The following is a 57,671-nucleotide window of genomic DNA, read 5'->3' as shown; positions in this document are numbered from 1 at the left end:
TGTTGCGATTTTCAGTTTAATGCGATACCTGACGAATATTGACTATTATACGTATTGTTCACAGCCAGTCGTATATGTGGAAAAAAAGACGAAAACTGAAGGGCTATTAAAACGGTTGAAGCATTTGTAAGAGGATGTATTACCAAATGATAAGCTGCGTATTCGTTTCATGTAGGGAAAGCCTACACTCCGATGCTAGAAGCTCCGAATTTATCGACCTTTTTAAACACGCACTTGAAGGGAGGGTTTTGCGATGCAGCAAAAATTATTCATACTTGGCATGTTTATCGTCGTCATCGTGTTGCTATCCGCATGCGCTTACCTGACAGCGGACCCGATAGAAGATGCTTCCTCGGAACAATCGGCTACCAAAGAAGATTCGGCAGAGCAAGGTTCGACGTCAGATCTAGTCATGGAGGATAAGCGGATTTATAAGGAAGACGAGGAAGGATCGCTCGAGCATTTTTACGTGACGATTTTAGATGAGCAAAGCGCTGGTGACCCTAGCTTTTACGAGATGAATGAATTTTACCAGTTCCATGATCAAGATGAGGATAGTCCTGTACTACATGTTATTTTTCAGCTTGGTGACGAAAATGGCCCGAGCAAAAAAATGAAAGGCAATGTTCCAAATGGAAATGCAACGATTCAAATACGTGGAAACTCAAGTAAATTAGAAGTACAGAAATCCTATAAAATTAAATTGAAGGATAGTGCCGGACTTTGGAGAGGGCAGAACAATTTAAATTTGAATAAGCATGCGGATGACATTACTCGGGTGAAAAATAAGCTAGCCTTTGATTTGTTCAAAACGATTCCCGATTTTATTAGTATGCGTACACAATTCGTTGAAATACATGTGAAGGATTTGACTGCAGGTGCATCCTCCTTTGAGTCTTATGGGTTATACACACATGTGGAGCAAGCGAATGAAAGATATTTAAATGCGCATGGACTGAACCCGTATGGAAATTTATATAAAGCATCCAGGTTTGAATTTTTTCGATATGAAGACACGATAAAAGTCAAAGATGATCCTACCTACAATGAGGAAGCTTTCGAGAGAATTTTAGAAATAAAAGGCAGTGATGATCATTCGGGCCTAATAGAAATGCTTCAAGCGGTCAATGACACCAAGCGAAATATGGATGACGTTGTGGAGCAGTATTTTGATAAAGACAATTACTTAACATGGATTGCAACCAATATCTTATTTGGCAACATTGATACGATGTCAACGAACTATTACCTCTATAGTCCGCCGAACACAGATAAGTGGTACTTTATTCCGTGGGATTACGATAAAGGATTTGGCTGGTATGAGGAAAGGGGTCGGTATGTTCCAGCATGGCAAACAGGGCTGGCGAGATATTGGGGAACGGTTCTTCACAAACGATACTTTAAGAACCCGGAAAATGTCGCTGCTTTGAATGAAAAAATAGAAGAGCTGGCTGCTTATATTAATGAAAAAGAAGTGGAACGTTTATTAGACAATTATTATCCAATCGTAAAAGAGCTCGTTTCACAGCCACCAGATTTGACGTATTTTCCTATTGAATTAGAGGACTTTGATGCTGAGTTTTACGATCTAGTTAATGAGTTGGAAAAGAATAAAGCAATCTATGAGGAACAGCTTGAACATCCTATGCCGATTTTTCTCGGTTCTGCTGTAGAAAAAAATGGCGGATACACGTTTAATTGGGAGTATGCGTACGACATCCAAGGAGATGATTTAAGCTACACTTTTCAAATCAGCGAGGATACATCGTTTGAAACGGTTATTCATGAACAAGCTGACTTGCTAGGAACAAGTACAACCGTTCGTGATCTTCCAGAAGGGCGTTTATATTGGCGTGTACTCGTTAGCGACGAGCATGGAAATCAACAAATACCATTTGATCGTTTTATTGATAGAGAAGGAAGCTACCACTGGGGGCTAAAGGAATTTATCAATCAATAAAGAGGGGATATGCATGCACAGGTACCAACCGAAGCGACAACACGAGCTTTCAGGGATTAACAAAAAATTTCGCCATGAACTGAAATATTATATAAATCAACTGGACTATGAAATTTTGCGAAAGCGCATTGGTACAGTGCTTCCGCAGGATAAACATGCTGTCAGTGAAAAAGGATACCTTATTCGTAGTCTTTATTTTGATAATATCTATGATGATGATTTATATCAAAAAAGCTATGGGTTGTTAAAGCGAAAAAAGATCCGAATTCGGACATATAACAAGAGTGATTCTGTCATTAAATTAGAGAGAAAGCATCGCTACGGAGAGTACATATGCAAAGAGTCCGCTCCGATAACGAGAGCAGAATATAGTAAACTAAGAAAGCGAGATTATCAATTTTTAAGAGACAAAGAAGGATCTTATTTGTACCGTGATTTTTATTTATTATTGCGGAGCGAAAGGTTAACACCCAAGGTAATTGTTGATTATACGCGGGAGGCTTATGTAGGAGAGGAAAGTGAAGTTCGGATTACTTTTGATAAGCAGCTTAGTGCAAGTACAAACTCACTAGATGTATTTAATCCAAGCCTTGTTACGAAGGAAGCACTTACCTTTCCAAAGCTAATTATGGAAGTGAAATTTAACGAGTATTTACCATCTTATATTAGAAGAATATTGCACCTAGATAGTCATGAACGTTCCGCTATTTCAAAATATGTGATTTGCCGTGAAGCAGGGATGGATTTTTTTAAACAATGATTTCGGAGGGGAGCCGCTAGCTATGCCGGAGCAATTTAATTTCAATGACGTATTTAATGAAAATTTTCTTAACGTAGAAGAATTTGCCCGTATTTCGATTATAAATATTGTCATTCCACTTATTGTGTCTTTTTTGATTGGATTATTTATTTTTTGGATTTATAAAAAAACCTACCAAGGCGTCGTGTACAGCCACAACTTTAATATGACCCTCGTTTTAATGACGATGATTACGACGATTGTCATCATGACGATTAGCACCAATATTGTCTTATCACTAGGGATGGTTGGTGCCCTGAGTATTGTTCGGTTCCGGACAGCGATCAAGGATCCTCTCGATATTGTATTTATGTTTTGGGCGATTTCGGTTGGTATTGCTGCTGGTGCAAGATTTTATGAAGTCGTCACGATTGGCTCGATATTTGTAGGAATCGTGATTGTGCTCCTATCCAAAAAGAAAACAGAAAGACACACGTATTTGCTGATTGTCCAATACAATATGAAAGCCTACTACGAAGTGAAACAAGAACTAAATAAACTGAAAACCCATACGATTAAATCAAAAATCACCCGAGACGAAATCACAGAACTAACCGTCGAACTCAAACTAAAAATCGACAACACCACATTCGTCGACAAAATCTCAACCATCGAAGGCGTCCAAGACGTATCCCTCGTCCAATACAACGGCAACTACGCCACATAATTGCAAAGGGGTCTGACCCCGCCCGTGGACAAAGTGGTCAATTTGTCTTCGCTGGGAGGACAGTATTAAAAGAAAAAGCTTCGGCCCATGCCGAAGCTTTTGTTCATTATGCTGCGTTATTCCAATTAGAAATGTCTTCTTCCAGTGGAAGGTTATTGTTGCGTGCCTTTTTAGCTGCTCGGAAAAAGACAACGACTAGTACAGTTGATATGATGGCGGCTCCTATATAGGAGGTACTTAATGCTAATCCGAAACCAATCGGCGCATTTAGAATATAAGTCATTGTCGCAAGCAACATGAAGATACCAGGAATCAATGCAATCCAATAGTTCTTTTTCGAAATATATAAGAACATTGCTCCTACAAACAGTGCGATAACAGCTGTTGTTTGGTTGGCGTAAGAGAAATAGCGCCATAATAAGGTGAAATCAATTTTTGTTAGTGCAAAGGAAATCACAAACAACGGAACCGCAATCCACAAACGGTTGGCAATTTTCTTTTGCGATAGGTTAATGTAATCACCAATGATCATACGTGCACTTCGAAACGCTGTGTCACCAGATGTGATTGGTAACACTATAACACCTAGTACTGCAAGCGTACCGCCAATAGCTCCAAGCATTAAGATTGATGCTTCACTTACTACTGCTGCAGGTCCTCCGTTAGCAAGTAATTCGTTCAAACCAGTTGGACCATTAAATAAGCTCATAGCTGCTGCAGCCCAAATCATAGCGATAACACCTTCTGCAATCATCATGCCATAGAATATTTTACGGCCTTGTTTCTCACCTTGTGTTGTACGAGAGATGATAGGCGTTTGTGTTGCATGGAAACCTGATAAAGCACCACAGGAAATAGTCAAGAATAGTAATGGAAAAATTGGTGCGTTATCTGGATGAAAGTTTGATAAACTGATTTCAGGAATTGGAGCTCCAGTAACGACTAGACCAATTCCAACCCCGATCGCACTAATCATTAATAGTGCACCGAAAATAGGGTAAAAACGCCCAATAATTTTATCGATAGGAAGTAACGTCGCAAACAGGTAGTAAACGAAAATTGCCCCGATAATAAGTCCCATTGTTGCCCAGCCGCTCATCATGTTATGAAGCAATCCAGCCGGAGCAGTAACGAAAACGGTTCCAACTAATAGTAAAAGTAAAACGGCAAACACATTCACGACATGCTTCATTACTTTTCCTAAAAATTTACCAGCTAGTTCAGGCAAATGTGCCCCACGATTACGAATCGAAATCATCCCAGTTAAATAATCATGAACAGCCCCTGCAAAAATACAACCAAATACGATCCATAAGAAGGCAACAGGTCCATACAATGCACCCATGATTGGACCGAAAATAGGACCAACACCAGCAATGTTTAATAACTGAATTAATGAATTTTTCCGTGTGTTCATCGGCAGATAATCGACACCATCTTTATGTGTAAAAGCAGGTGTCGCACGGTCTTTGACACCGAATACCTTTTCTACAAATTTACCATACGTAAAATAACCAACAATTAATAATATAATTCCAAATAGAAATGTTATCATTTTGTAAACCTCCTCGTCTCGATGAAAGCGTATTCACATTATAAAACAAAAAGCAGCAAAAAAGGGAACTTTGGATTAACATGTTAAAATCAGTGATTAACATGTAGAATGAAGAGGTTAAACGGTGCCTGCCACCGCCCGAAATTGCACGAATTTTGTCGGAAAACAGGCTTGGTCAAGGATGGGAAGTAAAATTATAGTTCGAGTGCTTGGCGTAAGGCTTTCACGTAGTTTCTGCTGACAGCGAGCGTTTCTTCCATATCTCTCAGTTCCAAGTGATAGGCACCGTTAAACCATGGGGTAAGCTTCGAAACATGATTCAGGTTGACAAGATAGCTTTTATGAATTCTGAAAAAGGAGTAAGGGGCTAAGCGTTTTTCTAAATCCTTTAACGGTGTTTTTACATCAAATGTACCTGTTTTTGTAATAATTCTTGATACTTTTTCTTCTCGGTAAATATAGTAAATATCTGTTGGTACAATGTAGGTGATTTCTCCTTCATCTTCTACTGCAAGCTTTCCCAAGGTATTCGTTGTTTCTATTGCCGATGAAACGAAGAACTTTTTCTGGATTCGGTCGATTGTATCCTTTAACTGCTCCTCATCATAAGGCTTTAATAAGTAGTCAATTGCTTCATAACGGAATGCTTCTGCGGCAAATTCCGGATATGCTGTAGCAAACACAATCAACGGTGATTTTTTCAACTCCAATAATGATTTAGCAGCTTCCATGCCATTCATCTTTGGCATTTCCACATCTAGAAAAACAACATCTGGCTGGTCCTTGATTGATTTCATGATTGCCCCTTCCCCTGAATCCGCCTCTCCAATCACTTGTATAGAAGGATAACCACTTAATAAATGCTTTAACTCATCACGTGCATAACGCTCATCATCTACAATTAGTGCTCGAATGATCTCTGTCATGATCACACCTCCAGTTTTGGTATAAAAAAAGTAATTTCTGTTCCTGTTGAATCACTGTTTATATGCAGCTTCGCGTCTTCTCCAAAAATTAAACGCAGACGCCGATTGACATTGTATAAACCTAATCCAGTTCCAGTATCAGACGTCATTGGCTCTGTTCCTAGCTCTCGTAATCGACCACGGCTTATTCCTTCTCCATTATCTGCTACAATAATTTTGATTTTTTCACCACAATCAATCATTGAAATAAAGATGAAACAATCCTCATCTTTGTTTTTAAAGCCATGCTTAATCGCGTTTTCTACCAATGGCTGTAATGTAAGTGGCGGTATGGTTGCTGCGAATACACGCTCATCAATTTCGTAGTCAACTTTTAAGCGGTCGACAAATCGAGTCTCCTCGATGGTCAGATAGGCTTTGACATGGTCCAGCTCTTGTTTTAAGGACACCATATCTTTTGTCGTCACACTTAAATTTTGTCGTAAAAATTGGGAAAGAGATACTAACAGCCTCCGTGCTTTTGTTGGATCAATTCGAATAAGCGAAACGACCGTATTTAATGAATTAAATAGAAAATGAGGGCTGATTTGTGCTTGTAAAGCTTTTATTTCAGCCTCTTTGGCCAGCTGGTAAGCACGCTGAGCTTCAGCTAATTCCAGTTGATTGCTTAACAGCTTGCTTAATCCAGAAATTACTTCCAAGATGACACTTGTTATTTCTTTTTCCGATTGAAAATAAAATTTAATCGTTCCAACCGTTTGTTCATTTTGCTTTAATGGGGCAATAACAGCTGCGATAAGTGGGCAGTTTCTGTTTTTACAATGAATCGAATCATTATCTGCAACAACTAACTCCCCATGTTGAATCACTTCTTTTGTAGCATCCGTTTGAAGCGGGCTATTCGCACGATGATGATCATCTGCAAGACCAACATGGGCAAGAATGTTTGACTTGTCCGTGATTGCCACAGCGCTAGGCTGTAATTCCTTATAAAGGATGTTGCAAACGGCTAGTGTTGATTTGTTATTCATTCCTTGACGAAGGTGGACAAGTGTTTGATCGGCAATCCGAAACGTCTTCTGAGCTTGAAGTGCACCAACTTTTTCTTTATCATTCACAACATTTCTGGTGATAAGAATAAACAGGGCAGAACCTACACCATTTGCGATGACCATAGGAAAACCAATGATTTCAACCAAGTGCATCGCATTTTCAAAAGGCCTAGCAAGTAATAAAATTAATACCATCTGAACAGCTTCTGCTAGTGCACCAACGGAGAAGGCAAGACTTAAGCTTATTTTCTTGTTTCTTTTGTAGAAAGCACCTGCTATCATACCAGCAGCAACAGCAGCTAGTCCGCAAGAAAATCCAGTAAACCCTCCCAGTGTAAAGCGGTGAATACCAGCAATTAGTCCAGCACCAATCCCCATTTTGTACCCACCGAGCAATCCAGCGATGACAATTCCAATCACTCTAGAATTTGCGATCGCTTCCTCCTGAGATATTTCAACAGCCATCCGGTTAAAAGCGTCGGTCTCTGTGTTCATCGCCACACCTAAATAGGTCCCGATTATACCAAAAATACCAAAAAATACGATCGCTACGAATTGCTGGTTTTTACGTAATTTATCTTGATAAATCAAATCCTGAAAAAACGAAAACCTCGTCAGCACAAAAGCAATCGTAACAATAATTCCCAAACGCTCCAACATCATAATAAAAAGATAAACCATAAAAAGTCTCCTTTATTGTAAAAGGGGTCTGACCCCGCTTGTGGACAAAATGACCATTTTGTCTTCATACAGAGGACACCATCCCCAGGGGTCACATCCACTGGGGGTCAGACCCCCTGTCCACACAGGGAGGACAAAATCCCTAATCTGTCCACACCCGGGGTCAGACCCCTCTTCACCCATGCTCTCATTTTAACTGATTTACTTTTACTGTGGGAGGTTTATGCGCAGTTTTCACAGGTTTATTCTTACCATTGAATGACTTATGCGCACCCCCAGAGGAATTACTCTCAACTATATATGTTTTATGCGCACGGATTGATGATTTCCTCTTACGATCGAACTACTTATGCGCATCGCACCCAAGCTTACCTTTACCTATCCCCAAAGTAAAACAGCCAATGTCCTAATTACGAGATACTGATAAGTACTGTATGGAAAAGAATTGTTAAATTATTGTTAACTTTACTAACACACTTGTTGAGGATTGTCGAAAATGTAGTAAAATAAACTTGTTGAATGGTTACCTTATTTTGGAAACCGATAAGTGAAAACTTTAGCCGGTGTCGAAATGTAGATGAGGAGGAAGTCAGTGGATTTAAAAACAGTCGATACTCTACCAAAGCAAAAATTGCATGAGCTTATTCTTCAAATTATTTTCTCACCAATATTAGCTGTCATTGGCTTGGTAGTTGCTTGGGGATTAACTCATCCTAAACGGAATAAAGTAAAAGGAAATCCAGCAAAACATGGCATGACTTTTCAAGATATCGTGTTTAAAAGCGCTGATCATAAAACAAATTTAAAAGGCTGGTTGATGGAAGCTGCTAATCCAGTCGGAACGATTATTTTTTCTCATGGTTACCGTGGAAGTCGAACAAAATCACCAATTAACTCTTTAAAATTAGCAAAACATTATGTCGAAAAAGGCTATAACGTCTTATCCTTCGACTATCGCAATTGCGGAGAATCAGAAGGAAACAAATCCACTGTTGGTGCTTTGGAATCCAAAGATCTTATTGGAGCCATCCAATATATCAAACGCAATATGACGTATAAAAAAATCATTTTAATGGGCTGGTCCACTGGTGGAGCTTGCGCCATTATGGCTGCAGCTAAAGAAAATGTGGATGCAATCATCGCTGACAGTGCATTTGATAATTTAGAAACGTATTTAGATGATTGCTTGTCTGAATGGACAAACCTTCCTAAACTCGTAAATCCGTTTATCCTATTTTTCTTTCCTATCCTTAGCTTAGGCTATCACCCGAGAATGGTAAATCCATCTAAAAGTCTAGACAAAATTAATTGTCCAGTCTATTTCATACACAACCAAAACGACGAAAAAGTTCCACATACGTGTTCGGTTCGAATGCATCAAGCATATCAAGGAGTGAAGAAATTATGGATTACGAGTAAAGGAGGACATGTAAAAAATCACCTTTCCAATCAAGATTACCTGATAAATATAGATGACTTTTTGGATGAAGCTGTTAAAGGAAGTTGAAGTCCAACGTTCTTACCTTGGTAAAGCGAGCGCCGACCAACGTTATTATGAGATTGTATTGTTCCTAGAACCTTGCTCGTTTTGAACCCTCTTCCGATATTTTTATTATTTCAAATAAATGTAAAAAAAACACACTTAAACACAAAAAAACGCATGGATAAATACATCCATCCATGCGTTTGTAATTTAGTTGAGGAAATAGCTACAACCTTAAAGAATGGTTGTGAATATAAAATAGCTATAACTTATTCTTCCAAATCTAATTCATTTTCAATTTGTCTTAGAATACTTGCTGCTTGTTCCCATTCACGTTCTGCTAATGCATCTTCATATTCCTTGAAAAGCTCTGCCAATTCTTCCAACTTTTCTTCGGCACTTAAGAGCTCATCTGGGTCCTCAACCTCATCGGCGTCATCAACTGGTACTTGCGGAATCCCTGACTTAACCTGTTCCAAAAGTCTTTCGAATGCTGCTTCGATTGTCCGTTCCATCACGATATAATCATCATAAGCAACGACAATTCGTTTAACTTCCGGAAGCGCCGTCTCGTTGTTTGATTCAATATAAATCGGTTCAACATAGATAACCGTATCTTCGATTGGAATTGTGATGAGGTTTCCGCGAATAGCTCTCGAACCACCTTGCGACCATAAGTTTAACTCCTGGGAAATCACGCTGTCTTGATTGATCCTGTTTTCAATTTGCTGTGGACCATAAACATTTTTTTGCTTTGGAAAACGGTAAACGAATATATCACCGTAGTTGTCCCCGTCATTTCGAACACCCATCCAGGCAATCATGTTCTGCCTGTTTCTCGGTGTAAACGGCATGGTGAGTACGAATTCTTCTTTTTCTTCCTCCTGTAGCTTCATCGTTAAATAATAAGGTTCCATCGTGATATCATTGTCGTAATACTTTTCTGTTGGAATCTGCCAGACATCTTCTCTGTTATAAAATACTTCGAGATTTGACATGTGATACGTACCATATTTCTCTGCCTGGATACCAAACAACCTTTCTGGGTAACGGAAATGCTTTTGGATATCTTCTGGAATGTCGGTTGTAAATAAATCCGGCAGCATGTTCTGATAAGTCTTTAATAATGCCTCATCTTCTTCAACGACATAAAAATGAACATCACCTGTATACGCATCAACTGTTACCTTCACACTATTTCGAATATAATTTCGGTCATTCTCATAGGACGAACTGTATGGATAGTTTTCTGCACTTAAATAAGCATCAATCACCCATACAAGGGTTCCATCATCACGAATGACTAGATATGGATCTTTCTCATATTCAAAAAATGGAGCAATGCGATCCACACGATCTATAATATTTCTCGTCCTTAAATAACGGCTGTCATCGGTCAATTGACCGGACACAAGTAGCCGCAGTGATTTATCTTTCCATGCATAAAAGAGTTTTTGCATCCCTGTTAACGGAATTCCACTGTCTCCTTCAAATCGCGTGGACTGATTATTTTCCCCATCCGGGTAATCAAATTCATCCACTTTTGTTCCGACAATGACATCGCCGTAATCTTCTTCACCAAAATAAAGTTCTGGTCTTGTCACCTCAAGTGCACCTTGTGGTGGGATGTTTTCAATCAAATAATCAGGCTGCCCCTGCGAATCAATGGTATTAACGTGACTCATCGCAACCCCATATCCATGTGTATAACGTAACTTCTGGTTGATCCATGTCTGCGCTTGATCAGGAAGGTCAGATGTATTTAATTCTCTTGCCCCGATGAATACTTGTTGATATTTTCCGTCAATTTCATAGCGGTCAATATCCATGTCATTAAATTGATAGTACGTTCGAAACGTTTGTTTTTGGTTATATACTTCATTTAATGGGCGAGCATCATTGATTCGAATATTGTCGATGGTTATTTGGTTGCGCTCCACCATGTCGGCGTCAAATGTCTGGCTTCCTGGGTGTTCGATGCTTTCAATGTCATCGAGCCCATATGCTTGTCTTGACCAATTTAGATTATGTTCAAGATATGGCTTTTCTTTTTCGAACTCATTTGGAGAAACGATAAACTGTTGCACAACAACGGAAGCCAATTGTCCGATAATGGCAACCACTACGAATGATGCAATACTGATTGCAATCATCCTCCATTTTGCTTGGTAAATGGCATATAACACAACAATTGTTATGATTAAAATGAAAACACCCATGATATATGCTTTCGGGATATTGATCAGATCATCGGTATAACTTAGCCCTTCCACAACACTTCGGTGGAATCCACTCACGCGGTCAGTGCTGAGCGTTTCGTATGGTTTTAAAAATTGCTTGATGCTTAATAAAACGCCAAAAATTCCAACTAGTACCATGAGCTGGATTTGCGCCATTCGGTTTTTTTGGTGATACAATACAAAGCCCATGGCAAAAACACTGATAAATAGCATAAAAAAGATTGATCCACTGAGTGCGTTTAAAACCATCTGATAAAATGGCAATTCAAACAAATAGAAACTAACATCTTTGGCGAAAAATGGGTCTTGGATATGAAAAGGCTGGTGCTTCCAATACTTTAGCACTACTTCCCATCTGTCACCTAATGTCAATCCCGTAAAACCAATCAACAAAGAAAAAAGGAATACACCTGCATTTATAAAAAATGGCGGAATATTTTTCATCTCTTTGATTTCCATTTGATTAACATATATGTTTTGAATGTTTTTTAAAACGATATAACACAAAACAAAATTTATTAAAAACCCTATCACCATTAGTATGATTCTGACACTAAACATCGTTGTGAATACCGATACATAATTTAGATCCTTCATCCACAGCCACTGGTCGATGGTGTTAGTGGAGAAAATTAAAATCACTGCTAAAACCATTAATATCGTACCGAAGATCGTGACTTTTTTGATTATTCTATTATTCATGATTACCTCCTCTAACTTTGTCCCTACCATTATACTGAACTTCTCATTTTTGTGTAGAATAATGGAACAAAAAAGTAAGATTCATAGTAGGAGTTTAACCCTAATTTGTAAAATTGCTGTCACAGACAATAGTGGCAGTTTTTTTACAAAAAAACATGCAAATTCTACTATTTATATCTTTTTATGTTCGATTATCTAACAACTTCATTGTATAAGTCTATCAAACTATTAATAATAAAACTATGGAGGTGAAGAAATAGATAGTTTCGCTTCTTAAATCAAATGTAGAAAGGAAAAGCGAAGTACGAAACAGGGTAGGTATTTAATAGACAAAAAAAGAGGGGAAGGGGAGAATAATCTATTTGCAATGCGAAATCAGCGCAAGATTCGCATTTTTTTATTTTTTACCATTCCACTCGAAGCTATCCAGAACATTTTTCGAAAGGGGACAAATTTTTGAAAAAAACGAATGTACTTAAGCGTATCTTTTTAATTTTAGCAATTTTTATCGTTGCAACTGCTGGTTTAACCCCTGTAGGTTCGGTCTTTGCGGCAGAAGATTCTTTTAGCTTAGAAGAAATTACAGTTAATGAGTTGATGACTGGCTATGAAGAAGGGGATTATACGACGGAAGAAGTTGTACAAGCTTACCTAGAACGAATCGCTATCTATGAAAATACATACAATGCATTTACGTTTATGAATGAGGACGCTTTAGAAGAAGCACAGGAAGTTGATCGTTTGCGTGCGGAGGGAGCAGAACTTGGCCCGCTAGCAGGTGTGCCGATTGTTATAAAGGAAGCAGTTGATGTTGCTGGTTATCCGACGACTTTTGGATGGGCTCCACTAAGTAAGGAAGCTGGTGGTATTGAATTAATGCCAACAATGGATGCTCCGATTGTAACTAGATTGAAGGAAGCTGGTGCAATAATCCTAGGAAAAACGAATATTCCAGCGTTCAGTGCATCAGGAACACATGCTAATACAAGTTGGGCTGGACCGACATATAATGCTGTGAATCCAACCCTTGCTCCCGGTGGTAGTAGTAGTGGAACAGCTATGTCGGTATCTGGCAACTTTGCAATGCTAGGAATTGCGGAGGAAACAGGTGGATCGATTCAAAACCCTGCTGCGGCACAAGCATTAGTTGGTATTAAACCATCGTTTGGACTAGTGCCAACTATCGGTGTTACACCACTCTCTGCTAGCACTCGTGATGTGCTGGGGCCGCATGCCCGTACAGTTGAAGATGCAGCTTTAATGCTTGATTCCATTGCTGGTTACTGGGAAACAGATGTTAATACAGAAGCAGCTATTGGCAATGTCCCTGAAGATGGATATACAGCATTCCTTGATGAGGAATCACTCGAAGGGAAGCGCCTTGGATTATATGGGCTTAGCTGGAATACAGAGGAACTGTCAGAAGAAACACAGGAGTTGTATGCCCGTGCTATTGAAGAGTTAGAAAGTCAAGGGGCTGAAGTTGTAACAGATCCATTTGCTGGTTCGGGTTTTATAGAATACGCAGATAATGCACCTAGTTCAGGTAGAGAATCATTTTTTTATGACCTTGAAAAATACTTAGAAAATTTAGATCCAAGTGACGATACTCTTTCTATAGAGAGCGTATTTGAAAAAGCGGGAGAAGTTCCTTGGGTAGAAGGTGGGCCGCTTAGTTCTAGGGCTAACCTTCCTGGAAAGGATAATCCAGATGAACTCCCTGATTTGACGGCATTTAAAGAGGTTCGAAGTGAATACCAACGTATTATTTATGAGGTTATGGAGAAACACGATTTAGATGGATTTGTGTATCCTCAAGCGGAAGCAGCGGCACCTCCACTTGAAGAAGGAAGAATTAGCGCCACGACAGTATCTGAAATTAACATCAGTGGGTTGCCACTCGTTACGGTTCCTGCTGGATATTACGAAAACGGATCACCGTTTGCATTGGCATTTTTCGGTGAGATGTGGAGTGAAGCTAAATTGATTGGAATGGCTTATGACTATGAGCAAGCCACGAATCATCGTACAGCTCCAAAATTAATTCAAACAGTAGCAGATTTTGCCGACTTAACACCGAATAACTCTCACTTCCCGGCAATCATGGATTTAGTTGGGGCAGAGGCCATCAATGGTTATCCATTGGAAGATGGAACACGTGAATTCCGTTCAGATCAGACAATTAGCCGTTCACAGGCTGCACAAATGTTTATGAAGGCACTGGAATTAACTGTTCCAACGGATGTTGATGGAGTATTAGAGAACTTTGATGATGTTACACCTAGTAACTATTATGCCGAGGCGATCGCATCAACGTACCATGCTGGCATCTTTAAAGGAAGTGCAGGCAGCTTCATGGATGGTGCTGCACTTACAAGAGAGCAAATGGCAACAGTGTTAGTAAGTGCTCTCGATTTAGAGGCAAGCGGAGATTCGTCCGTGGATATTAACACAGACAATGTCGATGCATCTCATAAAGCAAGTGTAACGATTCTTGCCGAATTGGGAATTACAAACCAATTCGATGACTTTAGACCAAAAGAAGCAGTCACACGCGGACAGTTTGCAACATTCTTAAGCGCCGCTATGGAAATAGAATAACAATCTGAATGAAAGAGAGGATCCAACGTCGGTCCTCTCTTTTATTTTTATATCCGGGGGTCAGACCCCTAACATTTATTGATTATTTTTTTGTTGCTTGCTAGGAAGCTTTTTTGCTGGAAGTCTTTTTCCTTGCTTTTGTCTATTCTGCTCATCCTTTGCTTGCGTTTCATGGAGCTTCTCTACAAAATCGTGTGTATTATCCATCCTATAAAACCTCCTAAAATTTATAATCCGTTTTATTTTAACCAGTGAGGGGTGAAACATGTAAAAGGAAGTTCTGTTGACATTGCTTTATGCGCAAGAATCCCGTATTTACTCTCACCGTTGGGAGGTTTATGTGCAAGCATCCCATATTTACTCTCACCGTTGGGAGGTTTATGTGCAATCATCCCGTATTTACTCTCACCGTTGAAAGGTTTATGCGCAAGAATTCCGGAATTACTCTCACCGTTGAAAGGTTTATGCGCAAGCATCCCGGAATTACTCTCACTGTTGGCAGGTTTATGCGCAAGTATCCCGGAATTACTCTCACTGTTGGCAGGTTTATGGGCAAGTATCAGGAATTTACTTTCACCTCTGCAGTGTATAAAACTGCTTCTTCATCACAATTGCCATATTATTATACTCGAAATAAAAATTTTATATTTAAAAATAAAATGTAAGGGATTACAATATTTTTAAGTAACAACTCTTACTAGTCTATTCAGCAACTAGTCAACGAGTGATGACCGAACAAGTAGAGGGAATAACGTTCGGATGTTGACATAGTGACGATCGCTGCGAATGAATCAGCAAAAACGAGTAATCCAGTTCGTATAAAGGAGTTGACACGTATATGAAATATTCACTTTGCGTAGGTGCCTATAAGGGGAAAGATGTTGTTTATCATTTGGAAAAAATAAAAGAGCACGGGTTTCATGGCTTAGAGTATTACAACTGGGGAGATCTTGACCTCAAGTATATTGCAAAGGTACAAGAACGGATAGGTGTTGGTATCATTGCGACTTGCACAAGCTTCTTCAATCTTGTTGATCCTAGTCAACGGGAGAAATATATTGCTGGGTTAAAAGATACGATTGAAGCATGCAAAATTCTAGGGACAAAAGCGATCATTACGCAAACCGGGAATGTCATCAAAGGGGTTGACCGTGAAACGCAACTCCAGGCAATGGTAGAAACACTCAAGCATTGTGCACCACTCTGTGAAGAGGCAGGAGTCACGTTAGAAGTAGAACCGTTAAATGGTTTGGTTGATCATCAAGGTCATTTTCTACAACGCTCAGATGAAGCGGTAGCGATTATAGACCAAGTAGATAGTCCGAATGTTAAGCTTGTGTTTGACGTGTATCACCAACAAATAACAGAAGGTAACGTCATTCGCAATGCTACGAACTATATGGATCGAATCAGCCACTATCATATCGCAGACAATCCTGGTCGAACCCAACCTGGTACTGGTGAATTAAATTATGTAAACATATTAAAAGCAATCAAGGCTACAAATTATGATGGTTTCGTAGGACTTGAGTGTGGTTATACGAAAGATACGGACGAAGCATTAGATGAATTTAAGCAGACGATATTGAAGGAAGTAGAATTGGCCCACGTATAAAGTAAAAAAAGCTGTCACTATCAGAAATGACAGCTTTTTTTACATATTAATAATTTTTTAGAGGGGTAAAGGATGCCAAAAATGAACCAAAGTTCGTTTATGATTGAGTTTTAAAGGGTAAAAGGAAACTAAAAGTGAATCAAAGCATAAAAGTCGTCAATAACTTTATCCCGAAAACCAAACAAAGGACCACCTTCTCTTTACTCAAATTTTTCTGAGTTCCCATAAATCGAATCCCTACACGTTCAATAATGTGTTGAATAGAAAGCTTCCATTCCGTAGAAAATAGGAAAAAGTCTGAAGGGGAGGGAAAAGAATGTCGTCAGAAATGAAGGAAAAATGTGGGGTTTTTGGAATATTTAATCATCCACAAGCTGCTGACTTAACATATTACGGGCTACATGCACTTCAGCATCGTGGTCAGGAGAGTGCGGGGATAGCGGTAAGCGATGGGAAAAGACTGAAACACCATCATGGAATGGGACTAGTCAATCAAGCATTTAGCCGTGACATATTAGATAAAATGGACGGAAATATGGCAATTGGCCATGTTCGATATTCGACATCTGGTGAAAGTTTATTAAAAAACGCACAGCCGCTTGTGTTTAATTATAGTAAAGGAGACTTAGCGGTAGCGCACAATGGCAACCTTGTGAATGCAAGAATTGAACGAGATGTGTTGCAGCAGCAAGGGAGTATTTTTCAAACGACAACGGATACGGAAGTGATTGCACACCTTATTGCTCGGTCTAAGAAACAGCGATTTGAACATGCAGCACCAGATATTCTTTCACGAATCGATGGTTCTTTTGCTTTAGTTATTATGACAGAAAACCAATTGTTGATTGCCTTGGATCGTCATGGTTTGCGCCCGCTTTCGCTTGGAAAAATTGGTGATGATGCGATTGTAGCTTCATCGGAAACATGTGCGTTTAATGCTGTTGGTGCTAAGTTTTGGCGGGATGTCGAACCAGGCGAATGGATACTTATTAATGAAAATGGCATTGAAACAGGCCGATTTGCGAAAAAGGAAGAAATGTCGCTGTGTTCCTTTGAATTTGTATATTTTGCCCGACCGGATAGTGTCATTCGAGGACGCAGTGTGTTATCGATTCGAAAAGAATTAGGAGAAACTTTAGCGAAGGAGCATCCAGTAGAAGCGGATGTCGTCGTTGCTGTTCCAGAATCAAGCATTCCATCTGCGCTTGGCTATGCCCATCAACTGGATATTCCCTATGAAATGGGGTTAATCAAAAATCCATATGCCGGCCGTTCATTCATTGAACCAACGCAAGAGCTTCGCGAATTGGCAGTACGATTAAAGCTAAGCGCCGTAGAAGAAATTATCGAAGGGAAAAGAGTAGTACTGATAGATGATTCGATTGTAAGAGGAACAACCATTAAACGAATTGTTAAATTAATTCAAGATGCAGGCGCGAAGGAAGTACATGTACGGATTAGTTCACCGATGGTCCGAAACCCGTGTTTTTATGGTGTGGACATGCCAACAAAAGAAGAGATGTTGGCCAATAGACATGAACAAGAACAAGCAATGGGAGAAACGATTGGAGCAGATAGCCTAGCCTTTTTAAGCACAGATGGCTTGTTAGAAGCAGTCAATATAGACCTAGCAGAAACGAACCAACACTGTATCGCCTGCTTTAGCGGAGCGTACCCAACTCACCTTTATTTGGATTAGACAAAAATCGGGTGGTGCCATGCACCACCCGATTTTTGTCGTCTTTTGTCAAGTTTTGCAAAAAGGGGTCAGACCCCTTTTTGCAAAACTAAATTCAAATTTTAACAGAATTTAAAGAAATTAACATATAATTAAAATACACTCATTTAACGGTAGAGTGAATGCAAACAAAGGGAGAAAGATGCATGAAATCAGAATGGGAAACGGTAGTCGAATCTCTATCTCGCATCTCCATTTCATCAAATACCAATAATAATCCTGTAACGATTGATGGAGGGGCTGATGAACTTCGGTGTATTGGAATTGGAACAGATGCGGCAGTCTTTCAATCCTTTCAAGCTCCAGATTATGCTTTTAAAGTGTATGCGGAGGACAAAGTATCCAAAGTGAGCATCGAGAAAAGGGTTTATAACACATTAGGCGATTCCCCTTATTTTTCGATATGTTTTGCTACTTACGATAATATTCTCGTCTTAAGTTATGAAGAAGGAATTACTTTTTATGATTGTCTCCTACAAGGGATTCATGTTCCTGAGCAGGCTGTTCAAGACGTAGAATATGCAAGGGAGTATGTGCGCCAAAAGGGGTTAAATCCAAGAGATATTCACCTGAAAAATATTTTACTTCAAAATGGGAGAGCAAAAATACTGGATGTATCGGAATATGTGAAAGCAGGAAATGATTATCGATGGGAGCATTTAAAGAAAGCATACGATGATTGCTATCACTTATTCGATGGCAAATCTGTTCCGTTTTGGCTCTTGGAAACAATACGAAAATGGTACAATCAGTGGAATAAATATTCGATCACATTTGAGGACTTTATGAAACATGTTTTAAAGCATACGACATTTAAAAAGTGATTCATTAAATGTTTTCTGGTTATTTGCGGAAAGACATCAACAATAAACTATTATTAAGTAACAAATGATGCGCCAGCAATTGGGGGTTGTTCTCAGAACGGGCTGAGTGAGATATGGGAATTTTAGGGGAATTATTTTCACTCCACCGGTTTATGTGCACCCTCACTCGACTTACGCTCAGGTCACAATTCACCAGTTTTCCATCCCCTCCTCAGATGCCTATTTAAGAACTTAGCATTACAAATTATTTCCAGATTCTTATATAACAAAAAAAGAATTTTTATTTAAAAAATATTTTGTAAGGGGTTACAATGGTGTTTGAATTAAACGAAGAGAGGAGTGTCTAAATGAAACTAAAATATGATACGTCAGCCGACGTGTGGACCGAAGCACTTCCGTTAGGAAACGGTAGATTAGGTGCGATGGTGTTTGGAGGTGTTAATCAGGAGTGTTTGCAACTAAATGAGGATACACTATGGTCGGGAAGCCCGAAAGAAATAAACAATCCAAATGCCAAAAATGTTCTGCCTGAGGTTAGAAATGCAATCTCTGAAGGAAGGTATACCGATGCAGATCAACTTACAAAGGAAATGATGGGGCCATATACACAGGCTTATCTTCCATTTGGAAATCTAAATCTTAATTTTAACCATCCCGATGAACCAACCTTCTATGAAAGAAGTCTCAACATAAACGAAGCGATAGCTAGGGTTACCTACAAAGTAAATGGGACAACCTTTCATAGGGAAACGTTTATCTCCCATCCAGACCAAATGATAGTCACTCGATTAGAAACTGATCAACCAAACGCTTTATCCTTTACAGCCAGCCTTGAAAGTCCATTGAAATCTGAACTCAAAAACAACAACGATAAACTAGTGTTGACCGGTGTTTGTCCTGAAAATGTGGATCCTAATTATTACATGACAGAAGATCCTATTCGTTATTCTGATTCAACCGAAACTAAGGCAATGACGTTTGAAGGTCAACTGAAGGTTATCGTAGAGGATGGAGAAGTTGAGTACACAGACCAAGGAATAGAAGTGAAAAAATCCTCGAAGGCAACACTGTTATTTACTGCTGCGACAAGCTTTAACGGGTTTGATCAATCACCAGCACTGAATGGAAAAGATCCTCATACGATAGCGGAAAATTATATGAATCTTTCAGTGAAAAAATCGTATGACAGAATAAAGCAAGAGCATATCAAAGATTACCAGTCTTTATTTAATCGAATGAAGTTTAGCCTAAACACATCTGACAGATATGATGAGGAATCGACGGATAAACGCGTAACCAACTATGGAGAAAAAGATCTTAAATTAGTAGAATTAATGTTTCACTATGGTCGATATTTGTTAATTTCCAGTTCACGACCGGGAACACAGCCTGCAAATCTTCAGGGGATTTGGAATGATAAAATGCAAGCGCCATGGAGTAGTAACTACACATTAAATATCAATACGGAAATGAATTATTGGTTAGCGGAGGCTTGTAATTTATCTGAGTGCCATCACCCGTTATTAGATTTTATTGAAGAGTTAGCGATCAATGGGGAAAAAACGGCCGAGACAAATTATGGGTGTCGGGGCTGGACTGCTCATCACAACGCAGATCTTTGGAGGCATTCCGCGCCTGTTGGGGCATTTGGACATGGTGATCCTGTGTGGGCGCTTTGGCCGATGTCTGGTACATGGTTAACCCAACATCTATGGGAGCATTACTTATATACAGGGGATGAATCCTTTCTTGATCAAAAAGCATATCCGATTATGAAAGGCGCAGCCAATTTTTGCTTGGATTGGTTGATGGAAAACGAGGATGGCTACTTCATCACGACTCCATCGACATCTCCAGAGCATAAGTTTAGATATGATGGAAAATTAGCAGCCGTTACGGAAGCGAGTACGATGGATTTGGCGTTAATTTGGGACCTATTTTCCAATACGATTGAAGCGGCACAGAAGTTAAATATTGACGAGGAATACTGTAAAGAGTTGAACGACAAATTAAATCGATTATACCCGTATCAAATTGGTAGATTTGGTCAGCTGCAGGAGTGGGGGAAGGACTTTGATGATGAAGATGTGCATCACCGTCATGTATCTCACCTATTCGGAGTCTATCCAGGTAAGCAGATTACAGAATTATCCGATTCGATTTATGAAGCAGCCAAGGTTTCACTCGATCGAAGAGGTGACGACGGAACGGGCTGGAGTTTATCCTGGAAGCTATGTCTTTGGGCACGGTTTAAAAATTCAGAACGCGCTCACCGATTAATCACCAACCTTTTTAATCTTGTAACACATGATTCAGAAAAGGAGCATAAGGGAGGCGTTTACCCGAATTTATTTGGTGCACATCCACCCTTTCAAATTGATGGAAACTTTGGTTTTACAGCTGGAGTTGTGGAGATGCTCATTCAATCCCATTTAGGCTATCTTGAATTTTTACCAGCGCTCCCTGCCAATTGGTCAGAAGGTGAGATGAAGGGAGTTAAGGTAAGAGGCGGATTCGAGGTTGATTTTTACTGGTCTAATCAAGAACTAAAACATGCTCTTATTCATTCTAGCCAAGGAAATGAATGTAAACTCAAGCTTGATCATCCCTTTGTCGTGCAATCTAATGGTGAGAAGGTGAAGGTATCTCACCTTGATAACGGGATTGTCCAATTCCCTACAAAAACTGGGGATTCTTATGTGGTGGAAGTCGAGTAATGATAAAAGAGGTGAAACGATGAAGGTGAACTTCTCTACTTAATTATAGAAAAAAACAATGTATGAAAAGCTATTATAATAATTTTAAAGAAGAAAAAATCCCAAAAATATATTATTCGTTGGTTTTATTTATGAGCTAATTTATTCTGAAAACCAATTACTCTATTATAAAATCAAGAGGTCTATAAAACAGAAAAATGCTCCTGAAATGATAAATGAAATAAGAAGTTTATTTTTTTATGAATTTATTGAAATAAAAAATAGTACAAAGGAGTTGTTTTGCGATGAAAGGAGTTACATGTGTAGAACCTAACTTGTTTAAAAGGGTTGAATTAGAACAACCAAAGGCTGAATCAGGGAATGCAATCGTCTCTATCAAGCGCATTGGAATTTGTGGCACCGATTTACACGCCTATAAAGGGAATCAACCTTTTTTTCAGTATCCACGAGTGCTGGGCCACGAGCTAGCGGGAGAAATTGAATCGATTGAGGAAAATTCCCAAGGGTTAGAAAAGGGAGATCAAGTGACGATTATTCCTTATCTGGAGTGTGGTGAATGCAGAGCCTGTCGAATTGGTAAAACAAATTGCTGCACGCAAATGAAAGTGTTAGGTGTACATGTAGATGGTGGAATGCGTGAAAAAATATCTGTTCCATATGATCATTTGATAAAAACAAAAGGAATGTCATTGGATGAGACTGCTGTTGTTGAGCCTTTGAGTATCGGTGCACATGCGGTTAGACGCTCCGGAATTCAGAAGGGAGAATTTGCCCTTGTCATTGGTGCGGGGCCCATTGGTTTGGGAGTGATGGCATTTGCTAAGCAACAGGGAGCGAAAGTCATTGCTATGGACATTGATGAAAAAAGGTTAGAATTTTGTCGTAACTGGGTAAAAGTGGATCATATTGTAAACGCTTTAAAATCACCGACAGAAAATTTAAATGAAATAACAGACGGTGACATGCCGAGTGTTGTTTTTGATGCAACAGGAAACAAACAGTCGATGCAACATTCTTTTGATTATCCTGCAAATGGAGGAAAATTAATTTTTGTAGGGTTAGTAAAGTCAGATATAACGTTCTTTGATCCGGATTTTCACTCCAAGGAGCTGACGTTAATGTCGAGTCGCAATGCTACCAAAGAAGATTTCTTCCATGTCATTCAATCAATAAAGAATGGTGACATCGATGTAAATGAATACATTACTCATCGTGCTAATTTTGATCAGGTCATTGAACAGTTTGAAAGTTGGTTAAAACCGGAATCGAATGTCGTAAAAGCTATGGTAGAATTATAAACTTTTAGAAAGGGCGTATAATGATGCGAATCGATGCTCACCAGCATTATTGGAAAATTAGCCGAAATGACTATGGTTGGATTACTCCAGAAATTCCAAAACTTTATAGGGATTATTATGAAAAAGATTTAGTCGCTCATCTAAAAAGAAACGGGATTGATAAAACAATTGTTGTTCAAGCAGCTCCAACAGTAGAGGAAACAGAATTTATCTTGTCTCTTAGTGACGACTCAGAAACAATCGCTGGAGTTGTTGGCTGGATTGATATTGAGGATCCGGAATATAAGAAGCAGCTTGAGCAATTTCAGAATCATCCCAAATTTGTTGGAGTTCGTGTCATGATTCAAGATATGCCAGATGCGACTAAAGTATTAGAGGAAAACTATCTAGATGCTTTTTCTTATTTTTCGGAAATGGATCTTCCAGTTGATTTGTTAGTAACATCTGATCAGTTGCCAGTTTTACTGGAATTGTTAAAGCGTGTACCAATTCGCGGAGTAATAGATCATATTGCGAAACCGGACATCGCTCGTGGAACATTAGAACCATGGAGGAATCAGATGGTTGAGATAGCTAAATATCCGAATATCTATTGTAAGTTGTCCGGTATGGTTACGGAAGCAGATCATAAAAATTGGAAAAAGGAAGATTTTATTGCTTATGTTAACCATATTGTCCATGTGTTTGGAATTCAGCGAGTGATGTTCGGAAGCGACTGGCCTGTTTGTTTGTTAGCAGCTAGCTATGAGGATGTTTATAAGCTTTTAACAGATACCCTGCCAGAAACGATTAGCAAAGAAGAAAAAGAATGCGTCTTTGGTCGTAATGCTTTGGAGTTTTATAAAATAAAAGATTGATGAGTAGATGGTATGGGGGGAGTTAAATGAAATATAGAAAGTTAGGAGAAACAGGATTAGATGTATCCATTCTTAGCTATGGAGCATCTTCCCTTGGCTCTGTTTTTAGGGAAATTAATGAAAAAGAAGGAATGAAAGCTGTTCATACGGCTATTGATCAAGGAATCAACTACATCGATGTATCTCCTTATTATGGACTAACAAAAGCGGAAACTGTTCTTGGAAAAGCGATTAAGGATATTCCTAGAGATAAATTCATTTTATCAACAAAAGCAGGACGATACGGAGAAAATGAATTTGATTTTACTAAAAAGAGAATCATGACTAGCTTAGAAGAAAGCTTACAAAGACTACAGACAGATTATGTTGATATTCTCTTGTTACATGATATTGAATTTGGTTCTTATGAAGAAGTGATAGAAGAGGGAATACCAGCTTTACAGCAATTGAAAGAACAAGGGAAAATCCGATTCTTTGGTGTATCCGGTCTTCCGTTGCACATTTTTGAAAAAGTTTTGGATCAGGAAGATTTGGATGTCATTTTATCCTATTGCCATTATTCGTTAAATGATACGTCAGTACTGTCTCTTCTTCCGTTATTAGAGAAGAAAAATGTCGGATTAATAAATGCTTCTCCACTTTCGATGGGGTTATTAAGCTCCAGACCAGTAGCTGATTGGCATCCTGCAAGTGAAGAAATTCGTCAAACGTGTAAACGTGCAGCGAGATTTTGTGAAGAAAACGGAGCCGACTTGTCCAAATTAGCAATTCAGTATTCTGTTCAGAATGAAAAGATACCAACAACCTTAGTAAGTACCGCAAGCGTAGACAATATCACGAAAAACATAAGCTGGACAGATGAACCCATCGACGAAGAATTATTAAAAGAAGTACTCAAAATCTTAGAACCAATACATAACCAAACTTGGTAAGGTGCCTAGTCACCACTCGGATTTTGTCTTACCTTGTCGATAGAGTATTTGAATGAAAGTGTGTGCTATGATATAGACTGGCAGAGAGCCGTCATTCTACCACAGGATTTTGTCTGTGGTATTTTTTTGTGGATTAAAATTCCGTGTATACACCAAAAATCAATTCCAAAAATTGTTCCTCCAAAATCTATTAATAAAAAATGTAGAAAAATGAAGGTTTTTCTGCCCGATAACTAAATATAAAAAATTTTCTGAAAAAACATTGACAATTATCACAAGGTGGATTATATTATTCAATGTAAGCGCTTTAACTTTAAGGCGCCAATTTTTAGCAATAAAATAAACGCGCGTTCATAAGGATAAAAAAAATCCATTTGTTGGAGAATTTATTTTCATAAAACGGTCTTTATTATCGTACTTTTATTAATAAACGCGCGTTTACAATTGAATTTAACTTCATTTCGAGGAGAATTAAGATGCCTGAAATAAACAGTCAAGAAATTGCCAAGCTAGCTGGAGTTTCGCGAAGCACAGTAAGTAGAGTAATTAATAATTATCCCAATGTACCGGAGAGAACTCGTGTAAAGATCCTCGATATTATTCAAAAATACAATTATTATCCAAACTTAAATGCTCGAGTGTTGGCGGGTAAGAAAACAGGAACATTAGGGTTGTTCATTATTGAAAGCGGTCAGGTATCCGGTGACAGCTTATCTAACTTTATGATTACGGCTGTTATTGAAAGCGCATCCAATAATGGGTACTATGCTTTAACTAATGTCATTCGTGATCCGAATAATCCAGAGACTCGGAAGAAAATAAAAGAGGTTTTTTATCAAGGAAGAGTAGATGGCGGTTTATTCATTGGAGCAGATAACTATGAACCTATTATCGAAGAGTTAATTAGGGAAGGATTTGTGATTGGAATTCTTGACCAGGATATCGCAGAAAAAGATGAGCCGAATCGTATCGTTTATAACCTTGATAATGAAAAAGTGGCAATGAAAGCAATCGACTACTTAGTTAGTCTTAATCATAAAAAAATCGGAATCATTTTAGGTAACATGAAAAGAATTGCAGGTCCGCAAAAGTACGATGGTTATTTAAAAGGGTTAAAAAAACATGGATTAACGATTAATCCAAACTGGATACTTCCAGGGGATTTTAATAGAGAAAGTGGATATATGGCGATAGAGGAATTAGTAAGACGAGATACAGAATTCCCAACAGCGATACTTGCTGCAAACGATAGTGTTGCGTTTGGTGCAATGGAAGCCTTACAGAATCATTCGATGAAAGTACCTGATGATATATCGATGATTGGTACGGATGATCATTTGATGAGTGCTTATGTGAAACCAGCATTAACAACAATAAAGATTGATTTTCCTCAGATTATTACAAAATTAACCAACAGCGTGATACATGTCATTGAGAACAAAGAGGAAATGATCACCAGCGAGATTGGAGCAGAACTGATTATTAGGGAGTCATGTAAAAGTATATAAAAAAGGGGGCTAGAGTGGGGAGCATTTTGTAGTGAGGCCATGGTAGTTAAAAAAACAAATAGGAGGTCAAACGAATGAAAAAAATATTTGTTTTCCTTATCTTTTTACTAGCTATGAGTATCACAATGATTGGGTGTAGCAGTGGAACAACATCTGACGAAAATGAAAATACCGGCGATTCGAGTGATTCCAGTAGTTCAGATAATCAAGGCGGAGATGGTGCCAGCGCTGGTAGCTTTACTTATTGGTATCCATGGGGTGGAGATTCCGAGACATGGGATGAATGGAGAATGGAGAAATACGAGGAAGAGACAGGTGTATCCATTGATGCGGTTTATGCTCCACCAGATGGCGGGCTAAGTAATGGTAAATTATTATCCGCTATAAGTGGTGGGAACCCGCCAGATCTCGTAATTAGTAATGATTATGCCCTGGCTTATGGATTAGCTGCACAAGGCGCTTTAGAGCCAATTGATGAGTATTTAGCCAATGCAGGATTTAGTGAGGATGATGTTTTAGAAGGCTTTGTCCCTTTAATGAAGCAGGAGGATGGTAACACTTATTTATTTCCTCAAGATTCCAACGTAAACTTACTTTATTACAATGTAGAAATGTTTGAAGAAGCAGGGTTAGATCCGGATCAGCCACCACAAACGATAGAAGAGCTGGACGCTGCTGCTGAAGCATTAACAAAGGTTGAAGGTGATGAAATTGAAAGGTTAGGGTTCATTCCTTGGCTAGATGCTGGTGACGGGTCATACCTTTGGGGATGGGTTTTCGGAGCAAACTTCTTTGATCCAGAAAACAATCAAGTGACATTAAATCAGCAAGCTTTGATCGATACGTATGAATGGATGGATGGCTATGCCCAGAAATACAATCCTGAAAAAATTAAATCCTTCACATCAGGATTTGGAGGCGCTTTCTCCCCTGACCACCCATTCTTTACAGGGAAGGTAGCGATGACTGTAAACGGGAATTGGTTTGCAAACGCATTAAAACTGTACTCTCCAGATACGGAATATCGGGTTGCTGCTATTCCAAGTCCAGAAGGGGGAAGGGAGAATGCAACAACATTTGGAACAAACGTATTTTTAGTACCTAAAGGTGCAGAAAATCCACAAGCAGCTATCGATTTTGCCCTGTATGGAAGCAAACAGGATATTCTTGCAGACAATATTAATACATGGAGATCTATTTCGATTTGGAAGGAAACAACAGATGCGATTGAATGGGAAAATGACCATGTGTATGACATGGTATTGGATGTAGCTGCTTCATCTAATTCTGGTCACCCAGCACTTACATCGATTGCTGGTCAAATGGCAGATGAGCTAATGTCTCTGAGAGATAGTGTGATTTACAACGACAACAATGTTGCAGATCTATTACAGGCTGCTGAGGAAAAAATGCAAAAAGAAGTAGATGAAAATTAATACTGATTCCATTGTGATCCCTGGGTCTTGAAAATAAAGCCCAGGGATCATAAAAAAGTCAAAAAGGGGAGAATTAAAAATGAAAGCATCACTCCCGGTTACAAATCATATGGAAACTAGGCCTGACATTGATCCTACTCCTGAGCCAAAAAAGAAATTAAAAAAAGTAAATAAAGGATTTAAGCAGCTGGCTGTTTACATCATGCTAATTCTATTTGCTTCAGCATTCGTTGTTCCTTTCTTTTGGCTTTTGTCTGGTTCCTTGAAAAGCAGTTCAGAATTATTTGCAAATCCACCTGTCTGGATACCGGAAGTTTTTCAATGGTCTAATTATAAAGAAGCTTTTACGTCTTTTCCTTTTTTATTATATTTTAAAAATACATTAATAATTGTGTTCTTTACTTGTGTTGGAGCAGTGATGTCCAATTCATTAATTGCCTATGGTTTTTCAAGGATAGAGTGGAAATACCGTGATGGAGTGTTCATTCTTGTGTTAGCAACACTCATGCTCCCGTTTCAGGTAATTATGGTGCCTTTATTTCTTATATTTAAAGATATAGGCTGGATTGGTACATTTTATCCATTGATTATCCCGCATTTCTTTGGTAATCCATTCTTCATCTTTCTTTTGCGTCAATTTTTTATAGGTATTCCAAAAGAGCTGTCAGAGTCAGCGAAAATGGATGGCGCAAGTGAACTTACCATTTTTTTGCGGATCATCTTGCCTTTATCTAAACCAATTCTTGCTACTGTCGTCATCTTTCAATTTATTGAAGCGTGGCGGGATTTTCTTGGACCGCTCATCTTTTTAAGTGATAACAGGCTTTATACGCTCTCTTTAGGGGTACAGCAGATCATGTCAGAAAATGATCCGCGCTGGGCACTGCTGATGGCTGTTGGAGTGGCAATGACCTTACCAGTGATTATCATCTTTTTCTTTTTACAAAGATATTTCATTGAAGGGATTACTTTTACTGGATCGAAAGGGTAGTTGGAAAAATCGGATTTACTACTTGAGATCGAATACTTCTTCACAACAACAAGCACTTGTACCACATCTATTTAAATAGATTCTATGAGGTGTTAGCTATGAATACGGAAAGAAGAAATTTGAGAAATGGTTTACTTTTTATCTCACCTTGGATCATAGGCTTTTTATTCTTTACTATTTACCCATTATTTAGCTCGTTATATTATTCTTTGACAAAATATAATTTAATAACGGAACCTGAATTTGTGGGACTGCAAAATTATCGAGAATTGCTGTTTGTAGATGATGTATTTTTTACCGTTTTGGGCAACACGATGTATATGATCTTTGTCGGGTTAACGTTAACAACGATTGTAACCATATTTATCGCAATATTACTTAACACCAAGGATATTAAAGGGATGTCGTTTTTTCGGGTCGTCTTTTTTATTCCGACACTCGTCCCTTTCGTAGTTCTTGCCATTTTATGGATTTGGATTTTGCAACCGGATTCAGGTGTTGTAAATTCTGTACTCGGTTTAATTGGAATTGAAGGACCGGGCTGGTTTGCCAGTCCGAAATGGGCAAAGCCTGGTTTTATTTTAATGATGATATGGATGTCTGGCAATATGATTTTGATTTACCTGGCAGCATTAGGGGATATTCCAAAAACCTTGTATGAAGCAGCTTCGATTGATGGAGCGAATGTTCTGCAAAAAGTTTTCCATATTACACTTCCGATGCTGCGGCCGGCCATTTTATTTAATGGTATAACAGGTATGATCGCCATTTTTCAATCCTTTGCGGAAGCATTTATTATTACAAACGGTGGTCCGGACAATGCGACCTTGTTTTACTCGCTGTACTTATATAAAAATGCGTTTCAATATTTTAACATGGGATATGCATCAGCTATGGCATGGATCTTATTAATTATTGCTCTAACGATGACGTTGATCTTTTTCCGACTCTCTAAAAGGTGGGAGTAGACGGTTTGATCACCGAAATGAACCGATCATTATGCAAAGGAAGCTTTGTATAAAATATAAAGAAAACGAGGAGGAACTGTAATGAAAAACAGTGTATTAGGAACAAACGTTGTCACGCAAATTGCTATTATTGTAGAGGATATCGAAAAAACTTCTCAGGCTTATGCTGACTTTTTAGGAGTAGAAAAGCCGAATGTAATTATCACCGACACGGTAGATAAAGCGCAAACAGAGTATCGAGGGGAATCTTCCCAAGCACGAGCGAAACTAGCTTTCTTTGATGTAGGAGGGAATTTGCAGCTGGAGTTAATTGAGCCGGATGAGCACCCGAGTACATGGAGAGAATTTTTGGACGAACATGGGGAAGGGGTGCACCACATTGCCTTCGTCGTTGAGGATATGAAGGGAACCGTTAAGAAATTGGAGGCGAACGGCATGCCTTTAATCCAAAAAGGCGAGTACGACGGTGGTAGATATAGCTACGTGGAGACGACGGATGAGTTGAAGGTTCTACTAGAGTTGCTGGAAAACGATTAAAAAGGAGGTTCCTATGGATATTTTAATTACTGGCGCAAATCGTGGGTTGGGTTTGTGTCTGGCTAAAGTAGGTTTGGAAAATGGGCACCATATTTATGCCGGCGTTAGAAGCCTCGACGAAAAAACAACGGAGCCATTAGCCCAATTACAAGAAACGTATAAAGAAAAACTAGAAATTGTGCAGCTCGATGTTACAGATGAAAATTCTGTGATTGCTGCGACCGAAACAATCAAGAGGAAGAACGCTAGCCTTGATGGAATCATCAATAACGCTGGGATCCTTAACGAAAGAGAAAAAACGATAGAAGAATTAGATTTAGAAGCTTGTAAACTAGCATTTGATATTAATACGTTAGGCCCGATTCGTGTCATTAAACATTTTCTTCCGCTATTAGAAAAAGGAAATAAGCAGTCGATTATTAATGTTTCTTCGGAAGCGGGAAGCCTGACGAATGCATATGCCGGAGATTATCCATATGGACTATCAAAGGTTGCGGTAAATATGCTTTCTGAAAAGTTAAATGTTTACTTAAGGGAGAAGGATATTAAAGTATTATCTGTTCACCCGGGTTGGATGAGAACAGATATGGGTGGAAACAAGGCCCCGCTTGACCCGATGGATACAGCAACAGGTATTTTTGACATGGTTGAACGCAAAAAGAACGTCAATAACAAGTATGTATTTGTAGATCATCATGGGCGTTCGATGGTGATTTAAATTGAACCAAATGAGGTTTAAAACTACATTTTGTCTTCACTTCCATGAAACAGGCGCATTCATTGCCTGTTTCATGGAAGTAATTAAGTGTAAAAAAGTGGATGCAGTTCAAAAATATTGAAAACGATTTCAACAACTGTTATATTCTTAATGTTCAGTAAATTAATAATTAATTAGTAAATCGGTAAGGGGGGAATACGTTAATTCGTTAGAATTAGGGAATTTTAAAGTGCTGAACAAAGATTATATATGAAGGAGTTAAAGAAGCATGGGAGAACAGGAACAAATTAGAATGGGTTTTATTGGTGCAGGAGCCATGGGCTTGATTCATATGCAGGTTTTTAGTGAATTAGAAGGAGTGCAAATGTCTGCTGTGGCGGATACATCGGAACAAAGGGCAGAAGCTGCCAAATCAGAATATGGGCTGGAAAAGGCTTATGTAGATAGTGAACAGCTTATTTCAGATCCAGATGTAGATGCGGTCGTAATCAGTGTTCCGAACCGCTACCACGCATCAATAGCCATTTCCGCACTTAATAATGGTAAGCATGTGTTACTAGAAAAACCGATGGCGATGAATGCTGAAGAGGCAACCAGCATATTGGAAGCCGAGCGTCTATCGGGAAAGAAACTCATGATTGGTCATCAAATGCGCTGGAGTTATCCATTCAACCAAGTAAAGGAGCATATTGAGCAAGGCCAATTTGGACGTATTTATTATGTAAAAGCAGGTTGGTTTCGCCGTAAAGGAATTCCTGGCTGGGGAACTACTTATACATCGAAAGAACACATGGGAGGTGGATGTGCGGTAGATATAGGAGTTCATATGTTAGATTTATCGTTATTCCTTGTAGGAGATAGGAAGCCAATTTCTGTAGTAGGGGCAACCTATGGTGAAATTGGAACACAACGAATGGGTATCGGTAATTGGGGTACACCAAATTTTTCTGGTTCGTTTGATGTCGAAGACTTGGCCATAGCTATGATCCGATTAGATGATGGAACAGTGATAAATTTGGAGGTTAGTTGGGCAGCCTTTACTGATGCAGAAGAGAATAAGCCGTATATGCATATTATGGGTGACCAAGGCGGTGTTTCCATACGTGATAAGTATGGTAAATGGATGATAGAAAAATTTAACAGTTCCATTGATTTCAGTCCAGAACCAACGGAGACCGAATTTGATCGAACAGCTTTGTCTAATCACTTTTTAAGCTGTATTCGTGAGGATAAACAGCCAAGTGTTTCTGGAAGAAGCGGATATATGAATAATGTTATTTTGGATGCACTATATGAGTCAGCAAGAACGGGAACAGAAGTAAAACTGAATCTTTAAGTTGGAGGTCATATAGAATGAAAAAGAAAATTACTGCCGTATTAGGTGACTTTTACCATGAGAGAAGTATAGCCGTTAAATCGTTTGAAAGTGCTGTTCAACGATTAAATCAACAAAGCAATACAGAACTAGAGATAGACTATTTACCGGTGAGTGAATTGATGGAAAACATTCAAACAAACCCAGATGCCGTTGTTCTATTTGCAGAAAACCGTATTAATCCTCAAGATGATGTAGTAAAAAGATGGATGACAGAAGACGATGCATCTCTTATAAACAAGTATGTAGAAAATGGCGGAGGTTGGCTAGCTTGGCATGCCGGTCTTGCATCCTATGAAAATATGAAAGAGTATATCACGATGTTACGCGGACATTTTATTCACCATCCGAAAGAACATCAGGTTGTACATTATTATGCAGATTCTACTAGCGATTCTATTCACGTAGAGAAGTCGTTTGAATTTCTTGATGAGCATTACTTTGTTCATTGTGATGAACAAAACACGAACGTATTCTTGAAATCGGAATCGGTCGATGGTTCGTCTATTGCAGGATGGTATCATGAGTATGGAAAGGGTCAAGTTGTGTGTTTGACACCAGCTCACTTAGAAGAAGGTTTATTAAATGAAGACTTTTTGAATATACTGGTACAATGCTTGAAATTGAGTTTTGAATAATAACAGAATGTGTAAACGAATTCAATTATTTGAATTTTTTGATAAAAACTATTGATTGGAAAAAAATTCTATGGTACATTTTAGTAGAATCTCAGAAAGGGGTGCATAAATGGAGTATACAAATTTAGGTCGGACAGGCCTTAAAGTAAGTAAGTTGTGCTTGGGTACGATGAATTTTGGTGTAGATACCGAAGAAAAGGAAGCATTTAAGATTATGGATGCGGCCCTAGATGCTGGTATTAATTATTTTGACACCGCTAACATTTATGGATGGGGTGATAATGCAGGCCTCACTGAAAAAATCATAGGACGTTGGTTTGAACAAGGTGGAAATCGTAGGGAAAAAGTTGTACTTGCAACGAAAGTTTATGAGAAAATCAATAATCCACTTGATGGTCCAAATGATGAGCCGGGATTATCAGCATATAAGATTAGAAGACATTTAGAGGATTCACTTCGCAGATTAAAAACCGATCATGTTGAAATTTACATGATGCATCATATTGACCGAAATATTACTTGGGATGAAGTTTGGCAGGCATTTGAAAATGCTAATCATCAAGGAAAGATTGATTATGTTGGATCAAGTAATTTTCCAGGATGGGCACTAGCCGAGGCTCAAGCAGCTGCTAAAGCGAGGAATTTTTTTGGATTAGTTTTAGAGCAGCATAAGTATAATTTGAACTGTCGTCTTCCAGAATTAGAGGTGCTCCCGGCAGCAGAAAGAAATCAAATCGGAGTTGTCCCATGGAGTCCATTAGACGGGGGATTGTTAGGCGGGAATGCATTAAATCCTGATCGACAATCAAGAAGTAGTAAGAATAGAGAAAGAGCAGAAAGACATCGCGAGCAATTAGAACAATATTCAGCTTTATGTAAAGAGATTGGTGAAAGGGAAGATACAGTGGCCTTAGCATGGTTATTATCTAATCCAGTTGTTAACGCACCAATCATAGGTGTTCGAACTTTAGACCAACTTGAAAATTCGTTACGTGCAGTAGAAGTTAAATTAGAAGACGATGTGCTAGCTAAGTTAGATGAAATTTTCCCTGGTCCTGGTGGACAAATTCCAGAAGTATATGCATGGTAATTCCCTCTGATTTTTGTATTGACAAAAAGAAGAATAAACCGCATTATTAAAGAGTAATATGTAATTACATCATTACATCGTTACATTAGGACAAATGAGTAATAGTGAGGGGATTAAATGTCATCTGTATTTAGTAAGGACAAAGTAATAAACAAAAACAATCCGATGCCATTGTATTATCAATTAAAGGAAATATTGTTAGAATATATAACAAATCAACATACAGATCTTGATGTACCAATACCTCCAGAGGTTGAAATTAGTGCACATTTTGAAATTAGTCGTCCTACAGTGCGTCAGGCTATAAATGAATTGGTAGTGGAAGGTTACCTTTTTCGCGTGAAGGGGAAAGGCACTTTTGTGTCAAAGTCAAAAATAAATCAGTCATTTCTTAGAGAGTTAGACAGCTTTAATAATGAAATGAGGGAAAAGGGGCTTCATCCTTCGACAAAGGTATTACGCGCTACAGTGATTAATAGTGATAGGAAAATTAGCGAGGCCCTGCAAATACCATTTGGTATGGAAGTGATTGAATTAAGAAGATTACGCTTTGCGAATGATGAGCCAATTGTTTCAGTCATAACCTATCTGCCATATGAAAAATGTAAAGCGATTTTATCGAAAGATCTTGAAAATGAATCACTTTATCAAATTTTACAGGATGAATGTGGATATATACTAAAAAAAGCAGTACGACAGCTGGAAGCATCATTAGTAGGTGAATACGAAGCTGAATTGTTAAGAGTCGAAAGGGGCGCACCAATTCAGTACATTAAAACGATTACGTATTTATCAGATGACACGCCAATTGAGTATTCTTTAGCAAAGTATAGAGGTGACCGGAATAAGTTCACATTTGAGATAGAAAGGTGAAATAATTTAGTAGGATTTCAATTTTTACTTAAATATGTCATGACATATTGACATCATTACTTTAGAACATATGCAAGGAAATTCCATTCGGACAGGAGGAAGTGTTTCATGGTAAATCAACAAAAAGTTGATAAAGTAAAAAAAGCTTTACTTGGAATGCAGAGATTTTCCTGGGAACAAGGAGTAGCAGCACAAGCACTATTAGAGTTGGGTGACACGGATAATGTCATTTTACTCGCTAAAGACTCTGTTGTACGTCAGGATAAAAGTGGCAGGTTAGGCGTTATGGGCGATACACAAAGTGTAACCGATCCTGCTGCTAATGGTGAACCGCTATTATTCGCAGCTATCAAAACAGGAGATTCGAAATTGCAGGAAGCGGTTCAAAAAATGTTGCATTACTTACTAAACGATGCTCCAAAATCGGAAAGTGGAATTTTATATCATGTAAATCATAAAAAACAAGTTTGGGTTGATTCGTTTTATATGGCCCCTCCATTTCTAGCGGTTATGGGGCATGAAAAAGAAGCGGTTAAACAAATTGAAGGATTTAGAGACCTCTTGTGGAGTGAGGAAAATCAGTTGTTTTCCCACATGTGGGATGATGATATAAATGATTTTGCTAGGAAAGATTTTTGGGGCGTTGGCAACGGTTGGGCAGCAGCAGGTATTGTTCGTGTCATAGAAGCTTTACCAGAGTCTATGTCTGATGATAAAAAACGGCTAATGGGTTATGTGAAAGAAATCATCGATGGTTGCCTTCGTTATCAAAGGGAAGACGGATTATTTCATGATGTGTTGGACGATCCATCAACGTTTGTAGAAACAAATGTTGGCCAAATGCTCAGTTATTCCATTTATCGAGGTGTATCGTCCAATTGGTTAAGTAGTTCTTACTTAGAACAAGCGAACAAAATGAGAGAAGCAGCTCATAAAAAAGTAGATGAATTTGGCATTGTTCAAGGCGTTTGCAGTGCTCCTCACTTTGATAAGTCTGGTAGTGCACCAGAAGGTCAAGCATTCTTCCTTTTGATGGAAGCAGTTGCAAATAAAGTAGTTCCTGTTTAAAGGATTATCAAAAATGAAAGCGGATACGTTAGTCTTTTAATGGAAGCGAAGCTTAAGACATAGTAGACATAGAAAAAGGTGGTGTGTCAATTGAAACAATCAACATTATTTGCTTTACTCCCAGACTATGTAACGACACCAGATGGGATGGAAGTTGCATCGAATGGAGATTTAGTTGTTTCTTGTCCTAATTTCGCAGATCAGTCAAAACAAGGTGGTTGTTTGATTCGATTTGATGAAAAGAAGAATCCGAGAAAATGGGTGGATGTTCCTGTTGCAGAAGATACAGGTATCGCCTGTCCAATGGGAATTGCATTTGGACCAGACGGAGATATTTACATTTGTGATAATCAGGGCTGGTCTGGTGAACCAGAACTACAGGAAAAAGGCCGTGTAATCAGGCTGAAAGTACAAGATGATAAAGTTGTTAAATCGACTGTTGTAGCTGAGGGGATGGAACACCCAAATGGCATTCGAATTCGTGGCAACGATATGTATGTGACACAGAGTGTTCTTCCAAAAATCAAAGATCCATCTGGTTTATTAGTAAGTGCAGTATATAAGTTTCACTTAGATGATGAAGGGATTCAGGTGACAAATACGTTAGAGGATGAGCATATTTTAACAACATTTATCACCTTAAATGAAGAAGACCAATACGGGGCAGATGGCATTGTTTTTGATAAAAAAGGTAACTTATATGTAGGCAACTTTGGAGATGGTGCTGTCCATAAAATTACATTTAATGAAAATGGATCCGTAAAAGAAAATAAAGTATGGGCAAAGAATCCAGAACAGCTACAGACAACTGATGGCATGATTATGGATGATGAAGGGAATTTATACGTTGCAGATTTTTCAGCAAATGCAATAGCGAAGGTAACGCCGGATGGTACGGTTACCCGAATCGCTCAAAGTCCAGACACAAATGGATTCAATGGAGAAATTGACCAGCCCAGCGAACCAATTATATGGAATGGAAAGTTAGTCATTTCTTGCTTTGGTTTAGTTACTGGACCTGGAAAAATTAACACTGGTCATGAGCTCCCTGCCACAATGGCAGAGCTGGAAATATAATCTATTACACTATCAATCACAGTTTAAAAGTGTTGTAGGTTGATAGTGTAATAAAACAATACGACTTAATACCAAGCCGCTCTTTTTTTAAAAAAATAAATGTAAAGACATATTTACAGCATAGACACCATTTTGTAGGGCATTTTACGTTGTTAGTAATTCAGGTGTTGGTGTCTTTTTTTCACCCGGGATGGAAGGCGCTTACATTTATGTGATCAAGATAAGGAGGTGATTTTTACCGGTTGTTGGGAGGTTGTTTTACAGTTATAAAAAACAAGGAGGTCAATGGAAAATGAAAGGAAAAATTTCAATAATCTTTTTCATGTTTGTTTTATCACTTTTGCTTGTGGCTTGTAGTGATTCAGATGAGACAGGTGGAGAGTCATCTTCGGGGGGAGATGGAAACTCTGAAGAAAAAGTAACATTAGACTTTTGGGTATTTGGTCAATTTGGGTTTGACGGACTTGTAGAAAAATATAACGAGGAGAATCCGAATGTAGAAGTTAATTTACAGTTACAAGAAAGCGAAGATATGCATAATAATTTATTTACATCCCTTTCTGCAGGTTCAGGAGCACCTGATATTAGTATGATTGAAATAGCATACATCCCTCAATTCAGGGAAGCACAAGATCATTTTTATAACTTGTATGACTATGGTGCTGATGATGTAAAAAATAATTTCTTAGATTGGGCTTGGAAAAATGCGGAAAGTCCTGAGGGAGATTATATGATTGCCTTGCCTACTGACATTGGTCCTACTGCAATGTATTATCGAACAGATATATTTGAAGAAGCTGGATTACCTTCAAATCCTGATGAGGTAGCGGAATTAATCAGTACCTGGGATGACTATGTGGAAGTAGCCAGAACAATTAAAAGTGAAACTGGAACGAACATCACGGATAGTCCTGAATTACTATTCAATGCTGTTCGAGACCAGGCACCAGAACAGTATTTTAATGAAGATAATGAATTGATCATCGAAACCTCACCTTATGTAAAGGAAGCTTATGATTTTGCAACAGGATTAATTCAAGAAGGACTTGTAGGCCAAAATGAGCTATGGACTCCGGAGTGGGGAAATGCAATGTCTGAAGGTACTTCTGCAACACTTCTAGCTGCTTCGTGGATGGTTGGCCGAGTAAAGGAAAATGCTCCCGACGCAGCAGGTAATTGGGCTATTACAACACTACCTGAAGGTGCAGGAAACTGGGGAGGATCATTTATCTCTATTCCTAAACAAAGCGAGTATCCGGAAGAAGCCTATGAATTTATTTCATGGTTGACATCACCCGAACAGTTATTAGAAGCATTTAATGTTGCTGGTATCTTCCCATCTACTCCTGGAGTTTATGAAGATGAAGATTTTCTTTCAAAGAGTGATGAATATTTCAGTGGTACAAAAACAGCATCTGTATTTGCTGATGCAGCACAAAAGGTAGAACCAGTATTTATAGGGAAGGATACGCCAATTGTTCATAATGAATTGGTTACAGCATTAATTAATGTTGCTTCCGCTGATGGCGATCCAGAGGAAGAATGGAATAATGCAGTCGAAAGAATCAAGGATCAACTTGCAAGGAACTAAAGAAAGGATATACATCTCTTAATAACTAAATCCAAACGGAACTGTCCAAATATAAAGAGATAACCATTCAATTATTACATCTAGTACTCATGGAAAATAATTTGTGTGGTTAAATGAGGGAGTCACGCCCTTATAGGTCAGCTCCGTTTGGGAAACAAAGGGGATTATAGTGTGATTAAAACAACGATTAATACGAATAGTTCAGCACAAATAAAAACGAAGAGATATTTTAGTGAGAGCTTTAAAGAGAGTTTTGTAGGTTACTTATATGTCTCGCCTTTTTTTATATTGTTTGGCATCTTTGGGTTATTTCCTATTTTATTTAGTTTTTATTTAGGTTTTCAGAAATGGAACGGGCTAAATGAAATGGAGTTTGTTGGGCTAAACAACTACAAATTGATCTATTCAGATCCAGTCTTTTGGAAGGCTATCTATAATACGATCATCATAGGATTTTTAGGTTGTTTTCCAATCTTGGTTTTTTCTATTATATTGGCGTTTATTCTCAATTCAGCATTCGTTCGGCTAAAAAGTATTTTCAGAGTTTCACTTTTTATGCCATATGTTACTTCGACAGTTGCTGTAGCAATTGTTTTTGGAGTAATTTTCAGTAACATGGAATTTGGAATTGCTAATTTGACTTTTAGTTGGTTTGGGTTTGAACCAATCAAATGGCAAGTAGGAGAGTGGGCTGTAAAAATCGCTATTGCATGTATGGTTCTATGGAGATGGGTAGGGTACAATGTCATCATCTTTATAGCTGGCCTACAAAGTATTCCAATAGAACTGTATGAAGCAGCTACTATCGATGGGGCAACTACACGTCAGCAACTGTTTTATATTACCGTTCCTTTATTAAAACCTGTCATCATATTTACTGTTTTTCTTTCAACAGTTGGTTCTTTACAGTTATTTACTGAACCCCTCATATTTTTAGGGCGTAATGCTAGGGAAGAAGGAATAACAGCTGTACTTTACCTTTGGAGAGAAGCATTTAATAATATGGCATTTGGTACTGCATCAGCAGCTGCTGTAACATTATTTTTCATTATTATCATTGTTTCATTTATCAATTATTTAATAACAAATCGAATTAGTTCTTAAAGGAGGTAAAATGACAATGCATAGTGGAGGCAAAGGATTCACTTTTTCAAAATTGTTTATCTATATAATCCTTATTGCAGGATCAGTAATTTCCCTGTTTCCATTTTATTGGATGTTTGTAATAGCAACGAACCATACTAGTGCCATTAATAAAGTTCCTCCTGCGATACTTCCTGGAAAAGAATTGGTTACAAACTTTCAAAATGTTTTAGCCAAAATTGACTTTTTTGGAGCGATGTTAAATTCATTAATTATTTCTAGTTTAGTTACAATAGGTGTTTTGTTTATCTGTTCATTGGCAGGGTTTGCTTTTGCGAAATTAAATTTTAGAGGGAAAGAATTTTTATTTATTTTCATTCTAGTAACCATGATGATTCCACCACAACTTGGTTTAATCCCTCAATACTATATTATTACACAATTGGGTTGGTTAAATGAATTAAAAGCGGTTGTTGTTCCTGGATTAATCGATGCTTTTGGAATATTTTGGATGAGGCAATATGTAAAAGGATCCGTTCCAGATGAATTGTTAGAAGCTGCAAAGATAGATGGTTGTTCATACTTTAGAATATATTGGAACATTGTTTGTCCTGTAATATTGCCAGCCTTTGCTACATTAGCGATTATAAGATTCATGTATGTCTGGAATGATTTTTTATGGCCACTCGTCGTTCTTCGGGATACAACATCTCATACGATTCAAATCGCAATTCGTACATTAGTAGATAATTATGTCCAAGATTATGGAATGATTTTGTCCGGTACTTTTTGGGCAACAGTACCATTAATCCTTGTGTTCTTAATATTTAACCGATTCTTTATTGAAAGCTTAACACAAGGGGCTATTAAGAGTTAATCAAGCATCTGTACTAGTCAACTTGATTTGTATGAAAAAATTCATCTAAGAAATTCTATCCATTCACTCCAAGACTACCATTTTCTGATACGATTAACTAACCTATTACATTACGTCTAAGGGGGAATTTCAGTGGCAAAGCAGTATGTGTTAGCACATGACGTCGGAACAACAGGGAATAAGGCGACACTGTATTCAACAAATGGTGAACTCATAAATAGCGCTTTTTTTGGATATGAAACAAACTATCCTCATTCCGGATGGGCAGAACAGAATCCTTCTGACTGGTGGAAAGCTGTTTGTGAAACGACGAAAAAACTTGTTTCCGAAAAGAATATAAATAGAGAGGAAATAGCTGCAGTTAGCTTCAGTGGTCAAATGATGGGTGCCTTACCTGTGGATCGCGATGGTAATCCGCTACAGCATTCGATTATTTGGGCAGATATGCGAGCAGAGGAACAAGCTAGTCAACTCGAGCAGCAGCTTAGTATGGAGTATGTCTATAAGGTAACAGGGCACCGAATCAGCTCTTCTTATTCAGGAGCTAAAATTAAATGGCTGAAGGACAATCGACCAGAGGTGTATCAAAAGACTTACAAGTTTCTGCAGGCAAAAGATTATTTAGCCTTTAAAATGACTGGTGTTTTTGTAACCGATTACTCTGATGCATGTGGAACGAATTGCTTTGACATCGTTAATAAGGTTTGGTCAAAAGAAATTATCGACGCATGGGATCTTGATGAAGAAGTGTTTCCAGATGCTTGTGCCTCAACAGATGTTATTGGAAGTGTAACGAACCAAGCTGCTGAAGAGACAGGTTTACTTAAAGGAACTCCAGTTGTTATCGGGGCTGGAGATGGTGTATGTGCAGCCGCTGGTGTTGGTGTCATGGATCATGGGGAAGCATTTAACTATATTGGTTCATCTTCATGGGTGGCAGTTGCTTCTGATGAGCCTGTATTTGATCCGGAAATGAAAACCTATACATGGGTTCATTTAGATCCAACGAAATATTCTCCTAACGGTACGATGCAAACAGGCGGGGGATCGATGCAATGGGTCACTCAGCTGTTGTACGGTCATTTGAAATTGGATAAGTACGATGTGATGAATGAGGAAGCAAGTAAATCTCCATTAGGCTCCAACAAATTACTATTTCTTCCTTATTTAATGGGGGAGCGTTCACCCAGGTGGAACCCTGATGCGCGAGGTGCCTTTGTTGGATTGTCGATTACTCATGATCGCGGAGACATGGCTAGAGCAGTGATGGAGGGTGTAGCTTTTAATTTAAAGGTTGTCCTCGATACATTTAGAAATTCCGGGATACCTATTGAGAAAATGTGGGTATTAGGTGGAGGCGCTAAAAGTGTGTTATGGCGTCAAATATTAGCTGATATCTATCAATTAGATATTGAGGTTCCTTCGTATTTAGAAGAAGCAACCTCAATGGGAGCTGCAATGGCAGGTGCTGTCGGAAGTGGTGCCATTAAAGACTTTCAAGAAGCAAAAAAATGGGTGAAAAGAGTGTCAACACATGATCCAGATGTAAAGAATAAGTCGAAATATGAAGCATTATATGAAATTTTCAATGATACCTATGAGCAGTTAGTTCCTATTTATACAAAACTAAAACAATTTAACTAAGGAGTGATTCATGTGAGTGCAAAGTTTCAACCTTTCACTACGGAGTATGAATTTGATACAGGAAAGCTTAATCCAGAAGGCAGGGTAATTGTTAGAAAGCTTTCTCATATGAAGGAGATGTATCTTGATCAAAAAGCTGTTGAAGAGAGAGTGGAAGAGGATCCACTAATCTATGAAGTTTATAATGTCGAGCTTCCGGAAACCATGGCACATATTCAGCATTGTACGACTATTTTATACCCAGGGAAAATTGGTAACGAGTATTTTATGACAAAAGGTCATTATCATGAAATTTTAGATCGGGCCGAAATTTATTTTTGTTTAAAAGGAAAAGGGCAGCTAATTATGCAGACAAAGGAAGGGGACTTTAAAAAACTGGAGATGGTTCCGGGAACAATTGCTTATGTTGCACCTGAATGGGCGCATCGGACAGTTAATACTGGGGACGAACCCTTTATCTTTTTTGCTGCTTATCCCGGTGATGCCGGGCATGATTATGGCGGGATTGAGACAGAAGGATTTGTGAAACTATCCGTTGAGGAAAATGGAGAGCAAAAATTGATAGATAATCCTCGATATCAAAAGGTATAAAAAAGCTTTTGACGATTGCTAAGGGAACAGAACGTAAAGGGGGAGGGTTGAAATTTGCCAAAAGTATTAATTACTCCGCGATCCTACGGAATGTTTAACAAAGAAATCTATTCGATGTGGGAAAAGGAAAACTATGAAGTAATTCGGGAAATTGGTCCTTTAGATAGAGAGCGAATGATGGAATTAATGGAGGATGTGGATGCATTAATTGTTGGTACAGATGAGCTGACGGAGGATATTTTGAAAGCAGCTAATAAACTGAAAATCATATCCAAATATGGAGTTGGAATAGACAATATTCCGAAAGATTTTGCGGAAGAAAAGGGGATAAAGGTATTAAATACACCTGGTGTAAATACAGAAGCTGTCGCTGATTACACGTTTTCGTTACTTTTATCAGTTGCTAGACATGTTCCGCAAAGTCATGAAAAGCTACTCCATGGTCAGTGGGCGAAAAGTGTTGGTACGGAGGTTTATGGGAAAACAATTGGGATTCTTGGTTTTGGTGCAATAGGTAGAGCGGTAGCAAAGCGTGCACGTGGATTTGATATGGATATCCTTGCATATGACCTTTTCCCAAACTATGAATTAGCAGAAGAAATGGACGTGAAAATCTCTGAATTTGATACGATCATCGAACAAAGTGATATCCTTTCTGTCCATCTTCCTTTAGTAGAGGAGACGAAAAACCTATTAAACTACCCTATGTTTAAACGAATGAAAAAGAATAGTATTATTGTGAACACGGCACGAGGTGGAATAATTAATGAAGCTGACTTAGCGAAGGCATTAAAGGAAGAGTTAATTTTTGGTGCAGGAATGGATGTGTTCAGTACGGAGCCATTAACAGAATCTCCATTATTTGAATGTGAAAATGCTATTTTAACCCCTCATAATGCAGCTGCTAGTTCAGAGGCAATTACGAGAATGACCGTTCAAGCCACTCAAAATGTGCTTGAGTTTTTTACGGAAAAACAAGAGTCCGTATAAGCTCTAAACAAGTATAAGGATTTAGTTAGGATGTGAATGTATGATGGAAATGGGGATACAAACGGTTTTAGGCCAGATCGATCCAAAGAATCTGAAACACATTCAACCTCATGAGCATCTAATGATTGAAGCTGGAAATGCTTCAGCTGTTAATCCAGCACTGTGCATAGATGATATAGAAAAAACAATCAAGGAAGTAGATGAATTTCAAGCAAATGGCGGCAGCTTAATTGTCGATGCACAACCAGTTGGAGCAGGAAGAGTAGCTTCATCCTTAGTGGAAATTTCTAAAAAAACAGGTGTACATATCGTTGCTTCTACTGGCTTCCATAAGTCGATGTTTTATTGGCCGGAGCATTGGATCCACGCATGTTCGTCGGATCAATTGTATCAGTTATTTTTGGATGAACTCCAACAAGGAATGTACCGGGGTAACCAATTTAGCTTGCCGATCGCGCGTGTGAAAGCAAAAGCAGGAATGATAAAAACAGCTGTAGGTGCAGATGGATTAACAGATTACTATATTCCTAAATTCGAAGCAGCCGTAGAAGCGGCCAAAGAAACAGGTGCGCCCATTATGGTTCACATCGAAAAGGGGTCAGACCCCTTTGAAGTTATTCAGTTTATAACGGGGCGTGGAGTACCTGCAAGTAGGGTTATTCTATGTCATTTAGATCGGACGCATCACGATTATCGGCTTCATGAGCAGATTGCTGAAGCTGGTGTGTATTTAGAATACGATACGATTGGGCGTTTTAACTATCATGATGATGAAACAGAAGCTCATTTAATTTTACACATGATTAATAAAGGACATTTAAACTCTCTTTTATTAAGTTTAGATACAACAAGGGCTCGACTCCTTACTTATGATGGAGAAATTGGCCTAAGCTATCTTTTTACATCGTTTTTACCAAGACTAAAAAAGTTAGGTGTCCCACATGAAAGCCTTAAAACGTTAACCCTAAGGAATCCAAGCTCCGCACTATCTATGATTAAAAATTAAATGGAGGGATAATGGTGAAACTTGAAAAAGCAACTACACCTACCTTTTATTTTATAGGTGTAACAACAGCACAGTCATCAATTATGAAGCTTTTTCCGTTATGGGCAAAAGAGCTAAATATCGATGCAGTTATTAAGGGGATAGATATCAATATTCATGAAGATCCAAGTGTTTATCGAGAGGTCGTTCAATTCTTGAAAGATGATGAATTATCATTAGGTGCCTTGGTCACAACTCATAAAATTGATTTGTATCAAGCTGCCAAGGATTTATTTGATGAATTAGACCCATATGCTCGTCTATTTGGTGAACTTTCCTGTATTTCTAAAAAGGATGGAAAGTTAGTTGGACACGCAAAAGATCATATATCTAGTCATTTGGCAATGCAAGCATTCATTCCAACTAATTTTTGGGAGCAGCATGGCGGGGAGGCTTTCTTGATGGGAGCTGGCGGAAGCTCGATCGCAATCACTTCCAATCTAATTGAAAGTGCCAATAAAAATAATAGACCGTCCAAAATATATGTTGCTAATCGAAGTCAACCACGGCTGGATTCGATGCGATCAATTATTAATGAAATATCTACAGACGTCGAAATTGAATATGTCCTAGCAGATGATATGATTATCAATGATGAAATACTTACTAGAGTCAAGCCTTATTCATTAATCGTTAATGCAACTGGGCTAGGAAAAGATCGTCCAGGGTCTCCATTAACGAATAATTGCTCTTATCCTGAGAATAGCCTCGTATGGGAATTGAATTACCGTGGCGATTTATTGTTTATGCACCAAGCACTTAACCAAAAAGAAAGTAAAAACTTACATGTGGAAGATGGTTGGGTGTATTTTATACATGGGTGGACACAGGTAATTTCAGAAGTATTTCATATGGAGATTAATCAAAAGGAGCTTTCAAAAGTAGAACAGATTGCAAGCGACTATGTTACGAATAAATCCTAAATTTATTTTGTATGTAAAAGGTGGGTTTGAAAAAAATGAAAAGCTTAACCGTTGATTCCAAAGGTGTTTTATCCATAAAAGAATTTCCAATCCCCGAATTTAACGAATACCAAGCGCTTGTCAAAATGGAAAGCTGTGGTGTTTGCAGAGGTACAGATTTAAAGCTCATTCATGGAGAATTTAAAGGTTTTGACACTTACCCAGCGATTCTTGGCCATGAAGGAGTAGGAAGGGTTGTAGAAACTGGAGAAAATGTAAAATATTTAAAAGCTGGCGACCTCGTGCTACTGCCTTTTTTAGAGCAGGAAGTTGATGGATATACCCCAGGATGGGGAGCTTATTCCGAGTACGCGGTTGTCAGTGATGGGAAAGCAATGATGGAGGATGGATTTGGTCCAGAAACAGACCGGTTTTCAGAGGCCTATTATGCACAGCAGGTTCTCCCGGATGATATAGATCCTGTTGGTGCAGCAATGATTGTTACGTTTAGAGAAGTATTAAGTGCCTGTAAAAGATTTGGATTTAAAGAGAATAATAGTTTAGTCATTTATGGAGCGGGTCCTGTAGGCTTGTCATTTATTAAGTTTGCCAAACTATTAGGGCTAGGTCCCATTATTGTTTCTGTAAGAAGCGATCTTAAAGTGCAAGAAGCCTTGGATTTTGGGGCTGATTATGCCTTTAATAACCAAAAAGTTGATGTGGTAAGTGAAGTTAGAAAGATTTGTAAAGATGGTGTTGACTTTGCCCTTGATGCGGTTGGTGTCAACAAACTAATTAATGAATCAATGGAAATGGTCAAAGATAACGGGAAAATTTGCTGTTATGGTATTTCTCCCCAACTAAGCATGGATTTAGATTGGAGCAAGGCCCCTTATAATTGGGATCTTCAATTTTTACAATTCCCTTCTAAGCTGGAAGAATCAGAGGCACATCATCAAATTATTAATTGGATTCAAATGGGTGTTTTAGATTTGAATGAGTTTATTACAGAGGTTGTTGATTTTGAGAATATATTAGATGCATTTCATAGAATTGAGCATGCGTCAGGTATTAAAAAGTACATTGTTAAGTTTTAATTTATCTGTAAATAAGTGAAAGGGTTGGATTGCATGCTTAACAAGTGGGAAGTTTTAAACAAAATCACTGAATCCGGACTTGTAGTTGTTGTTCGGGCTGATACGTTAACGGAAGCGAAAAAAATTACAGAAGCCTGTCTGGAAGGCGGAGCTGCTGCTATTGAGATTACCTATACTGTTCCCAATGCCACCCGCCTGATAGAAGAATTGTCAAATCACTATGGGGAAGACGCTATCATAGGAGCGGGGACCGTATTAGATTCAGAGACTGCAAGAATTGCCATGTTAGCTGGTGCAAAGTATATCGTTAGCCCCTATTTAGATAAAGATACACTGAAACTTTGCAATCGTTATCAAATCCCCTACATGCCAGGGGTGATGACCATTGAAAGTGCAGTAGAAGCAATGGAACTCGGTGCAGATCTTTTAAAATTATTCCCGGGTGAGGCATTTGGTCCTAAGATGATTAAATCGATAAAAGGTCCACTTCCTCAAGCAAATCTGATGCCAACTGGCGGAGTTAGTCCAGATAATGTTGGAGAATGGATTAATAACGGAGCAGTGGCAGTCGGGGTGGGAGGCAGTTTAACGGCAAGCGCTAAACAAGGTGACTATGGAACGATAACAAGGTTGGCATCTAACATTTGTCGAGCGATTAAAGAGGCCAGACAGGGATAGATTTTGATTTGTGAATGGTGGATTGGCCATTACTGGTTTAGCAAAGTTTTAAAGGAGCGTTTGTTTCTATGAATATTCATATCTATCAATCAGAGCAAGATGTTGATCAGGCTGCTTCGGAGGTTGTGATACAGTCAATAAATAATATGCCTAGTTTCAAACTAGGTCTGGCAACAGGACAATCACCTGTTGGTATGTATGCTCAGCTATCTAAGGCTTATAAAGAAGGATTAGTATCGTTTGATCAAGTAACATCATATAATCTTGACGAGTATGTTGGCTTGGATCGGGGGCATCCACATAGTTTTTATGCTTTTATGGATCAACACTTGTTTCAGCATGTGGATTTCAGAGAAAATCATATTTATATTCCGAATGGGTGTGCAGATAATTTACATGACGAATGCAAAAGGTATGACCAACTTTTAGAACGAGAAGGCCAGTTGGATATTCAAATTCTAGGCATCGGTTTAAATGGTCATATAGGATTTAATGAACCTGGTGAAACGCTTCACGCAGGTACACACATTGTGGAATTAAGTGAGCATACTAGGAAAGTAAATTCACAGTATTTCCCTTCCTTTGAACAGGTACCTACAAAGGCGGTCACGATGGGAATTGGCAGTATCTTAAAGGCGAAAAAAATAGTTTTTATCGCAAAAGGGGAGCAGAAATCAGAAGTGATAAAAAAAGCTTTTACTGGCCCGATTAACCCGCTATGTCCCGGATCATTTTTACAACTACATCCAAATGTTGAAGTTTTTCTGGATGAGGATTCAGCAAAGCTATTATAACTAAAGAGAAGTAACCGTTTAGACAGTGGTTACTTCTTTTGAGTGATCAAAATTTTGGTTATGACAACCAATCTACCTAACAAAATATATTAGTTAAAAAGTATTGTGGCAATCTAGGAACAATTTGCTAATAAAATTGTAAAAAAATGTGTCATTTACCTTGATTTCAAACTAATTTTAGGGTTAATATACTACTATACTAATAATAAAAAAAGTAAATTTAATATAAAGGATGGAAACTGTGAATAGTTTAGTTCATTTAAGTGATGATTTGATACTAGAGTCTTATTATACTGCGATTTCATTAGAGTTAGAAAAAGATTTCATTCAATTAATTCTAGGTGAAATTCGTAGAAGACAAATAGAGGTAGAATTAGTCAATTAGAATAGTGCTTTTTTAGATGCAAGCCATAGAAGAAATTCCTTTTCCTTATCCGTTAGTTTTCGATTCAACAAAACTTCAAATTCTTCCTTGAGCTTAAGGTAGAAGTCGTTTTGATAAGATTGCAAGATAAAACCTCCATCGCAAATTCCGAGTATTCTTATGGGTATTATAAATTATTATGTCGATTTATGCCATTGTTTTTTGAAATTTAATTAAAAAATTCTACATCCGAAATCGTAAGGATGTATTTTTATTGGTATACCTATCATAGGGGTCAGACCCCTTATCCCGTAGGGGGTCTGACCCCTATATGCTTTTTCAGCTTTTTCGTTCCATGAGGTTAATTCCGATTCCAGTCATGATGACGCTCATGAGTAGCATGATGCTGATGGGATAGAGTGCTTCGGATAAGGGTTGGCCGTAAATCGTGACTATTTTTAGTGCATCCATAATGTACGTTACTGGGTCAACCTTTGAAAGGGCAAGCAGGAATTTGTTCGATACGATTTCGATCGGCCAATAGGAACCGCCGATCATTGCCATACTTACGGATACAATCGGAATAATCGCGTTAAAGGTTTTGGTTGAATTGGATGCCCCAGCAATGAGTACGGAAAGGGAGACAATCGCTAACACATACGGAATCAAAAGTACTAATGTTTTTCCAAACCCTCCATGGAAATCAACTCCTAACACATAGTTGAAAAAGCAAAACACGATAACAACTTGGATATAGCCTAACAAAAATGCATAGGACAAAATGCCAATATACATTTCCCATTTTTTCGCTGGAGATAAAATGAACCGGTCCCAAATTTTTTCTTGTTTCGCCACTAAAATATGAATGACATGAAACGCAATCGTATAAATGACAAAGAAAACCGTAAAGCCAAACAGAGCCTGTAAATTCCCATCATAAACAAAGGAATCCTCACCGAAGAACGACTGAGTATCTACGGTGAACATTGGTTCTTCTATTTGCTGGATGATTGCTTCACTGTCCACCTCAGCTGCTTGGTGCAGTTGTTTTTCCTGTAAGTATTTGCCGAACGCCTGATGAATATTTTGTTCCAATACAGGAAAGGCTGCTGTTTTCGAAGCAATCACCAGCTCATAATGGTCCTCATATAATACGAGTCCTGCTTCTGCATCACCTTCCCGAACAGATTTTTCTAACGCTGCTTGATCGGTTACTTCATATCGCTGTGTGCCATAGGATGTTAAGTCGTCGAGCACTTGCTCTGTATCAGTCGCACCCAACTCCGAAACAACGGGAACGTACGGTTGATAGGTAGTGTTTGCATTTCCTAAAAAAAAGGCAAACAGCACAGAGATTCCAGTCATTAATAAAAATGTCGATGGATTTCGAATGAATAATTTTATTTGTGCGTAAAAAATGCCCTTCATGCTTCCTGCCCCCTTTTTGGAAAGGTAACTATCGCTGCTACTAGCATCACGATCGTAAAAATAAGCATAAACATTAAATAGCTTCCAATTTCACTAAATCCATAGCCTTGCGCACTCGTTAAATAAGCAGACATCCCTGCTCCATTAGGGGTCATATCGCCAATGAACTTCACAAGGTCTGACGAATTTCCAACCGGAAAAAAGCTGCCACCTAAAAAGGCGAAAACCATAACAATGGCACTGCTAAACACAGTAGAGGCGTTCTCTGATTGTAACCGGAAATTGATGGCGGTCAGTAAGGAGGCAATCCCCCCAACAGAAAAGCTCAAACACAACGTAATCACTAAAAATTGCACGATATTTGGCCAGGTAACCCCAAATATTAGGGCGGCAAACCCATACAAAAGAAATAATTGAACAAGTGCTAAAATCGTACTAGCAGTAAACGTACCAGTGAAGTAAATCCAACGCGATACATTCGCTAGTAAAATCCGGTCAAACACATGTATTCGTTTTTCCTCATAGGCATACGATCCCATCGTTGCTGCGATGAATAAAACAAACATGACACTCATCCCTACAACGTAGTACATCGTCCCAGAAATCGGCTCAACCTTTGAAATGGAACGAATTTCTCCTTGAATGTCCTCCGTTGTAACTACCAGCTCCGATAAGCCATGTTGCCCGAGGACGGTATTTATTTTCATTTGCTCCTCATAGGTCAGCAATAAATCGTTGATAATATTAGGGACTAATTCCTCGCTTTGATTGACATATAAGGTTAATTGAGGTTGATCGTTTTCATCCGAAATGATACTTTTTAATAAATCATAGCTAAAGCTCTCCGGCACCTCGATAATAGCAGCATAGGATTCGTCTTCTTTTGCCTGCTCAATCGTATCAGGAGTAATTTCTTCTATAGTGAACATTTCTTTTACATCTTCATGGCCAAATACTTGCTCCTTCAAAATTTCAATCGGTTGAAAAGCAGCTATATCAGCTTCAACAGCTTGCATATTTTCCTCAGACATTGGTAACTCCATCAGCTCTTCGATGACGTTTTGGAGGTCAGCTTCTTCATTAGAATGCTCTGCAATAGCGATTGTCGCCTGGATGTCAGGTGCCTGTTGATTCATCATATCGGCAATCGCAAATTTAATAATGAAAATGAGTACCAATGGCATAGCTAACAGCAATGCAATATGCTGACGGTCACGAATGATTAATCGCAATTGTTTCAGTATAAGATTTAAAATCATAGCAGCTGCCTCCTTAATCGCGCAGCGCTCGACCAGTCAAATGAAGGAATACATCTTCAAGTGATGGCTTTTGCACTTGAACAGATTTCAACTCGGTACCGGTCTGCTGGGCTAGCTGAATGATCGTCTGAAAAAATTCCACTTCATTTGGTATGAGTATCGTTACTGTCGTTTCCTGCACCTTTAACTGGCGAACAGAAGGATTTGCTTCTAATTTTTCGATGAAATCATCATGGTCGGCAGCTGTTTCCACGACAAACGTTTGCTCGGCTGACAAAATATTTTTGATTTCCTCCTTGGAGCCTGCAGCGATGATATGTCCTTGATCCATGATGTAAATCCGATCACATAAATACTCGACTTCCTCCATGTAGTGACTCGTATATAAAATCGTCGTGTTGCTTTCCTTATTCAATCGTTTTACCGTGTCTAAAATATAATTTCTGGATTGCGGATCAATCCCAACCGTTGGCTCATCCATGAACACGAGTGATGGTTGATGGAGGAGAGCAACCCCGATATTCAGCCGTCGTTTCATCCCGCCGGAAAAAGTTTTAACGAGCTCATGTTGTTTTTCTACTAATCCGATAATCTCTAGTACTTCATCAATCTTTTTTTCTAGCTGCTTTTTATCAATTCGGTAAACCTTGCCGAAAAATAATAGATTTTCTCTTGCGGTTAAATTTAAGTAAAGTGCGATTTCCTGCGGCACGACTCCAAGCTGTTCTCGTAACTGCTGTGGCCGTTGAATAATACTCTCGTTGTAAAAACGTACATCCCCGTCCGATGGTTTGGTCAAGGATGACATAATGGAGATGGTCGTTGATTTGCCTGCACCGTTTGGCCCGAGTAGACCAACGATTTCTCCTTGTTCGATAAAAAGATTCACACCGTCGACCGCTTTGGTGTGCTTGAATTGTTTTTTTAAATCAATAACCTCTAACATGGAAAATTCCCCCTTTGCTATATCTATCATATAGTGAATTGATTTTTTTTCCACGTATCTCCAGTCACTAATTTTTATTGGATATATGACCTAAGTCATGGTTAGGCTTCAAAACAAGAGGGAGCTTTAGTCGTGACGGGTTCCGTTTATCAGAATGAAAATAAAGCCTTAATCGCACCGTCATTCACATATACTGCCATAATTATTGTATAATTACAGTCACATTGTAATCGGAGCAAAATATCAAAGGAGGCAAAAACAGAATGAAAATCATTGTTACCAGTATATTCGTGGAAGACCAAGATAAGGCACTGGAGTTTTATTCAGAAACGCTGGGATTTGTAAAAAAGCAGGACGTTCCCGCCGGAGAATTTAGGTGGATAACGCTTGTTTCTCCAGATGAACAAGACGGTACCGAGCTTTTGCTCGAACCGAATGCCCATCCAGCAGCCAAAGAATATCAAAAAAAGCTATTTGCCGATGGAATTCCAGCAACCATGTTTGGCGTGGCAGATGTTCACAAAGAGTATAAACGATTAGTGGAAAAAGGTGTGGAATTTACGATGGAGCCGACAGAAATGGGCGAAGTCACAATAGCTGTCTTCAACGATACATGCGGCAACCTTATTCAGATAGCGCAGAAGTAACTTTTTGTTAATCCTGTCCTAATGTTAGGACTTGTTGAGAAGTGCGTAATAAATCGGCTCTTTTAAAGGGGGAGCAATTACCAAAACATGATTCAAACAAGAAAATTCCGTGCAATTAGCGTAAGGAAAGAATCCGCCAAATCAATAAAGTAATGATCGTTTTTCTTCCATTCACCTACTGCACTAAAAAAGCGAATGCTGTGACTCAGCATTCGCTCGTACTAAAATCCATCAACTACCGTCGCAATGCAATCGTATCCTTAACAAGCTCAACAAACGCATAGTGCTCTTCACGTTGAGCCGAGGATTCAGCAAGCTCTAATACCGATTCCAAACTACTCTCTTTTGCCCAGTAGCTTCCGCCTAAGATTTCTGCAAACTCGGCAACAGCAGATAAAAACAGGAGATCCTCAGGAAGACTGTCACCTTCAAATGATAATGCGCTTTGAACTTCCTCGACTTCTTGTGTTTCTTCATTTAAATATCTTAACCGTACTTCTCCAAGCGCATCAGTGTCTTCTTTTACTTTCACTTCATAGAGGGCAGTCACGGTATGACCCGCACCAACTTCTCCACCGTCAACCGAATCATTTCTAAAATCCTCGTCTCGCACATCACGGTTCTCATAACCTAATAGACGATACCGATCGACTTTTTCTGGATCAAATTCTACTTGAATTTTTGCATCCTTTGCTATCGTTTGGAGTGTCCCTGTTAACTCCTCCATAAATATTCTTCTAGCTTCCGAAAAACTGTCAATGTATGCGTAATTTCCGTCACCGTTATTAGCGAGCTGTTCCATTAAAACATCATTATAATTTCCCATCCCAAAGCCAAATGTACTTAATGTAATATCCTTTTTCGCATAGTCTTTAATATTGTTCAAAATTTGCTCGTGCCCTGTTTCACCTACATTGGCAACACCATCTGAAACTAAAACGACACGATTAATTGCATCCTCTGTAAAATACTCACGTGCTAATTCGTACCCTAATGTAAGCCCTTCTTCTGCATTCGTAGAGCCTTCAGGTTGCAGTTCTTCAATCGCATCCATAATTCTATCCTTTTCATCTATACTTGTTGGGTTTAAAACGACTCGGCCTCGTGAACCGTAAACAACGATCCCTACTTGATCTGCCGGCTGTAGTTCATCGACTAGTACTTTTAAGCTTTTCTTCACCAACCCTAATCGATTCTCCCGATTCATGGAACCTGAAACATCAATGACAAAAGTTAAATTCGCATTTTTTCTGTCCTCCACTTCAATCTCTTTCCCTTTTATACCAACCCGTAACAGATGATAGCCCTCGCCAAATGACGACTTGCCACCATCTACATGGATGGCAAACGTATCTGTTGTTGGTGCTTGCAAATTCGTCTTAAAGTAATTCACAAACTCTTCTACTCGTATGGCCTCATCCGGCGGAAGTGTTCCTCTCTTTATATAGTTCCGCATCACGGAATAGGACCCTGTATCTACATCCATTGCAAAAGTCGATAACGTATCATCATCCGTAGAAACAAAAGGGTTTGTTCCATATTCTTCAAAAAACATGGTATCATAATCTGCCCCATTTGGTGGTGCAGGCTGGATGGCTCTATCCACTGTTTCCATTTCCATGGACGACTGATCTGTACTTGCGGCCGAATCGTTTGCTTGATCTTCGCTAGCTGAATCCTCATTCCCACTTTTACACGCAGCGAAGAAAAGTAACAGCAGGCCAAGAAATACAACAAGAAAATTTCGCATAAAAATGCCCCCTTTTCTGGATTGGTCGAAAAGAGGGGGAAAGGAGTTACAAAATTTTTACAATTTCACAAAGCGTTTTTCTTGATCGATAATAGCTATCCTTTAACTTTATTGATTTTCTAACAAAGAAGGACTATTTTCAGCCCTTTTTTATAAGTCATTTCATTAGATCGTTTACTTTAGCTCGAATATTTTCTAAAACTTTTGAATGGACTTGTCCAAACTTTTTTCTGACAATACCTTTGGATAGTGTGTATATTTTATCTCCTCTAATTGCTGATGCAACTTTAAGTTCACCGTCTTTTAAATCTGTTGATTCAATTACCACTGAATAATCAAGATTTCTTAATTGTGAAGTAATAGCTAAAACAACTATATCTTCAGTCATTTCATTATAACTATCGCTTGAAATAACAAGAACAGGTCGTTGCTTTCTATTTGTTAAATCACTGAACGGAACAGGTATTAAAACAATGTCACCCTGTTTATACATCATTCCAAATCTCGTCATCTATGTCATTATCCCAAAAATCTAAACTACTTTCACTTGCTTTTGTTAAATCCTTAGACAAGTCTTTTTCTTTTTTTGCTTTTAAATACTCTGCAAAATCCAAAATTTTATCCACTTCTTGCTCAGGTATTTCATCAATAATTTTAAGCAAACGCTCTTTAGCTGTATTCATGATGCGTTCACCTCTTCCGTAAATAGTTTATTATATTATATCATGTATTGTTTCCTTTGAGTTTAACATTTTACCGATGCAAATGGTACTAAACCCCCTACACAGTATTTACTCCAAAGCTTTCTGAAACACTAGGCCAAATCATTTTTTACGGCAAAAATCGCCAGCTGTGTTCGATCCCTAAGCGCTAATTTATGTAGAATTTGCGTAATATGATTTTTAACTGTACCGATGGAAATGTATAGCTGGTCAGAAATCTCCTTGTTTGTTTTCCCTTCACCGACTAACTGTGTAATCGCGAGCTCCCGAGGGGATAGGGCGAAATTTTTTGGCTCATGGGTTGATTTCTTCAACAGCCGTGGCATCACTTTGGCAGCTACTTCCTCATGAATCGCGATTCCGCCGTTCAAGCAGCTATGGATGGCTTTGATTAACTTATCGGCATCAGCGGATTTCAGCAAAAATCCATCTGCACCTTCACGAAGCGCCTGAACTGCGTATTCATCATCATTAAATGTCGTTAAAATTAATACGTGAACATGCTTCCATCGTTCTTTTATTTTCCGAGTAGCCTCAATCCCGTTTATTATCGGCATTCGGATATCCATAATGACGATATCAATCAGGCGCTGTTCCATCTGTTTAATTGCCTGCTCGCCATTTTCAGCTTCTGCGACAACTTGGAATTCCGGATCCTGCTCAATCATCATTTTTAAACCATTTCGAACAATCGTCTGATCCTCAGCTAATAAAATGCTATAACTCAATTTCTTTTCCCTCCAATGGAAGATAGCCTGATACAACGAAGCGGTTATCCTGTTGATAAACGTTCAGCATGCCATTCAATTCTTCGATGCGTTTTTTCATATTGGTTAAACCAAACCCCCATGTTAGCTGCTTCTGTTCATATATCTTATTTTCAACCGTAAACTCCAGATTTCGAATCGCATTTAAAGCAAGTACAACTTTTACCTCGCGTGAATGGGCATGGCGCATCGCATTCGTTAATGATTCTTGCAGGACGCGATACAAGGCTACGTTTTGCTTGTTGCTAAGATTCGCCGATAATACACCTTTTTTAAAAGTAAAATCTAAATGAATATGACTCTCTGATTCTAGCTGGCGGATTAATTGTAAAACAGAAGCAATTCCTTCATTTTCTTCATGCTGCAGCGCCCGAACCGCATGCCGCGTTTCTTCTAAGCTTTCAGATGCCAGTAGCTTTAGCTCCTCGTACTCGGTTTTCCTCTCCTGGAGACGAAGCATTTCCAGCTTCATCAATAGTGCTGTCAATTTATGTCCAACTGAATCATGAATGTTACGGGCAATTTTCGTTCGCTCCTCCAACCGGGCTCCACGTTCTGATTCGAGAGCTAATCGCTTCATTTTCCGAAATTCGCTTAACAAAGTTTCATATGTATGCTGTTGTTCGTGACGTTCCTGAATAAGCGCATGTAGCTTTAGAAGTGGATATAAAAGAATAAGCGAAAGCACCAGCCACTCTATCTGAAATTGTTCGTTTATGTATAAACCGAGATGAAGGAAGGTAAAATTAACAACAGTAAATACCCGGTATGCTATGGTGCTTAGCCAATGCAGCGTATCTAAATGAATGTAAAGACAGATTAGTAGTAAAAATAGATTGATCGGCCCAATGTTGATATAATCGATTGTCCATATAAGAAAAATCATCACAATGTATAAAGCCAATCGCCACTTAAGGACAGGAATAAGAAAATAGCAAACGAAAACCAAACTTAATAAAAGGATGATAAAAGGAAAATGCTTCTGACTATAAGCATGAAATAACCCGATGAAACTTAATATAGCAAGCGGTAAAAACCTCCCCAACAACAACCCCCCTTTATCTACATCTATCATACCGATTGAGAACATGCTTGTCATCAATATATGCGCAAGGAATCGAGGTTTACTCTCATTCTAGCAGAGGATATGAGCGGGGATTCGGGATTTATTCTCACTCAAGCGGGGATATGAGCGGGGATTCAGGATTTACTCTCATTCAAGCAGCGTTTATGCGCACGGATTCGGAATTTATTCTCATTCTAGCAGGGGTTATGCGCGGGGATTCGAGATTTACTCTCATTCTAGCGCCGTTTATGCGCACGAATCCGGAATTTATTTTCACTCTAGCAGGGGTTATGCGCGGGGATTCAGGATTTACTGTCATTCAAGCGGGGATATGAGCGGGGATGCTGGATTTACTCTCACTCTAGCGCCGTTTATGCGCACGGAATCTGGATTTACTCTCATTCTAGCGAGTCAAGTCCATATTTTTGTGTAAAAGTGTTACAAGGTTTTCAACGATAAAAAGCAATATAAGATATTTAAACTAACTTATTTTGAGTTTACATT

At 38.6% G+C, this 57,671-nt stretch carries 53 protein-coding genes (1 of these 53 running past the window's edge); 39 read left to right on the top strand and 14 right to left on the bottom strand.

Annotation, left to right across the window (positions count from 1 at the left end):
- From pelG to JOC48_RS02355, 4 genes are all read left to right on the top strand, one after another.
- Positions 1–130: the end of an exopolysaccharide Pel transporter PelG gene (gene pelG / locus JOC48_RS02370; protein ID WP_204497447.1), read on the top strand. Its footprint begins 1,301 nt before the window's first position; the window shows 130 of its 1,431 coding nt (coding positions 1,302–1,431); its start codon lies off the left edge, out of view; the stop codon is at positions 128–130.
- A 123-nt stretch (positions 131–253) separates the two neighbouring features.
- On the top strand, positions 254–1,960 hold the full coding sequence (locus JOC48_RS02365) for a CotH kinase family protein (protein ID WP_204497446.1): 1,707 nt from the start codon (positions 254–256) through the stop codon (positions 1,958–1,960).
- 13 nt (positions 1,961–1,973) lie between these two features.
- The gene (locus JOC48_RS02360; protein ID WP_204497445.1) at positions 1,974–2,720 is read left to right on the top strand and encodes a polyphosphate polymerase domain-containing protein; all 747 of its coding nucleotides are present in this window, start codon (positions 1,974–1,976) and stop codon (positions 2,718–2,720) included.
- A 22-nt stretch (positions 2,721–2,742) separates the two neighbouring features.
- Positions 2,743–3,426: a DUF4956 domain-containing protein gene (locus JOC48_RS02355; RefSeq protein WP_204497444.1), complete on the top strand. Its 684-nt coding sequence runs from the start codon at positions 2,743–2,745 to the stop codon at positions 3,424–3,426.
- A 106-nt stretch (positions 3,427–3,532) separates the two neighbouring features.
- Here JOC48_RS02355 and JOC48_RS02350 read toward each other — a convergent pair whose 3' ends face one another.
- The 3 genes from JOC48_RS02350 to JOC48_RS02340 form a co-directional block, all read right to left on the bottom strand.
- Positions 3,533–4,981, bottom strand: coding sequence for a carbon starvation CstA family protein (locus tag JOC48_RS02350; RefSeq protein ID WP_204497443.1), 1,449 nt, complete (start codon positions 4,979–4,981; stop codon positions 3,533–3,535).
- Positions 4,982–5,175: 194 nt separating this feature from the next.
- A complete protein-coding gene (locus JOC48_RS02345) occupies positions 5,176–5,907 on the bottom strand; it encodes a LytR/AlgR family response regulator transcription factor (protein WP_204497442.1) in 732 nt (243 codons plus the stop codon).
- Positions 5,908–5,909: 2 nt separating this feature from the next.
- Entirely contained in the window at positions 5,910–7,640 is a 1,731-nt protein-coding gene (locus JOC48_RS02340; protein ID WP_204497441.1) for a sensor histidine kinase, read from the bottom strand.
- A 592-nt stretch (positions 7,641–8,232) separates the two neighbouring features.
- On the opposite strand from JOC48_RS02340, the gene JOC48_RS02335 reads away from it, so the two are divergent.
- On the top strand, positions 8,233–9,147 hold the full coding sequence (locus tag JOC48_RS02335; protein ID WP_204497440.1) for an alpha/beta fold hydrolase: 915 nt from the start codon (positions 8,233–8,235) through the stop codon (positions 9,145–9,147).
- Positions 9,148–9,392: 245 nt separating this feature from the next.
- Here the strand turns inward: JOC48_RS02335 and JOC48_RS02330 are convergent, their stop codons facing one another.
- A complete protein-coding gene (locus JOC48_RS02330) occupies positions 9,393–12,065 on the bottom strand; it encodes a UPF0182 family membrane protein (RefSeq protein ID WP_204497439.1) in 2,673 nt (890 codons plus the stop codon).
- A gap of 456 nt (positions 12,066–12,521) precedes the next feature.
- Between JOC48_RS02330 and JOC48_RS02325 the strand changes: the two genes are divergently transcribed.
- On the top strand, positions 12,522–14,666 hold the full coding sequence (locus JOC48_RS02325; protein WP_204497438.1) for an amidase family protein: 2,145 nt from the start codon (positions 12,522–12,524) through the stop codon (positions 14,664–14,666).
- 75 nt (positions 14,667–14,741) lie between these two features.
- On the opposite strand, the gene JOC48_RS02320 is transcribed toward JOC48_RS02325, so the two are convergent.
- Positions 14,742–14,873, bottom strand: coding sequence for a DUF4023 domain-containing protein (locus tag JOC48_RS02320; RefSeq protein WP_204497437.1), 132 nt, complete (start codon positions 14,871–14,873; stop codon positions 14,742–14,744).
- Between the two features lie 631 nt (positions 14,874–15,504).
- Here JOC48_RS02320 and JOC48_RS02315 point away from each other — a divergent pair.
- The 31 genes from JOC48_RS02315 (at position 15,505) to sda (ending at position 48,603) form a co-directional block, all read left to right on the top strand.
- Entirely contained in the window at positions 15,505–16,281 is a 777-nt protein-coding gene (locus tag JOC48_RS02315) for a hydroxypyruvate isomerase family protein (RefSeq protein WP_204497436.1), read from the top strand.
- Between the two features lie 316 nt (positions 16,282–16,597).
- Positions 16,598–17,980 (top strand): amidophosphoribosyltransferase, encoded by a 1,383-nt coding sequence (gene purF / locus JOC48_RS02310; protein WP_204497435.1) that lies wholly within the window; start codon positions 16,598–16,600, stop codon positions 17,978–17,980.
- 185 nt (positions 17,981–18,165) lie between these two features.
- Positions 18,166–18,843 (top strand): serine/threonine protein kinase, encoded by a 678-nt coding sequence (locus JOC48_RS02305; RefSeq protein ID WP_204497434.1) that lies wholly within the window; start codon positions 18,166–18,168, stop codon positions 18,841–18,843.
- A gap of 347 nt (positions 18,844–19,190) precedes the next feature.
- Positions 19,191–21,560, top strand: a complete 2,370-nt coding sequence (locus JOC48_RS02300) for a glycoside hydrolase family 95 protein (protein WP_204497433.1) — start codon at positions 19,191–19,193, stop codon at positions 21,558–21,560.
- Positions 21,561–21,844: 284 nt separating this feature from the next.
- The gene (locus JOC48_RS02295; protein ID WP_204497432.1) at positions 21,845–22,858 is read left to right on the top strand and encodes a zinc-binding alcohol dehydrogenase family protein; all 1,014 of its coding nucleotides are present in this window, start codon (positions 21,845–21,847) and stop codon (positions 22,856–22,858) included.
- Positions 22,859–22,881: 23 nt separating this feature from the next.
- A complete protein-coding gene (locus tag JOC48_RS02290) occupies positions 22,882–23,715 on the top strand; it encodes an amidohydrolase family protein (RefSeq protein ID WP_204497651.1) in 834 nt (277 codons plus the stop codon).
- 26 nt (positions 23,716–23,741) lie between these two features.
- On the top strand, positions 23,742–24,647 hold the full coding sequence (locus JOC48_RS02285) for an aldo/keto reductase (RefSeq protein ID WP_204497431.1): 906 nt from the start codon (positions 23,742–23,744) through the stop codon (positions 24,645–24,647).
- Positions 24,648–25,123: 476 nt separating this feature from the next.
- The gene (locus tag JOC48_RS02280) at positions 25,124–26,155 is read left to right on the top strand and encodes a LacI family DNA-binding transcriptional regulator (protein WP_239584138.1); all 1,032 of its coding nucleotides are present in this window, start codon (positions 25,124–25,126) and stop codon (positions 26,153–26,155) included.
- Between the two features lie 74 nt (positions 26,156–26,229).
- Complete coding sequence (locus JOC48_RS02275; protein ID WP_239584137.1) at positions 26,230–27,591, top strand: extracellular solute-binding protein; 1,362 nt, start codon at positions 26,230–26,232, stop codon at positions 27,589–27,591.
- A gap of 79 nt (positions 27,592–27,670) precedes the next feature.
- Positions 27,671–28,582: a carbohydrate ABC transporter permease gene (locus JOC48_RS02270; protein ID WP_239584136.1), complete on the top strand. Its 912-nt coding sequence runs from the start codon at positions 27,671–27,673 to the stop codon at positions 28,580–28,582.
- 98 nt (positions 28,583–28,680) lie between these two features.
- On the top strand, positions 28,681–29,550 hold the full coding sequence (locus JOC48_RS02265) for a carbohydrate ABC transporter permease (RefSeq protein WP_204497430.1): 870 nt from the start codon (positions 28,681–28,683) through the stop codon (positions 29,548–29,550).
- Positions 29,551–29,631: 81 nt separating this feature from the next.
- Complete coding sequence (locus JOC48_RS02260; RefSeq protein WP_204497429.1) at positions 29,632–30,087, top strand: VOC family protein; 456 nt, start codon at positions 29,632–29,634, stop codon at positions 30,085–30,087.
- A gap of 13 nt (positions 30,088–30,100) precedes the next feature.
- Complete coding sequence (locus JOC48_RS02255; RefSeq protein ID WP_204497428.1) at positions 30,101–30,805, top strand: SDR family oxidoreductase; 705 nt, start codon at positions 30,101–30,103, stop codon at positions 30,803–30,805.
- Positions 30,806–31,073: 268 nt separating this feature from the next.
- Positions 31,074–32,141 (top strand): Gfo/Idh/MocA family protein, encoded by a 1,068-nt coding sequence (locus JOC48_RS02250; RefSeq protein ID WP_204497427.1) that lies wholly within the window; start codon positions 31,074–31,076, stop codon positions 32,139–32,141.
- A gap of 17 nt (positions 32,142–32,158) precedes the next feature.
- Positions 32,159–32,818, top strand: a complete 660-nt coding sequence (locus tag JOC48_RS02245) for a ThuA domain-containing protein (RefSeq protein ID WP_204497426.1) — start codon at positions 32,159–32,161, stop codon at positions 32,816–32,818.
- Between the two features lie 109 nt (positions 32,819–32,927).
- Positions 32,928–33,908 carry an aldo/keto reductase gene (locus JOC48_RS02240; protein ID WP_204497425.1) on the top strand — a complete coding sequence of 327 codons (981 nt, stop codon included), beginning with the start codon at positions 32,928–32,930 and terminating at the stop codon, positions 33,906–33,908.
- A 117-nt stretch (positions 33,909–34,025) separates the two neighbouring features.
- On the top strand, positions 34,026–34,781 hold the full coding sequence (locus JOC48_RS02235; RefSeq protein WP_204497424.1) for a GntR family transcriptional regulator: 756 nt from the start codon (positions 34,026–34,028) through the stop codon (positions 34,779–34,781).
- Between the two features lie 108 nt (positions 34,782–34,889).
- Positions 34,890–35,849 (top strand): glycoside hydrolase family 88 protein, encoded by a 960-nt coding sequence (locus JOC48_RS02230; protein ID WP_204497423.1) that lies wholly within the window; start codon positions 34,890–34,892, stop codon positions 35,847–35,849.
- A gap of 90 nt (positions 35,850–35,939) precedes the next feature.
- Positions 35,940–36,926: an SMP-30/gluconolactonase/LRE family protein gene (locus JOC48_RS02225; protein WP_204497422.1), complete on the top strand. Its 987-nt coding sequence runs from the start codon at positions 35,940–35,942 to the stop codon at positions 36,924–36,926.
- Between the two features lie 292 nt (positions 36,927–37,218).
- Positions 37,219–38,517, top strand: a complete 1,299-nt coding sequence (locus tag JOC48_RS02220) for an ABC transporter substrate-binding protein (RefSeq protein WP_204497421.1) — start codon at positions 37,219–37,221, stop codon at positions 38,515–38,517.
- Positions 38,518–38,688: 171 nt separating this feature from the next.
- A complete protein-coding gene (locus tag JOC48_RS02215; protein ID WP_338024218.1) occupies positions 38,689–39,621 on the top strand; it encodes a carbohydrate ABC transporter permease in 933 nt (310 codons plus the stop codon).
- Positions 39,622–39,637: 16 nt separating this feature from the next.
- Positions 39,638–40,477 (top strand): carbohydrate ABC transporter permease, encoded by an 840-nt coding sequence (locus JOC48_RS02210; protein WP_204497420.1) that lies wholly within the window; start codon positions 39,638–39,640, stop codon positions 40,475–40,477.
- 132 nt (positions 40,478–40,609) lie between these two features.
- Positions 40,610–42,121: a xylulokinase gene (gene xylB, locus JOC48_RS02205; RefSeq protein ID WP_204497419.1), complete on the top strand. Its 1,512-nt coding sequence runs from the start codon at positions 40,610–40,612 to the stop codon at positions 42,119–42,121.
- A gap of 12 nt (positions 42,122–42,133) precedes the next feature.
- Complete coding sequence (locus JOC48_RS02200; RefSeq protein WP_204497418.1) at positions 42,134–42,712, top strand: glucose-6-phosphate isomerase family protein; 579 nt, start codon at positions 42,134–42,136, stop codon at positions 42,710–42,712.
- 54 nt (positions 42,713–42,766) lie between these two features.
- Positions 42,767–43,702: a phosphoglycerate dehydrogenase gene (locus JOC48_RS02195; protein WP_204497417.1), complete on the top strand. Its 936-nt coding sequence runs from the start codon at positions 42,767–42,769 to the stop codon at positions 43,700–43,702.
- A 40-nt stretch (positions 43,703–43,742) separates the two neighbouring features.
- The gene (locus JOC48_RS02190; protein WP_204497416.1) at positions 43,743–44,708 is read left to right on the top strand and encodes a phosphotriesterase family protein; all 966 of its coding nucleotides are present in this window, start codon (positions 43,743–43,745) and stop codon (positions 44,706–44,708) included.
- A gap of 11 nt (positions 44,709–44,719) precedes the next feature.
- Complete coding sequence (locus JOC48_RS02185; protein ID WP_204497415.1) at positions 44,720–45,670, top strand: shikimate dehydrogenase family protein; 951 nt, start codon at positions 44,720–44,722, stop codon at positions 45,668–45,670.
- A gap of 35 nt (positions 45,671–45,705) precedes the next feature.
- Positions 45,706–46,746, top strand: coding sequence for a zinc-dependent alcohol dehydrogenase (locus JOC48_RS02180; RefSeq protein WP_204497414.1), 1,041 nt, complete (start codon positions 45,706–45,708; stop codon positions 46,744–46,746).
- 33 nt (positions 46,747–46,779) lie between these two features.
- Complete coding sequence (locus JOC48_RS02175; RefSeq protein ID WP_204497413.1) at positions 46,780–47,424, top strand: bifunctional 2-keto-4-hydroxyglutarate aldolase/2-keto-3-deoxy-6-phosphogluconate aldolase; 645 nt, start codon at positions 46,780–46,782, stop codon at positions 47,422–47,424.
- Positions 47,425–47,492: 68 nt separating this feature from the next.
- Entirely contained in the window at positions 47,493–48,218 is a 726-nt protein-coding gene (gene nagB / locus JOC48_RS02170; protein ID WP_204497412.1) for a glucosamine-6-phosphate deaminase, read from the top strand.
- A gap of 241 nt (positions 48,219–48,459) precedes the next feature.
- Entirely contained in the window at positions 48,460–48,603 is a 144-nt protein-coding gene (gene sda, locus JOC48_RS02165) for a sporulation histidine kinase inhibitor Sda (RefSeq protein ID WP_338024217.1), read from the top strand.
- Here the strand turns inward: sda and JOC48_RS21440 are convergent.
- From JOC48_RS21440 to JOC48_RS02150, 4 genes are all read right to left on the bottom strand, one after another.
- Positions 48,600–48,728 (bottom strand): hypothetical protein, encoded by a 129-nt coding sequence (locus tag JOC48_RS21440; RefSeq protein ID WP_275580688.1) that lies wholly within the window; start codon positions 48,726–48,728, stop codon positions 48,600–48,602. The two genes, sda and JOC48_RS21440, sit on opposite strands and share 4 nt — an antisense overlap.
- Positions 48,729–48,921: 193 nt before the next feature.
- Positions 48,922–50,010, bottom strand: a complete 1,089-nt coding sequence (locus JOC48_RS02160) for an ABC transporter permease (protein WP_204497410.1) — start codon at positions 50,008–50,010, stop codon at positions 48,922–48,924.
- Positions 50,007–51,269: an ABC transporter permease gene (locus JOC48_RS02155; protein WP_204497409.1), complete on the bottom strand. Its 1,263-nt coding sequence runs from the start codon at positions 51,267–51,269 to the stop codon at positions 50,007–50,009. The genes JOC48_RS02160 and JOC48_RS02155 overlap by 4 nt, the downstream gene beginning before the upstream one ends.
- A gap of 13 nt (positions 51,270–51,282) precedes the next feature.
- On the bottom strand, positions 51,283–52,215 hold the full coding sequence (locus tag JOC48_RS02150) for an ABC transporter ATP-binding protein (RefSeq protein WP_204497408.1): 933 nt from the start codon (positions 52,213–52,215) through the stop codon (positions 51,283–51,285).
- A 263-nt stretch (positions 52,216–52,478) separates the two neighbouring features.
- Here JOC48_RS02150 and JOC48_RS02145 point away from each other — a divergent pair, with 263 nt between their 5' ends.
- Positions 52,479–52,862: a VOC family protein gene (locus tag JOC48_RS02145; RefSeq protein WP_204497407.1), complete on the top strand. Its 384-nt coding sequence runs from the start codon at positions 52,479–52,481 to the stop codon at positions 52,860–52,862.
- Between the two features lie 235 nt (positions 52,863–53,097).
- On the opposite strand, the gene JOC48_RS02140 is transcribed toward JOC48_RS02145, so the two are convergent.
- The 5 genes from JOC48_RS02140 to JOC48_RS02120 all read right to left on the bottom strand — a co-directional run bounded on the left by JOC48_RS02140 (position 53,098) and on the right by JOC48_RS02120 (position 57,146).
- Positions 53,098–54,612, bottom strand: a complete 1,515-nt coding sequence (locus JOC48_RS02140) for a vWA domain-containing protein (protein WP_204497406.1) — start codon at positions 54,610–54,612, stop codon at positions 53,098–53,100.
- Between the two features lie 157 nt (positions 54,613–54,769).
- Positions 54,770–55,123: a type II toxin-antitoxin system PemK/MazF family toxin gene (locus tag JOC48_RS02135; RefSeq protein WP_239584135.1), complete on the bottom strand. Its 354-nt coding sequence runs from the start codon at positions 55,121–55,123 to the stop codon at positions 54,770–54,772.
- Positions 55,098–55,295 (bottom strand): DUF2281 domain-containing protein, encoded by a 198-nt coding sequence (locus JOC48_RS02130; protein WP_204497405.1) that lies wholly within the window; start codon positions 55,293–55,295, stop codon positions 55,098–55,100. Before JOC48_RS02130 ends, JOC48_RS02135 begins: the two co-directional genes overlap by 26 nt.
- A gap of 131 nt (positions 55,296–55,426) precedes the next feature.
- Positions 55,427–56,062 carry a response regulator transcription factor gene (locus tag JOC48_RS02125; protein ID WP_275580687.1) on the bottom strand — a complete coding sequence of 212 codons (636 nt, stop codon included), beginning with the start codon at positions 56,060–56,062 and terminating at the stop codon, positions 55,427–55,429.
- Positions 56,052–57,146, bottom strand: coding sequence for a sensor histidine kinase (locus JOC48_RS02120; protein ID WP_239584134.1), 1,095 nt, complete (start codon positions 57,144–57,146; stop codon positions 56,052–56,054). Before JOC48_RS02120 ends, JOC48_RS02125 begins: the two co-directional genes overlap by 11 nt.
- A gap of 143 nt (positions 57,147–57,289) precedes the next feature.
- Here JOC48_RS02120 and JOC48_RS02115 point away from each other — a divergent pair, with 143 nt between their 5' ends.
- Positions 57,290–57,502: a hypothetical protein gene (locus JOC48_RS02115; protein WP_204497404.1), complete on the top strand. Its 213-nt coding sequence runs from the start codon at positions 57,290–57,292 to the stop codon at positions 57,500–57,502.
- Positions 57,503–57,671 lie beyond the last annotated feature (169 nt).

The sequence above is a fragment of the Aquibacillus albus genome, assembly GCF_016908325.1.
In the GTDB taxonomy this organism is placed as follows: Bacteria; Bacillota; Bacilli; order Bacillales; family Amphibacillaceae; genus Aquibacillus_A; species Aquibacillus_A albus.
Note: the sequence above shows the minus strand (reverse complement) of the source record. Positions and strands in the feature narration are given on the sequence as shown.

Excerpts from the sequence above, each read along its gene's own strand:
- JOC48_RS02135 (WP_239584135.1), bottom strand. The coding sequence starts at position 55,123 with ATGACGAGATTTGGAATGATGTATAAACAGGGTGACATTGTTTTAATA.
- JOC48_RS02185 (WP_204497415.1), top strand. The coding sequence starts at position 44,720 with ATGGTGAAACTTGAAAAAGCAACTACACCTACCTTTTATTTTATAGGT.
- JOC48_RS02355 (WP_204497444.1), top strand. The coding sequence starts at position 2,743 with ATGCCGGAGCAATTTAATTTCAATGACGTATTTAATGAAAATTTTCTT.
- JOC48_RS02155 (WP_204497409.1), bottom strand. The coding sequence starts at position 51,269 with ATGATTTTAAATCTTATACTGAAACAATTGCGATTAATCATTCGTGAC.
- nagB (WP_204497412.1), top strand. The coding sequence starts at position 47,493 with ATGAATATTCATATCTATCAATCAGAGCAAGATGTTGATCAGGCTGCT.
- JOC48_RS02260 (WP_204497429.1), top strand. The coding sequence starts at position 29,632 with ATGAAAAACAGTGTATTAGGAACAAACGTTGTCACGCAAATTGCTATT.
- JOC48_RS02175 (WP_204497413.1), top strand. The coding sequence starts at position 46,780 with ATGCTTAACAAGTGGGAAGTTTTAAACAAAATCACTGAATCCGGACTT.
- JOC48_RS02130 (WP_204497405.1), bottom strand. The coding sequence starts at position 55,295 with ATGAATACAGCTAAAGAGCGTTTGCTTAAAATTATTGATGAAATACCT.
- JOC48_RS02220 (WP_204497421.1), top strand. The coding sequence starts at position 37,219 with ATGAAAGGAAAAATTTCAATAATCTTTTTCATGTTTGTTTTATCACTT.
- JOC48_RS02210 (WP_204497420.1), top strand. The coding sequence starts at position 39,638 with ATGCATAGTGGAGGCAAAGGATTCACTTTTTCAAAATTGTTTATCTAT.
- JOC48_RS02255 (WP_204497428.1), top strand. The coding sequence starts at position 30,101 with ATGGATATTTTAATTACTGGCGCAAATCGTGGGTTGGGTTTGTGTCTG.
- JOC48_RS02315 (WP_204497436.1), top strand. The coding sequence starts at position 15,505 with ATGAAATATTCACTTTGCGTAGGTGCCTATAAGGGGAAAGATGTTGTT.
- JOC48_RS02265 (WP_204497430.1), top strand. The coding sequence starts at position 28,681 with ATGAATACGGAAAGAAGAAATTTGAGAAATGGTTTACTTTTTATCTCA.
- JOC48_RS02270 (WP_239584136.1), top strand. The coding sequence starts at position 27,671 with ATGAAAGCATCACTCCCGGTTACAAATCATATGGAAACTAGGCCTGAC.
- JOC48_RS02365 (WP_204497446.1), top strand. The coding sequence starts at position 254 with ATGCAGCAAAAATTATTCATACTTGGCATGTTTATCGTCGTCATCGTG.
- JOC48_RS02285 (WP_204497431.1), top strand. The coding sequence starts at position 23,742 with ATGAAATATAGAAAGTTAGGAGAAACAGGATTAGATGTATCCATTCTT.
- JOC48_RS02235 (WP_204497424.1), top strand. The coding sequence starts at position 34,026 with ATGTCATCTGTATTTAGTAAGGACAAAGTAATAAACAAAAACAATCCG.
- JOC48_RS02160 (WP_204497410.1), bottom strand. The coding sequence starts at position 50,010 with ATGAAGGGCATTTTTTACGCACAAATAAAATTATTCATTCGAAATCCA.
- JOC48_RS02330 (WP_204497439.1), bottom strand. The coding sequence starts at position 12,065 with ATGAATAATAGAATAATCAAAAAAGTCACGATCTTCGGTACGATATTA.
- JOC48_RS02245 (WP_204497426.1), top strand. The coding sequence starts at position 32,159 with ATGAAAAAGAAAATTACTGCCGTATTAGGTGACTTTTACCATGAGAGA.
- JOC48_RS02280 (WP_239584138.1), top strand. The coding sequence starts at position 25,124 with ATGCCTGAAATAAACAGTCAAGAAATTGCCAAGCTAGCTGGAGTTTCG.
- JOC48_RS02190 (WP_204497416.1), top strand. The coding sequence starts at position 43,743 with ATGATGGAAATGGGGATACAAACGGTTTTAGGCCAGATCGATCCAAAG.
- JOC48_RS02275 (WP_239584137.1), top strand. The coding sequence starts at position 26,230 with ATGAAAAAAATATTTGTTTTCCTTATCTTTTTACTAGCTATGAGTATC.
- JOC48_RS02240 (WP_204497425.1), top strand. The coding sequence starts at position 32,928 with ATGGAGTATACAAATTTAGGTCGGACAGGCCTTAAAGTAAGTAAGTTG.
- purF (WP_204497435.1), top strand. The coding sequence starts at position 16,598 with ATGTCGTCAGAAATGAAGGAAAAATGTGGGGTTTTTGGAATATTTAAT.
- JOC48_RS02320 (WP_204497437.1), bottom strand. The coding sequence starts at position 14,873 with ATGGATAATACACACGATTTTGTAGAGAAGCTCCATGAAACGCAAGCA.
- JOC48_RS02150 (WP_204497408.1), bottom strand. The coding sequence starts at position 52,215 with ATGTTAGAGGTTATTGATTTAAAAAAACAATTCAAGCACACCAAAGCG.
- JOC48_RS02345 (WP_204497442.1), bottom strand. The coding sequence starts at position 5,907 with ATGACAGAGATCATTCGAGCACTAATTGTAGATGATGAGCGTTATGCA.
- JOC48_RS02140 (WP_204497406.1), bottom strand. The coding sequence starts at position 54,612 with ATGCGAAATTTTCTTGTTGTATTTCTTGGCCTGCTGTTACTTTTCTTC.
- JOC48_RS02145 (WP_204497407.1), top strand. The coding sequence starts at position 52,479 with ATGAAAATCATTGTTACCAGTATATTCGTGGAAGACCAAGATAAGGCA.
- JOC48_RS02300 (WP_204497433.1), top strand. The coding sequence starts at position 19,191 with ATGAAACTAAAATATGATACGTCAGCCGACGTGTGGACCGAAGCACTT.
- JOC48_RS02290 (WP_204497651.1), top strand. The coding sequence starts at position 22,882 with ATGCGAATCGATGCTCACCAGCATTATTGGAAAATTAGCCGAAATGAC.
- JOC48_RS02180 (WP_204497414.1), top strand. The coding sequence starts at position 45,706 with ATGAAAAGCTTAACCGTTGATTCCAAAGGTGTTTTATCCATAAAAGAA.
- JOC48_RS02295 (WP_204497432.1), top strand. The coding sequence starts at position 21,845 with ATGAAAGGAGTTACATGTGTAGAACCTAACTTGTTTAAAAGGGTTGAA.
- JOC48_RS02230 (WP_204497423.1), top strand. The coding sequence starts at position 34,890 with ATGGTAAATCAACAAAAAGTTGATAAAGTAAAAAAAGCTTTACTTGGA.
- JOC48_RS02340 (WP_204497441.1), bottom strand. The coding sequence starts at position 7,640 with ATGGTTTATCTTTTTATTATGATGTTGGAGCGTTTGGGAATTATTGTT.
- JOC48_RS02250 (WP_204497427.1), top strand. The coding sequence starts at position 31,074 with ATGGGAGAACAGGAACAAATTAGAATGGGTTTTATTGGTGCAGGAGCC.
- JOC48_RS02305 (WP_204497434.1), top strand. The coding sequence starts at position 18,166 with ATGAAATCAGAATGGGAAACGGTAGTCGAATCTCTATCTCGCATCTCC.
- JOC48_RS02350 (WP_204497443.1), bottom strand. The coding sequence starts at position 4,981 with ATGATAACATTTCTATTTGGAATTATATTATTAATTGTTGGTTATTTT.
- JOC48_RS02360 (WP_204497445.1), top strand. The coding sequence starts at position 1,974 with ATGCACAGGTACCAACCGAAGCGACAACACGAGCTTTCAGGGATTAAC.
- JOC48_RS02115 (WP_204497404.1), top strand. The coding sequence starts at position 57,290 with ATGAGCGGGGATTCAGGATTTACTCTCATTCAAGCAGCGTTTATGCGC.